The sequence below is a fragment of the Janthinobacterium sp. genome, from assembly GCF_031995485.1.
Classification (GTDB): domain Bacteria; phylum Pseudomonadota; class Gammaproteobacteria; order Burkholderiales; family Burkholderiaceae_D; genus Janthinobacterium.
Genome location: NZ_DAMAGB010000058.1, coordinates 1 through 43,136, shown reverse-complemented (window position 1 = coordinate 43,136; position 43,136 = coordinate 1). Strand labels below are relative to the sequence as shown.

At 63.5% G+C, this 43,136-nt stretch carries 34 protein-coding genes, 2 tRNA genes and 1 pseudogene; 24 read left to right on the top strand and 13 right to left on the bottom strand.

From position 1 onward, the window contains the following. Positions 1–843: PAS domain S-box protein (locus RTQ46_RS24355; protein ID WP_312440176.1), on the bottom strand; the 843-nt coding region annotated here is incomplete at its 3' end. Between the two features lie 271 nt (positions 844–1,114). Between RTQ46_RS24355 and RTQ46_RS24350 the strand changes: the two genes are divergently transcribed. After that, positions 1,115–2,752, top strand: a complete 1,638-nt coding sequence (locus RTQ46_RS24350) for a hypothetical protein (protein WP_312440175.1) — start codon at positions 1,115–1,117, stop codon at positions 2,750–2,752. Here the strand turns inward: RTQ46_RS24350 and ppc are convergent. Continuing rightward, positions 2,749–5,589, bottom strand: a complete 2,841-nt coding sequence (ppc, locus tag RTQ46_RS24345) for a phosphoenolpyruvate carboxylase (RefSeq protein ID WP_312440174.1) — start codon at positions 5,587–5,589, stop codon at positions 2,749–2,751. The two genes, RTQ46_RS24350 and ppc, sit on opposite strands and share 4 nt — an antisense overlap. A gap of 227 nt (positions 5,590–5,816) precedes the next feature. On the opposite strand from ppc, the gene hemC reads away from it, so the two are divergent. The 4 genes from hemC to RTQ46_RS24325 are packed head-to-tail and all read left to right on the top strand — an operon-like array spanning position 5,817 to position 9,963. Continuing rightward, positions 5,817–6,818: a hydroxymethylbilane synthase gene (gene hemC, locus RTQ46_RS24340; protein WP_312440173.1), complete on the top strand. Its 1,002-nt coding sequence runs from the start codon at positions 5,817–5,819 to the stop codon at positions 6,816–6,818. Then, the gene (locus RTQ46_RS24335; RefSeq protein WP_312440172.1) at positions 6,811–7,611 is read left to right on the top strand and encodes a uroporphyrinogen-III synthase; all 801 of its coding nucleotides are present in this window, start codon (positions 6,811–6,813) and stop codon (positions 7,609–7,611) included. Before hemC ends, RTQ46_RS24335 begins: the two co-directional genes overlap by 8 nt. Continuing rightward, positions 7,608–8,762, top strand: coding sequence for a uroporphyrinogen-III C-methyltransferase (locus RTQ46_RS24330; protein ID WP_312440171.1), 1,155 nt, complete (start codon positions 7,608–7,610; stop codon positions 8,760–8,762). Before RTQ46_RS24335 ends, RTQ46_RS24330 begins: the two co-directional genes overlap by 4 nt. A 4-nt stretch (positions 8,763–8,766) precedes the next feature. Beyond that, positions 8,767–9,963 (top strand): heme biosynthesis protein HemY, encoded by a 1,197-nt coding sequence (locus tag RTQ46_RS24325; RefSeq protein WP_312440170.1) that lies wholly within the window; start codon positions 8,767–8,769, stop codon positions 9,961–9,963. Between the two features lie 193 nt (positions 9,964–10,156). On the opposite strand, the gene RTQ46_RS24320 is transcribed toward RTQ46_RS24325, so the two are convergent. The 3 genes from RTQ46_RS24320 to RTQ46_RS24310 form a co-directional block, all read right to left on the bottom strand. After that, positions 10,157–12,592, bottom strand: coding sequence for a TonB-dependent siderophore receptor (locus RTQ46_RS24320; protein WP_312440169.1), 2,436 nt, complete (start codon positions 12,590–12,592; stop codon positions 10,157–10,159). 97 nt (positions 12,593–12,689) lie between these two features. After that, on the bottom strand, positions 12,690–13,697 hold the full coding sequence (locus RTQ46_RS24315) for a FecR domain-containing protein (RefSeq protein WP_312440168.1): 1,008 nt from the start codon (positions 13,695–13,697) through the stop codon (positions 12,690–12,692). After that, on the bottom strand, positions 13,694–14,212 hold the full coding sequence (locus RTQ46_RS24310) for a sigma-70 family RNA polymerase sigma factor (protein WP_312440167.1): 519 nt from the start codon (positions 14,210–14,212) through the stop codon (positions 13,694–13,696). Before RTQ46_RS24310 ends, RTQ46_RS24315 begins: the two co-directional genes overlap by 4 nt. Before the next feature lie 190 nt (positions 14,213–14,402). On the opposite strand from RTQ46_RS24310, the gene ppa reads away from it, so the two are divergent. Then, on the top strand, positions 14,403–14,951 hold the full coding sequence (gene ppa, locus RTQ46_RS24305) for an inorganic diphosphatase (protein ID WP_312440166.1): 549 nt from the start codon (positions 14,403–14,405) through the stop codon (positions 14,949–14,951). A gap of 71 nt (positions 14,952–15,022) precedes the next feature. Here the strand turns inward: ppa and RTQ46_RS24300 are convergent, their stop codons facing one another. Further along, positions 15,023–15,874: an undecaprenyl-diphosphate phosphatase gene (locus RTQ46_RS24300; protein WP_312440165.1), complete on the bottom strand. Its 852-nt coding sequence runs from the start codon at positions 15,872–15,874 to the stop codon at positions 15,023–15,025. 184 nt (positions 15,875–16,058) lie between these two features. Continuing rightward, complete coding sequence (locus tag RTQ46_RS24295) at positions 16,059–17,204, bottom strand: GNAT family N-acetyltransferase (RefSeq protein WP_312440177.1); 1,146 nt, start codon at positions 17,202–17,204, stop codon at positions 16,059–16,061. Positions 17,205–17,302: 98 nt separating this feature from the next. Here RTQ46_RS24295 and RTQ46_RS24290 point away from each other — a divergent pair, with 98 nt between their 5' ends. Next, complete coding sequence (locus RTQ46_RS24290; RefSeq protein ID WP_312440164.1) at positions 17,303–18,922, top strand: NAD+ synthase; 1,620 nt, start codon at positions 17,303–17,305, stop codon at positions 18,920–18,922. Between the two features lie 131 nt (positions 18,923–19,053). Continuing rightward, positions 19,054–19,392, top strand: a complete 339-nt coding sequence (locus RTQ46_RS24285) for a P-II family nitrogen regulator (protein ID WP_308922192.1) — start codon at positions 19,054–19,056, stop codon at positions 19,390–19,392. 108 nt (positions 19,393–19,500) lie between these two features. Here the strand turns inward: RTQ46_RS24285 and RTQ46_RS24280 are convergent, their stop codons facing one another. The 3 genes from RTQ46_RS24280 to trxB form a co-directional block, all read right to left on the bottom strand. After that, on the bottom strand, positions 19,501–20,130 hold the full coding sequence (locus RTQ46_RS24280; protein WP_312440163.1) for a trimeric intracellular cation channel family protein: 630 nt from the start codon (positions 20,128–20,130) through the stop codon (positions 19,501–19,503). Between the two features lie 125 nt (positions 20,131–20,255). After that, positions 20,256–20,930, bottom strand: coding sequence for a Smr/MutS family protein (locus RTQ46_RS24275; RefSeq protein ID WP_312440162.1), 675 nt, complete (start codon positions 20,928–20,930; stop codon positions 20,256–20,258). 5 nt (positions 20,931–20,935) lie between these two features. Continuing rightward, a complete protein-coding gene (gene trxB / locus RTQ46_RS24270; protein ID WP_312440161.1) occupies positions 20,936–21,889 on the bottom strand; it encodes a thioredoxin-disulfide reductase in 954 nt (317 codons plus the stop codon). A gap of 228 nt (positions 21,890–22,117) precedes the next feature. Here trxB and RTQ46_RS24265 point away from each other — a divergent pair, with 228 nt between their 5' ends. The 3 genes from RTQ46_RS24265 to RTQ46_RS24255 all read left to right on the top strand — a co-directional run bounded on the left by RTQ46_RS24265 (position 22,118) and on the right by RTQ46_RS24255 (position 26,525). Continuing rightward, positions 22,118–24,484 (top strand): DNA translocase FtsK 4TM domain-containing protein, encoded by a 2,367-nt coding sequence (locus RTQ46_RS24265; RefSeq protein ID WP_312440160.1) that lies wholly within the window; start codon positions 22,118–22,120, stop codon positions 24,482–24,484. 5 nt (positions 24,485–24,489) lie between these two features. Next, positions 24,490–25,146, top strand: coding sequence for an outer membrane lipoprotein chaperone LolA (lolA, locus tag RTQ46_RS24260; protein WP_312440159.1), 657 nt, complete (start codon positions 24,490–24,492; stop codon positions 25,144–25,146). 71 nt (positions 25,147–25,217) lie between these two features. Then, positions 25,218–26,525 (top strand): replication-associated recombination protein A, encoded by a 1,308-nt coding sequence (locus RTQ46_RS24255; protein ID WP_312440158.1) that lies wholly within the window; start codon positions 25,218–25,220, stop codon positions 26,523–26,525. A gap of 2 nt (positions 26,526–26,527) precedes the next feature. Here RTQ46_RS24255 and RTQ46_RS24250 read toward each other — a convergent pair whose 3' ends face one another. Both RTQ46_RS24250 and RTQ46_RS24245 read right to left on the bottom strand, forming a co-directional pair. Beyond that, a complete protein-coding gene (locus tag RTQ46_RS24250) occupies positions 26,528–27,265 on the bottom strand; it encodes an NAD(P)-dependent oxidoreductase (RefSeq protein ID WP_312440157.1) in 738 nt (245 codons plus the stop codon). Then, positions 27,262–27,534 carry a DUF2917 domain-containing protein gene (locus RTQ46_RS24245; RefSeq protein ID WP_312440156.1) on the bottom strand — a complete coding sequence of 91 codons (273 nt, stop codon included), beginning with the start codon at positions 27,532–27,534 and terminating at the stop codon, positions 27,262–27,264. Before RTQ46_RS24245 ends, RTQ46_RS24250 begins: the two co-directional genes overlap by 4 nt. A 189-nt stretch (positions 27,535–27,723) precedes the next feature. Between RTQ46_RS24245 and RTQ46_RS24240 the strand changes: the two genes are divergently transcribed. The 4 genes from RTQ46_RS24240 (at position 27,724) to RTQ46_RS24225 (ending at position 31,090) form a co-directional block, all read left to right on the top strand. Then, a complete protein-coding gene (locus tag RTQ46_RS24240; RefSeq protein WP_312440155.1) occupies positions 27,724–29,139 on the top strand; it encodes a PLP-dependent aminotransferase family protein in 1,416 nt (471 codons plus the stop codon). A 151-nt stretch (positions 29,140–29,290) separates the two neighbouring features. Next, positions 29,291–29,494: a hypothetical protein gene (locus RTQ46_RS24235; protein ID WP_312440154.1), complete on the top strand. Its 204-nt coding sequence runs from the start codon at positions 29,291–29,293 to the stop codon at positions 29,492–29,494. Between the two features lie 126 nt (positions 29,495–29,620). Next, positions 29,621–30,910 (top strand): serine--tRNA ligase, encoded by a 1,290-nt coding sequence (gene serS / locus RTQ46_RS24230; protein WP_312440153.1) that lies wholly within the window; start codon positions 29,621–29,623, stop codon positions 30,908–30,910. 90 nt (positions 30,911–31,000) lie between these two features. After that, positions 31,001–31,090, top strand: a tRNA-Ser gene (locus RTQ46_RS24225). Positions 31,091–31,481: 391 nt separating this feature from the next. Here RTQ46_RS24225 and RTQ46_RS24220 read toward each other — a convergent pair. Further along, positions 31,482–32,381 (bottom strand): LysR family transcriptional regulator, encoded by a 900-nt coding sequence (locus RTQ46_RS24220; RefSeq protein WP_312440152.1) that lies wholly within the window; start codon positions 32,379–32,381, stop codon positions 31,482–31,484. A gap of 104 nt (positions 32,382–32,485) precedes the next feature. Between RTQ46_RS24220 and RTQ46_RS24215 the strand changes: the two genes are divergently transcribed. The 9 genes and pseudogenes from RTQ46_RS24215 to RTQ46_RS24175 all read left to right on the top strand — a co-directional run. Next, complete coding sequence (locus tag RTQ46_RS24215; protein ID WP_312440151.1) at positions 32,486–33,367, top strand: MBL fold metallo-hydrolase; 882 nt, start codon at positions 32,486–32,488, stop codon at positions 33,365–33,367. Positions 33,368–33,472: 105 nt separating this feature from the next. Further along, positions 33,473–33,562, top strand: a tRNA-Ser gene (locus tag RTQ46_RS24210). A gap of 440 nt (positions 33,563–34,002) precedes the next feature. Then, positions 34,003–35,058 carry a histidinol-phosphate transaminase gene (gene hisC, locus RTQ46_RS24205; protein ID WP_312440150.1) on the top strand — a complete coding sequence of 352 codons (1,056 nt, stop codon included), beginning with the start codon at positions 34,003–34,005 and terminating at the stop codon, positions 35,056–35,058. 68 nt (positions 35,059–35,126) lie between these two features. Beyond that, positions 35,127–35,996, top strand: coding sequence for an NAD(P)-dependent oxidoreductase (locus RTQ46_RS24200; protein ID WP_312440149.1), 870 nt, complete (start codon positions 35,127–35,129; stop codon positions 35,994–35,996). A 309-nt stretch (positions 35,997–36,305) separates the two neighbouring features. Then, a complete protein-coding gene (locus RTQ46_RS24195) occupies positions 36,306–37,199 on the top strand; it encodes an RNA ligase family protein (RefSeq protein ID WP_312440148.1) in 894 nt (297 codons plus the stop codon). Next, positions 37,196–38,335 carry an AAA family ATPase gene (locus tag RTQ46_RS24190; RefSeq protein WP_312440147.1) on the top strand — a complete coding sequence of 380 codons (1,140 nt, stop codon included), beginning with the start codon at positions 37,196–37,198 and terminating at the stop codon, positions 38,333–38,335. The genes RTQ46_RS24195 and RTQ46_RS24190 overlap by 4 nt, the downstream gene beginning before the upstream one ends. A gap of 253 nt (positions 38,336–38,588) precedes the next feature. Then, positions 38,589–40,019, top strand: a complete 1,431-nt coding sequence (locus RTQ46_RS24185; protein ID WP_312440146.1) for a glycoside hydrolase family 19 protein — start codon at positions 38,589–38,591, stop codon at positions 40,017–40,019. 102 nt (positions 40,020–40,121) lie between these two features. Further along, positions 40,122–42,428, top strand: coding sequence for a chitinase C-terminal domain-containing protein (locus RTQ46_RS24180; RefSeq protein ID WP_312440145.1), 2,307 nt, complete (start codon positions 40,122–40,124; stop codon positions 42,426–42,428). Between the two features lie 515 nt (positions 42,429–42,943). Then, a pseudogene (locus RTQ46_RS24175) lies at positions 42,944–43,136 on the top strand (ShlB/FhaC/HecB family hemolysin secretion/activation protein); the annotation flags it as partial.

The window sequence follows — 43,136 nt, the reverse complement described above, 5'->3', positions numbered from 1 at the left end:
GAGTTCATCCAGGCCGATCCCCCATTGCTGCTCGCAGGCCTCGTTCATCAGCAGCACGCGCGAGTCCGGCGTTTTCAGGAACAGCGCCAGAGGCAGCATGGAAATAATCTCCTGCAGCCGTTTCTCGCTGTCGGCCAGCGCGTGCTGCGCCTGCTTGCGCACGGCGACCTCGCTCGATAGCTGTGTGTTGGCATCCTGCAACTGCGCCGTGCGCAGCGCGATCCGTTGTTCCAGCCCCGCATGCACGGCCGTCAGCGCCCGCTGCGCCAGATGGTATCCGGTGACATCGGTGGCGACGGTGAGCGAGCCGCACAGCTCGCCCTGCGCGTCAAGCAGGCGCTTGCCGCCGACCATCGCCCAGGCCGTGGCGCCATCGGCGCGCTGGTATTCGAGCAGGCGCGCGGTGCAGGTCAGGTCCGCGCCGGCCGTGTCCAGCCGTTGCATCGGGCACAGCCGCGCCAGGGTAGCGTCATCGAAAAAGTCGCCGACATGGCAGCCGACGAGATCCTGCACGGCCAGGCCCAGCATCTCGCCCATGCGCCGGTTGGCGTCCACGATGCGGCCTGCCGCATCGGTTTGCCAGACGCCATCTTGTACCGTGTCGCCGAATTCGCGATAGCGTGCCGCGCTGGCCTGCAGCAATTGTTGCGCCGTGCCGGCCGCATGCCGCTGGTGCCGGTGCAGGCAGTGCAGCGACAGGCCGGCCGCCAGCAGCAAGCCCGCCATCATCGCCAGGCGCGCGTTCCAGGGAGCCGAAGGCCAGGCCGCACCGGCCAGCACGGCAGCCACTGTCAGGCTGACGGTGGCCGCCGCGTGCAGCAGTTGAAATGACAGTTTTGCCATCGTTGCCTTAACATGTCTTGACCTGTGCGCGCTGTTCGCCGGAATTTTTTATGGTGACCTTGCTTTCAAGCATTGTAATGCTGTCTTGTTATTGCTTTAAAAATAATTTCTATCGTGCTCAGGGTGCTGCGCACGACTTGCAGTTGCGCAATATTTTCTTTTTGTTATAGGTTAAAATTCATGCTAATTTGCAAACCAAAAAAGGTAGGCGTTCATGTCGACATGGAAGATCCAGCTTGGCGCAATGGCGGTTCTGATGGTATGTACAGGCTTGTCTGACCAGGTGCGGGCGGCGGTCCCTGACGGCATTCGAGATGCGCTGCAAGGCCAGCGCCTGGGTCTGCTTGCGGGCCAGGATTTCCGCCTGGCTGACGGCAAGTGCCAGGAGTGTGCGACCTTGCCGCAAGCCATGTTCTACTTTCGCGACGAGGTGATCGCCGTGCCCAGGGCGGGCCTGCCGGTGTCCGGCTTCTCCACCACCGCACGCGGCAAGTCCGACGTGCTGGCGTGGGCCGGCGGTACCGGCTCGCAAAGCCTGGCCTATCCCGGCCTGGTCTGGCTGGGCGCGCCGCAACTGGCCGACGCACGCATCTCGCCCGACGGCGCCAGCCTGCGCCTGCCCGGCGGCACGCTGCTGCCATGGCAGCCGGTGCCGAAGATCGCCACCAACCTGTCGTACTTCGACGCCAGCTCGCGCGCTTTCTTTGGCGATAAACCGGTGCGCATGCGCGGCACGCTGGAGCAGGCCGACGGCCAGCCGCGCTTTACGGCGCGTACCATCTGGCCCGGCGACTTCGTGATCAGACAGCAACTGGAAAGCCGGCCCCTGGGCAAGCAGGACAGCCTGATGGACTATGTACGGGCCGAGCACGGCGGCGCCAGGAGCGCGTATTCGAACCGCCTGATCTGGGAGCGCCAGCCGGGAACGGCCAGCACATGGCAGGGCAAGGATCAGCCTGTGCTGGGCATCATGCTCAACGGCGCGCAGGGCGACGATGACGAAGCGTATGGCGGCCATTTTGCGATCGCCACCGGCACTCTCGGGCCGCGCGGGGAAATGGCGGACTGGATCGTGAACAATTTTTATGCGCTCGACGCCTATGGCGAAAAGGGCATCCTGGCCGCGCCCGTGCCGATGGATAACTACCTGGCCGACCTGAACAGCGGGCAATCGTATTACCGTCCTTCCTACATGCTGGTGGCGGTGCTGAACAATGCACGCACGGCGGTGGCCTACCAGGGCGGCGTGCAGCGTATCTACAACCAGTACTACCGGCACGACATCGCCTACGACGGCGCGCTGAACAATTGCGCCGGCCTCAGCATGGATGTGTTTGCATCGCTGGGCTGGCAGATCCCCCGGCGCGGCCCGACCCACAGTTTGATGGCGCTGGCGGGCTACCCTTACAAGGCGATCACCAAGCTCAGCCTCAAAGAAGGGCGCAAGGCCTACGATTACCTGAATGAAGAGCAGACGCGGCTGTATCCTGCGGTGGCGTTTGACGCGGCCGGCCAGGATCTGCTGCAACTGGTGTCCGGCAAGCTGACGCGGGCGCTGACGCCGTTCGAGCAGCAGCTGCAACGCGATGTGGAGGCGCTGATCCTGGTGCGCATTCCGCAGTTTCCGTCGAGCCGTGCGTTCGGCTCGGCGCCCGTGTTTTCGTATGATGAATTCATGGCGCGCGCGCCGGCCGATCCGGCCGACTGGAAGATCATCCCGGTCGAGCCGCGGCCGTTTCCCGCGGCATTGCGCGATGGCCTGGCCAGCGCGCCGCCGGCACGCAGCGTGATGCCGTGGCCGGTGGCGCTGGCCGGTGTCACGCTGCTGGCGGCGCTGTGCGGCACCGCCCTGCTGGCCCGGCGGCTGATACGCCGGCGATCGCGCCGGCGTTCACAGGCGACGGTCTAGCCTGTATTGCGCAGGCCCGCCGCCACGCCATTGATCGACAGCTGAATGCCGCGATGGACGCGCTCGTCGACCTTGTCGTCGCCGGACAGGGCGCGGTGGCGCTTGATCAGCTCGACCTGCAGGTGGTTGAGCGGATCGAGGTAGGCGAAGCGGTTCTGGATCGAGCGCGCCAGCAGCGGGTTGCCCGCCAGGCGTTCCGTGTTGCCGGTGATTAGTTCCAGGCATTGCAAGGTATTGCCATGCTCTTCCGTGATGCGCTTGTAGATGCGCTCGCGCAGTCCGGCGTCAGCCACCAGCTCCGCATAGCGCGAGGCGATCGCCAGGTCCGTCTTGGCCAGCACCATGTCCATGTTCGACAGCAAAGTAGCAAAGAATGGCCATTCGGCGTACATGGTACGCAGGGTGGCGATCTTCTCGTCCTTCGCGCCGTTGCCGTCGTTGATCCACGCACCGATGGCGCTGCCGAAACCGAACCAGCCCGGCAGCAGCAAGCGGCACTGGCCCCAGGAAAAGCCCCACGGAATCGCGCGCAGGTCTTCGATGCGCTGGTTGGCCTTGCGCGACGCGGGGCGCGAGCCGAGGTTCAGCTCGGCGATTTCCGCAATCGGCGTGGCGGCAAAAAAATACTCGGTAAAGCCCGGCGTTTCATACACGAGATGGCGATATGCCTTGTAGGCCAGGTTCGACAGTTCCGCCATCACGGTCTCGAAGCGCTCCAGCCGGGCTGCGTGCTGCGGGTTTTCCGCCTGCGGCGCCAGGCTCGCTTCCAGGGTGGCGGCTACCAGCAGCTCCAGGTTGCGCCGGCCGATTTCCGCATTCGAAAACTTCGAGGCGATGATTTCGCCCTGTTCCGTCAGCCGGATCTGGCCGTTGACGGTGCCCGGCGGCTGCGCCAGGATGGCTTCATAGCTGGGTCCGCCGCCGCGGCCCACCGTGCCGCCGCGGCCATGGAACAGGCGCAGCTTGACGCCGGCCTGCCGGAAGTCGGCCACCAGCGCCAGTTCGGCCTTGTACAGCTCCCAGTTCGACGTGAGAAAACCGCCATCCTTGTTCGAGTCCGAATAGCCGAGCATGACTTCCTGCAGTTGCCCCTGTTGCGCAATCAGCTGCTTCACCAGCGGCAGCGCCATCGCGCGGCTCATGATGCCGGCCGCGCGCTGCAGGTCGGGAATGGTCTCGAACAGCGGGATTACCATCAGTTCGCTGCTGGCGCCGCCGCTGCCATCGACGCGCAGCAATCCCGTTTCCTTCTGCAGCAGCATCACTTCCAGCAGGTCGGATACGGTTTCCGTATGCGAAATGATGTAGTTGCGGATCGCCCGCGCGCCGTAGCGCTCGCGGATATCGCGCGCCGCGCGCAGGATCGCCAGCTCGGAATCGGTCACCTCGCTGTACGTGATGAACGGCGAATACAACAGGCGCGGCTGCGCCAGTTCATTGAGCAGCAGTGCTTCCTTGGCGTCTTCGTCGAGTGCCGAATAGTCGCTTGCCACGCCGCTTTTGGCGAACAGGTCGGCCAGCACTTTTTCGTGCACGTCCGAGGTCTGCCGCATGTCGAGCGAGGCCAGGTGGAAGCCGAAGATATCGGCTGCGCGGCTCAATGTGGCCAGGCGCGGACGGGCCAGCGCGGCGCCGTGGTTGGCCGCCAGCGAGGCGTTGATCACATTCAGATCGGCGACAAACGCCGACGCATCGGGGTAGGGCGCGGCCGCACCGACTTCCTTGCGCAGGATATTTGTGGCGCCCAGCGAGCGGGCGGTGGCGGCCAGGCGTGCATAGATGCCGATCAGCGCGCGCCGGTACGGCTCGTCGCTGCGGTGCGGCGAGGCGTCGGGCGACTGGGCGGCCAGCGCTTCGAGTTCGCTGCTCACGCCCACCAGCAGGGTCGACACCGACAATTCGGCGCCCAGCGCATGGACTTCATCGAGGTAAAAATCGAGGATGGTGGTGGCGTGGCGCGCCAGCGCATGCTGCATGGTGCCGGCATTGACGTTGGGGTTGCCGTCGCGGTCGCCGCCGATCCAGCTGCCCATCTGCACGTAGGCGGAGGCGATCGGCGTGACCGTGCCGTCCGCGTTCGGATACTCCACTGCGATATCGTCCTCGATATCGTCGTACAGGCCCGGCAGCTCGCGCAAAAAGGTGATGCGGTAGTACGACAGAGCGTTTTCAATCTCGTCGGCCACCGTCAGTTTCGAGTAGCGCAGCATGCGCGTCTGCCACAGGGTGGCCACGCGCGAGCGCAGCAGCTGCATGTTGGCCAGGCGCTCTTTCGGCGTTTGCGGCGTGTCGCGCTCGGCCAGCAGGCGCGCGATATCGTGCTCGGCGTCGAGGATGCTCTTGCGCTGCACTTCGGTTGGATGGGCCGTCAGCACCGGCGCGATCAGGGCCTCCTGGAAGAACGTATCGATGGTGGCGCGCGGCACGCCGGCGGCGCGCAGCTTCTTCAGCGCGAAGCCGATGCTGCCCTTCTGTGCCGTGGAGCCGGCCAGCAGGTGGGCGCGGCGGCGGCGGATATGGTGCTGGTCCTCGGCGATATTGGCCAGGTGCGAAAAATACGAGAACGCGCGCACCACGGAATTGGTCTGTTCGCGCGTGAGCTGCTTGAGCATGGCGTCCAGTTCCAGCGCGGCCTCGGCGTCTTCCTCGCGGCGAAAGCGCACCGACGTCTGGCGGATGGTTTCGACCACGTCGAACACGGCGTCGCCTTCCTGTTCGCGCAGCACGTCGCCCAGCAGGCGGCCCAGCAAACGGATATCTTCTTTCAGGGGCGCGTCCTTGTCCTGGCTGGCGGTGGAGGTGGCGGCTGTTTCTGCTGCACTGGCTTCATTGAGCATGATTAAGTACCAAAGTAGGTGTCAAAGAAAAGAATCGGCAAATACGCCGGGCGTTGGGCCGCAGCGGGCAGGGGAGCGCATGATAAAATTTATGATCTTGAACATGGCGTGTGACCGGTTTTGCCGAGTAGGCAAAGGAATAACAATTATAGCGACGCCGGGCCTCTTCCCGATAAACGCGTGAGCGTGGCAGCGTCGAAACAACAACGACAGCGAAAGAACTTGTGTTGAAATCATCCGAAACTCCCCACCAATTGACTATCCCGGCCAAGCTGGTCATCGCCTCGCGCGAAAGCCGGCTGGCCATGTGGCAAGCCGAGCATGTGCGTGCGCGCCTCGCTGCCCTGTATCCGCAGTGTAGCGTTGAAATTCTCGGCATGACCACGCGTGGCGACCAGATCCTCGACCGCGCACTGTCCAAGGTGGGCGGCAAAGGCCTGTTCGTCAAGGAGCTGGAAGTGGCGATGGACGAAGGCCGCGCCGACCTGGCCGTGCACTCCCTGAAAGACGTGCCGATGGAACTGCCAGACGGCTTCAGCCTGGCCGCCATCCTCGAGCGCGAAGATCCGCGCGACGCGTTTGTCTCGAACGACTACGATAATCTCGACGCGCTGCCGCACGGCGCCGTGGTCGGCACCAGCAGCCTGCGCCGCCAGTCGCTGATCGCCGCGCGCTACCCGCACCTGACCATCCTGCCGCTGCGCGGCAATCTCGACACGCGCCTGGGCAAGCTCGATCGCGGCGACTACGCCGCCATTATCCTGGCAGCCGCCGGCCTCAAACGCCTGGGCCTGGAAGAACGCATCCGCACCGTGCTCGACCCCGACTACAGCCTGCCGGCCGCCGGCCAGGGCGCGATGGCGATCGAGATCAAGAGCGAACGCACGGACGGCGTCGACCTGTTTGCCCTGCTGGCGCCGCTGAACCATCTGGCCACCTCGCAGGCCGTGACGGCCGAACGCAAGGTGTCGAAGATCTTCGGCGGCAGCTGCCAGATTCCGCTGGCGGCGTTTGCCACCGTCGATGGCGGCCAGATGCGCTTGCGCGCGATGGTGGCCACGCCGGACGGCGCGCGCATGGCCAGCGCTGATGTGCATGGCGCGGCCGATGCGCCCGAGCAGCTCGGTGAAGCCGTGGCCGAACTGTTGCGCGAGCAGGACGCGGCCGCCATCCTGGCTTCGTGCGCCGTCACGCCGGACCAGCACGAAGGCCTGGCGCCGCATGCCTGACTCTGCAAGAGTCATCATCACGCGGCCGGCCGCGCAAGCCGGGCCGCTGGCCGCCAGCATCGCCGCCCTCGGCCTGCAGGTGGAACTGCTGCCGCTGCTGGAAATCCATGCGCTCGACGGGGCCGAAGAATGCGCGCAGCTGGCCGCCGTGCTGGCGCGTTTGACTGATTACGATCTGGTCGCCTTTGTCTCGCCGAATGCGGTTGACTGCGCCTTTGCGCATCTGGCGAGCTGGCCGGCCGGCGTGGCGCTGGCGGTGGTGGGCGAGGGCAGCCGCCTCGCCTTGGCCGCGCACGGCGTCAACGACAGCAATGCCTCGATCACGTCTCCCGGCGAGCATGCGCGCAGCGATTCCGAGCATCTGCTGCTGGCGCTGGACCTGCCGGCGCTGCGCGGCAGGCGCGTGCTGATCGTGCGTGGCGACGGCGGACGCGATTTCCTCGCCGACGGCCTGCGCGCGGGCGGCGCGCAAGTCGAGTTTGTTACGGCCTACCGGCGCGCCGTGCCCAGGCTGACGCCCACCTTGCGCGCGACCCTGGAACGGCTGCTGGCGCATAATCATGACTGGATCATCACCAGCTCGGAAGCGCTGCGCGGTTTGCTGTCGCTGCTGGGGCAAATGGACGATGGCCACGAGGGCGCAGCGGCATTTGTTGTAAAAATGAAACAGCAGCATTTGATCGTGCCGCACGCCCGCATTGCACAGTCTGCGGCCGAGCTGGGCTTTGCCCGGGTCACCTTGACAGGATCTGGCGACGCAGGCGTGCTGGCCGCGTTACAATCACGACCATGAACGACATGCCTATCTCCTCCGAACCGAATGCCACGCCTGGCAGCGCCGTCCTGACGGCGCCGCAGGCGGCCGATCAACCTGGCTACGCAGTCCCGGGCCGCGCGCCAACGCTGCTCGAGCAGCTGCAAAAGCCGATGAGCATTGCCGTCATCACGCTGGCAGTATTGCTGGCCGCGCAAAGCTGGTCGAGCAGCAAGCAGATCCGCAACCTGCGCGAAGAAGTGGCCAAGCGCCTGCAAAAGGGCGACATCAGCAATGCCGAAACGGGTGTGCTGGCGCGTAACGTGCAGGAAGGCACGAAAGAGCTGCAGATCAAGGTCGGCGCGCTGGAAAACCGCCAGAGCGAAACGCAAAGCCAGCAACTGGCGCTGGAACAGCTGTACAACGACCTGTCGAAGAACCGCGACGAGTGGGCGCTGACCGAGATCGAGCAGGTGCTGTCGACGGCCAGCCAGCAGCTGCAACTGGCCGGCAACGTGCCCGGTGCGCTGATCGCGCTGCAAAACGCCGACCGCAGCCTGTCGCGCTCGGACAAGCCGCAATTCATCACCATCCGCCGCGCGATCGGGCGCGACATGGAAAAACTCAAGGCCCTGCCGAGCGTCGACTCGACCGGCGTGGCGCTGCGCCTGGATGCCGTGATCGCCCAGATCGACGCGCTGCCGATGCTGTCCGACGAAAAGCCGGCCTTGCCGGCGGCGCCGCAGAAAACCGCCAGGCCGGCGCGCAATGCCGACGGCAAGCTGGTCGGGCCGCCAGCGCCGGAACCGCTGCTGCAGCAGGTGCGCAATGGCTGGAACACCTGGAGCAGCGACATGTGGAGCGACGTGAGCCAGCTGATCCGCATCCGCCGCGTCGACACGCCCGAAGCGCTGATGCTGTCGCCGACGCAGTCGTACTTCCTGCGCGAGAACGTCAAGCTGCGCCTGCTCAACGCGCGCATGGCGCTGTTGTCGCGCAACGAGACGGCGTTCCGCAATGACCTGATCGCCGCCCAGGATGCGCTGGCCAGGTATTTCGACACGCGCGCGCGCGCCACGCAGACGGCGCAGGGATTGCTGCGCCAGGTGCAGGCCAGCAACCTGGCGATCGAGATGCCGACCTTGTCCGACAGCCTGACCGCTGTGCGCAACTACAAAGCGAAGTCCTGAGCCCATGCGTCTATTTCTCTGGTTACTCGCCCTGATGGCGGCGGCGATCGGTATCGCCGTGACGGCCCGTTTCAATCCCGGCAACGTGGTGCTGTTCTATCCGCCATACCGCATCGACCTGTCGCTGAACTTCTTCGTGCTGCTGCAGGTGGCCCTGTTCGCGCTGCTGTACTTCCTGCTGCGCGCCTTCCGCGCCACCGTGCGCATGCCGGCCGAAGTGGCCGCCTACCGCCGCCGCAAGCGTGAACGCGACGGCAACAAGGGCTTGCGCGAAGCCTTGAAGGCATTGTTCGAAGGCCGTTTCGGCCACGCCGAGAAAGCCGCGCTGCGCGCCGCCGAACTGGAAGACAATGCGGGCCTGGCCGCGCTGATCGGCGCGCGCGCCGCGCACCGCATGCGCCAGTCCGAGCGCCGCGACAGCTGGCTGGCCCGCGTCGAAGGCGATACGGCGTTAAAGACCGCGCGCCTGATGACGGTCACCGAACTGCTGGTCGACGACCACCAGCCGGAAGCGGCGCTGGCCGCCGTGCGCGAACTGAACGCCAGCGGCACGCGCCATATCCACGCGCTGCAATGGTCGCTGAAAGCGGAACAGCAGGCCAAGAACTGGCCCGAAGTGCTGCGCCTGGTGCGCTCGCTCGACAAGCACCGCGCGCTGCATCCGGCGCTGTCGTCGCGCCTGCGCGAACTGGCGTATGAACACCTGCTGTCGGACCGCACGCACGACGCCGAGTCGCTGATGCGCGTGTGGTCGACGGTGCCGACTTCCGACCGCGTCAAGCCGTATATCGCCTGCCGCGCCGCCACCGCCCTGAACGCGCGCGGCCTGCACGACGAAGCGCGCATGGTGTGCGAAGAGTCCTTGGGCGCCGACTGGGACGACCGCGTGGTGCGCGCCTACCGCGAAGCGGCGGCGCCTTCCGGCACGCCGGCCCTGCTGCTGCAGATCGAGCATTGCGAACAGTGGCTGAAACAGCGCCCGCTGGACGCGGAACTGGCATTGACGCTCGGTTCCCTGTGCCTGAAACAGAAACTGTGGGGCAAGGCCCAGCGCCATCTGGAGCAGGCCTTGTCCGACGCCAGCGACCCGCGCATGGTGCGCGACGCCCATCTGAAACTGGCGCAGATGCACGAGGCGCTGCAGCAGCAGGAGCAGGCGGCGGCGCATTACCGACAGTGCGCGCTGGCGACGATCTTGTAAAACAAAAACCCGTCGCGAGACGGGTTTTTTTTTCCTGTTCAATGACGATATTCCAGTGCCAACAATGTGTCGGATTACGGTCCTGCGGACCTAATCCGACCTACGGGTTTGGCAGCAGCCGTGATATCAAATCGTAGGTCGGATTAGCCCGCAGGGCGTAATCCGACAACAGCCCCGAACAGCGCCAAGCGTTTTAAAACTTGAAATTCGCCGTCAATAACGCATTGCGCGGATCGCCATACACGCCGGTGCCGTACGAGCCCATGCCCGGCATATACGTTTTATCGAACACGTTGTTGATGTTCAGCGCTACCGACAGGCGCGGGCCCACCTGGTAGCGCGCCATCAGGCCCACCACCGCGTAGCTGGGCTGCGTGGCGCGCCAGCGGGAGGCCGTTGACAGCTGATAGTAAGTCTCGCTCTGCCAGGTCAGCGAACCGCCGACGGTCCAGCCGGCCGGCAAGCTGTAGGCGGTGCTCAGCTTGAACAGGTGCTTGGGCTGGTTGGTGTTGACGGCGCTGAGGATCAGGTTCGGCTGCGGCGGGATATGCGAGGTGCGGAAGGTATAGCCGCCAGCCAGGTTCCAGGACGGGGTGACCTGGCCCGACATTTCCGTCTCGATGCCCTTGCTGGTGACGCCGGCGATCGGGCGGTAGATCTCGCCGCCGGTGGTGCTGTTGATGCCCTGGTATTGCGGCGCGTTGTCCTGCTCGATCTTGAACACGGCCGCGCTGGCGTTGATGCGGCCATCGAGCCACTCGCCTTTCACGCCCGCTTCCATGCTTTTGCCGGTCAACGGGTCGAGCGCGCTGTCGCTGGCGTCCTTGTAATAGGTCTGCGGCTTGAAGATGTCGGTATAGCTGGCGTAGACCGACCAGGTCTTGTCCAGGTCATACACCACGCCCGCATACGGCACCACTTTTGCGCTCTCGTCCAGGTTGTCCGACACAGTTTTCACGCCGGCCACCGACACCTGGTAGTCATACAGCTTGTACCAGCTGGCGCGCGCGCCGAGGATCACCGACAGATCGTCAAGCGGGCGCAGGCGCACGGCCCCCGACGCGCCTTTTTCGGTGATGGTGGTGTCGCGGTCGGCCCGTTTGGTCTGCGTCGGCAGCACCAGGTTGCCGTCCCACACGCGGTAGTCGGGCACGGTGACGAAGCTGCTGGTATACATCTGCGCGTCCTTGTTCTGGCGCGAGTAGCCGGCGCCCAGCATCAGTTCATGCTGGCGGCCGAGCAGGGTAAACGGACCGGTGGCGGCCAGGTTGGCCGTGTCGGTGCTGGCCTGGGTCGGCAGCGGGCCGCCCAGTAGGCGGATGCCGGCGCCCGTTTGCTGGTTCATGTAGCCGTTGTAGGCCGAACCGTACAGCACGTCTTTCGACTGCTTCAGGTGGCTGGCGGCGGCGTCGAGCTTCCAGCCATTGTCGAACGCGTGCTTGAGCGTGGCGAAGGTATTGGTGCTGTCGTTGTCCCAGTACGACCAGCGCGCGGCCGGGTTCAGCGAACGGCGAAAGCGGGTTTGCGAGCCGTCGCTGTAGAACAGCGGCAAATGGCCGAAGGTGGCGCCGTCGGCGCGGCTCTGCATGTAGTCGACGCCCAGGCTCAGCGTGGTGCGCGGCGCCAGGTCGGCTTCGACGATGGCGTACAGGCTGCGCGTGTTGCGCTGGTAGTAGTCGATATACGAGTCGGCATTCTGCGCCGCCGCCACCACGCGCGCGCGCACGCTGCCGGACGCGTTCAAGGGGCCGCCCACGTCGGCCACGCCGCGGTACTTGTTCCACGAGCCCACGCTGCCGTTGACCGACGCGGCAAATTCGCCGGTCGGCCGCTTGCGCACCAGGTTGATGGTGGCCGACGGATTGCCGGCGCCCGTCAGCAGGCCGGTCGCGCCTTTCACCACTTCGACGCGGTCATACACGGCGCTGTCGCCGATGGCCGTGGTGTACTGGTTGGAGCTGTCGAGCGTGTTGGGCATGCCGTCGAACTGGAAGTTTTCGATGGTGTAGCCGCGCGCATAAAAGGTGGCGCGTTCGCTGTCGTTGCGCCCGACGGTGACGCCGACGACCTTTTCCAGGATATCGGGCACGCTGTTCAGGGCCTGGTCATCCATCTGCTGGCGCGTGACGACGCTGACCGATTGCGGCGTTTCGCGGATCGACAGGCCCATGCGGGTCGCCGTGCTCATTGAAGGCGTGGTGTAGCTGCCGCTGTTTTCGGTGACGTTCGGGGCTTCGGCGCGGGCGCTGACGCTGACTGGCGCCAGCGTCTGCTCGCCGCCGGCCGCGCGGCGCAGGGTGTAGCCGCCGTTGCCCTGGTCGACCGCTTCCAGGCCGCTGCCGGCCAGCAGCGCGGCAAAGCCGGAAACCGGCGTATGCACGCCCTGCAGGCCGGGCGAGGTGCGGCCGCTGGCCAGTGCCGGGTCATAGGTCAGCGCCACGCCGGCGGACGCGGCAAACAGATTGAGGGTGGAGACCAGCGGGCCGGCGGCGATCTGGTAGGGCCTGGCGGAGGCAGTGGCGGCAGCCGGGGCGGCGATAGCGACGGCGGGCAGCGACAGCGCCATGGCCAGCAGCGCGCCACGCATGGCGATGGTGAGAGGTAGAGGAGTGCAGCGGTGATCAAGCATGATGGGCCCAGGTGATTGATTGACAGGTGGTTGGTATTGCTTCTGTCCTGTAGGCCGTGCGAAAAACAAAAAGATGAAAATATTTTTGAAAATAATGTCAGGCGGGTTCCAGCGTCACCCAGTAGCGCGTCAGGCTGCGCATCCTGAGCGGGAACGATTGCACCAGCAGCAGCAGCGCGCGGTCGGTGTCGGCCAGCGGAAATACGCCGGAAATGCGCAGCTGCGCCACGCGCGGATCGCACGCCAGCCGGCCATGGCGGTAGCGCGCCAGGTCGGCCACCACCTCGCCCAGGCTGCGGTTGTTCACCAGCAGGCTGCCGGTCTGCCACAGGCCTGCGCCTTCATCCGCCTCGCCGATTGCGTCGATGCCGGCGGCACCCAGGCTTGCCTGCTGGCCGGCGCGCAGCACCACGGCCTTGCCCGGTGCGCTGGCGGCGCGCAGCTCCACCGCGTCGTCCAGCACCACCACCTGCGCGTGATGGTCGAACTGGCGCACCGTGAAGCGCGTGCCCAGCGCGCGCGCCGTGCCTTGCCTGGTGTCGACGATCAACGGGCGCGGGTCTGCCGGTGCGCCCGCTCCTTGCCGGTGGCGTGCCGTCTCGACCAGAATTTCGCCCGACAGCAGCCGCACGCGGCGCTCGCCGGCATCGAACGCGATGTCCACGGCGCTATGGGTGTTCAGGATCAGCAGCGATCCGTCCGGCAGTTGCACGCGGCGCTGCTGGCCCACGCCGGTGCTGTAATCGGCCAGCAGCGGCTGTACCAGGCCATGTTGCTGCGCCGTTTGCCATGACAGATAGCCGAAGGTGCCGGTCGAGGCCAGTGCCACCACGCTGCGCAGCACCTGGCGGCGCCCCTGGTCGCCGGACGCCAGCCTGGCGCGCAGCACGGGCGATGCCACTTCGGGCGGCGCCTGCTGCAAGGTGGCGCGCATCGCCTCGATGCGCTGCCAGGCGCGCTGGTGGTCCGGGTGCTGCTGGTGCCAGCGCTGCCAGGCCTGCCGGTCGGCGTCGCTGGCGCTGCCCGAACACAGGCGCGCATACCAGGCCACGGCCTGCTTGCGCACGGCCGCGTCATCGCGCGGCGTGACAGTTGTTTGCTTCATGGCGCCAGCGCATCGCAGTGTTCGACGCAATGTTCAATCGCCGTGCACATATAGTTGCTGACCGTGCGTTTGGTCACCCCCAGCTGCTGCGCGATCTGTTCGTAGGTGAGGCCGTCGAGCTGCGACAGCAGGAAAGCCTGGCGCACGGCCGGTTTCAGGCCGTCGAGCATATTGTCGATGGCGACCAGCGCTTCGAGCACGATGGCGCGGGTTTCCGGCGAGGGCGCATGCGCTTCGGGCAGGGCCGCCAGTGCATCGAGATAGGCGCGTTCGATATCCTTGTGGCGGAAAAAGTCGGCCACCAGGCCGCGCGCGATGGCGCCCAGGTAGGCGCGCGGCGCCAGCAAGGCCGGAGTATCGCGCCGCGCCAGCACGCGCAGAAAAGTATCGTGCGCGAGGTCGGCCGCGTCACAGGCATTGCCCATCTTGCGGCGCAGCCAGCCCTGCAGCCAGCCGTGGTGGTCGCTGTACAGGGCGGTAACGTCGGGTGCTGAAAGTGCGGGAGCGGAAGACACGTAAAGTCAGATAATAATGGTTCTCATTTACAAATCATAGCATTGCCGGGCCGCCAGCGCCACCGTTGTGGCGTCGCTTGACAGAATCGCCACACCAGCGTGCTCACAGGGCTGCTGCGGCGCACAAGGCGCGTGTACTTCGCTATAATTGCGCGGTTAAAACACTGTCAGCACACACGAGGAAAACCCCATGAGCTTGAATAAAGTGCCTTCGGGCCGCGATTTGCCGAACGACTTCAACGTGATCATCGAAATTCCGATGAACGCCGATCCGATCAAATATGAAGTGGACAAGGAATCGGGCGCGATTTTCGTCGACCGCTTCATGGGCACTGCCATGCACTACCCATGCAACTACGGCTATGTGCCGAACACCCTGTCGCCGGATGGCGACCCGGTCGACGTGCTGGTGATCACCCCATTCCCGCTGTTCCCTGGCGTGGTGGTGCGCTGCCGTCCTATCGGCGTGCTGAAAATGACCGACGAGTCGGGCGAAGACGCGAAAGTGCTGGCCGTGCCGGTCGATAAAGTACTGTCGATCTACAGCCACTGGCAGAAACCGGAAGATCTGAACGAACTGCGCCTGCGCCAGATCCAGCATTTCTTCGAGCACTACAAAGACCTGGAAAAAGGCAAATGGGTCAAGATCGACGGCTGGTACGGCGTTGACGAAGCCCGCGCTGAAATCCTGAACGGCGTTGCCGCTTACAAGAAAGACGCGGAAGACAGCGCTTCGTAATCGCCGCCATGCCATAAAAAATGCCCCCGTGCCAGCTCTGGCACGGGGGCATTTTTATTGGTACGTGGCGCTCAGTGAGCGGCAATCACGCCCATGTTCAATAACGCCAGCACAACCATGCCCAGCACGATGCGGTAGGCCACGAACGGCCAGTAGCCGCGGCTGCTGACGATGCGCAGGAACACCACGATCACGCCATAGCCGACAAAGAAGGCAATGATGGTTGCCAGCAGAGTGGGGCCGGGGGCGACCGGGCCGGCCACGCCCCAGCTTTTGTACAGCTGGTAAAAGCCCGACGCCAGCACGGCCGGAATCGCCAGCAAAAAGGAATAGCGGGCCGCCGCTTCGCGCGTGTAGCCCATCATCAGTCCGGCCGTGATGGTGCCGCCCGAGCGCGACACGCCCGGGATCAGCGCCATCGCCTGCGCAAAGCCGAAGATGATGCCGTCGCGCCAGCGCATGCGCGACAGCGGCAGCTGGTGGCGGCCGTAGCGGTCGGCCGCGCCCAGGATCAGGCCGAACACGATCAGCATGATGGCGGTCAGGTACAGATTGCGCAGATAGGTTTCGATGGCGTGCTGGAACAGCAAGCCCAGGATCGCGATCGGCAGCGAGCCGATGATGACCAGCCAGCCCAGGCGCACATCGGGATGGGCTTTCGCTTCAGCCGTCGCGCCGCTGCCGGGCAGGGCGCCGAACCAGGCCAGCGCAATCCGTAAAATATCCTTGCGGAAGAAAATCAGCACGGCCAGTTCGGTGCCGATCTGGGTAATGGCCGTAAACGCCGCGCCGGGGTCGGCGCCGGACGGTAAAAACGGGCCGATAATGCGCAGGTGCGCGCTCGACGAGACGGGGAGAAATTCGGTCAGGCCCTGGATCAGGCCCAGCAGGGCGGCTTCCCACCAGCCGATCACGCCGCTCATGCGGCAACTCCACGGCGCGCACGGTGACGGCCGGTCAGATTAAATACTTGCAATTACATTCACCAAAAAGAGAAAGTTGAGCGGAGCCGCCAACGAGGGCCGGCAGGGCGGGCAGTACACGCTTGCTGCAGGCATGACTTTTTCCAGCTTAACACAGCCGTATTACTTATAAAACCGGCAGTTTTTACAGTGCGGGCGCCCCGCGAAACGGACTGTGTTCGTTCAGCTCATCGAGATAGGCATCGATGCCGCCCCGTTCCCGTTCCAGGAAACGCTCGACGGCGTCGGCAAACGACGGATGGGCCAGCCAGTGCGCCGACCAGGTCTTTTGCGGCAGGAAACCGCGCGCCATCTTGTGCTCGCCCTGGGCGCCGCCTTCGAAGGTGGCGATGCCCTGCGCGATGCAGAACTCCAGCGGCTGGTAATACGCCGTCTCGAAATGCAGGCAGGGCACGTGCTCCAGCGCACCCCAGTAGCGGCCGTACAAGGTATCTGCCGTGTGGATCACCAGCGAAGCGGCAATTGCCCGGCCGTCGCGTTCGGCCACCACCAGCAGGATATTGCCGGGCATGCTGGCGCCGATGCGCTCGAAGAATTCCAGGCTCAGATACGGCGACGAGCGGTGTTCGGCATAGGTATTGCTGTAGCAGCGGTGAAAGAATTGCCATAGCGCCGGCGTGATGTCGGCGCCGCGTACCTGGCGCATGGTGACGCCCGCTTCCACCACCTTGCGCCGTTCGGCGCGGATATTCTTGCGTTTCTTGTGTTCCAGCGTGGCCAGGAATTGTTCGAAATTCGCATAGCCGGGATTGAGCCAGTGAAACTGCACGCCGCTGCGCAGCAAGAAGCCGGCTTGCTCCAGCTGCCGCGCTTCGGCTTCCGGCGGAAACAGGATATGCGTGGACGAGACCTTGCTCGCTTCCTGCTGTGCCTGCAGAAAGGCCAGCAGGGCCGCGCGCGCCTGCCCGTCGCGCGCCAGCAGGCGCGTGCCGCTGACGGGCGTAAACGGAATCGCCGACAGCAGTTTCGGATAATATTCCAGGCCATGCTGCTGGTAGGCATCCGCCCAGGCCCAGTCGAACACATACTCGCCATACGAGTGCAGTTTGACATACAGGGGCAGGGCGGCGGCCAGCGTGTCGCCTTGCCACAGCACCAGAAACTGCGGCTGCCAGCCGGAGTCGGCGCTTGCACAGCCCGATTCGTGCATCGCATGCAAAAAGGCATACGACAGGAAGGGATTGGGCTCGGCCTGCAGCGCCAGCAGTTCAGCCCAGGCCGCTTCGCCAATTTCAGCCAGAGAAGAGACGACACCCGTGCGATAATTCATTGTTGTGGTTTGCATTCATCACTTTCGGGTCGCGCCGTCGGCCTGCGCACCCCCGGGGTTTGCCCCGTCTTTGTTAATAAAACGAAATATCCAACATCATGACAGTCAAAGTCGCAATTGCTCAAATGAATAGTACGGTCGGCGATCTGGCCGGCAACCGCGCCAAAATTCTTGACCTGGCCCGCCGCGCCCATGCTTCCGGCGCCGATATCGTGCTGACCCCGGAACTGTCGCTGGTCGGCTATCCACCGGAAGACCTGCTGCTGCGCAATGCATTCTACGCAAAAACGCAGCAAGCGTTTGCCGCACTGGCCGCCGACCTGGCGCAGTTCCCCGATCTGCACGTGGTGGTAGGCCTGCCGCTGCAGGATGACAGCGGCACCGTGCGCCATAACGCCGCCTCGGTGCTGGTCAACGGCCAGGTGCTGGGCACCTACCGCAAGCACGATCTGCCGAACACCACCGTGTTCGATGAGAAGCGCTACTTTTCGTCCAGCGACCAGCCCCTGGTGTTTGCCGTCAAGGGCGTGCGCTTCGGCATCAATATCTGCGAAGACACGTGGTTTGCCCATGCACCGGCCCGTGCGCGCGCGGCCGGCGCCCAGGTGCTGCTGGTGCCGAACGGCTCGCCATATCACATGAACAAGCAGCATCTGCGCTACGAGACCATGCGCCGGAACGTCTGCGCGCAAGGCCTGTCGTTGGTGTACGCGAATCTGGTCGGCGGGCAGGATGAACTGATCTTCGACGGCGACTCGTTCGTGATGGACGCCAATGGCACGATTTGCGCGCAGCTGCGCCATTTCGAGGAAGACCTGCGGATCGTCGAGTTCGATGGCGCCATTCCCGTGCCGCAGCCGGTGGCCGCGCCGCTGCCGGTCGAGGCCCAGGTGTACCAGGCGCTGGTGCTGGGCGTGCGCGACTATATCGGCAAGAACGGTTTTCCCGGCGTCTTGATCGGTATGTCGGGCGGCGTCGATTCGGCGCTGACGCTGGCCATTGCCGTCGATGCGCTCGGTGCCGACAAGGTGCGCGCCGTGATGATGCCGTCGCAGTTTACCGCCGATATTTCATGGATCGACTCGCGCGACATGGTAAAACGGCTCGATGTGCGCTACGATGAAATTCCGATCAAGCAAACCTTCGACGCCTTCCGCGCCACCCTGGCTGAAGAGTTCGCCGGCCTGGCCGAAGACGCGACGGAAGAGAACATCCAGGCGCGCATCCGCGGCACCTTGCTGATGGCGCTGTCGAACAAGCATGGCAGCATCGTACTGACGACCGGCAACAAGAGCGAGATGGCGGTTGGCTATTGCACCCTGTACGGCGACATGGCGGGCGGCTTCGCGGTCATCAAGGATATCGCCAAGACGCTCGTGTATCGCCTGTGTGCGTACCGTAACAGCGTGTCCGATGTGATTCCGGAGCGCATCCTGACGCGCGGACCGTCCGCCGAACTGCGCGCCGACCAGCTGGACCAGGATTCGCTGCCGCCGTACGATATCCTCGACGGCATCATGCAGCTGTATATGGAAGAGAACCGGCCGATCGCCGAAATTATCGAAGCCGGTTATCCGCCGGCCGACGTGGCCCGCATCACGCGCCTGATCAAGATCAATGAATACAAGCGCCGCCAGTCGCCGGTCGGCATCCGCGTCACCCACCGCGGCTTTGGCCGCGACTGGCGCTACCCAATTACCTCGAAATTCTACGAATAAGATGGAGTTTGCTTTCGCCCCAATGGCTGAAAGGCCGGGGTCGGACCCTGAGGGTCCGACCCCAGGGTTTGCTGTTGGGGTACATACACAACAAATTGTCGCATCATTATGTTTATGAACAGGAGAAAGCCATGAAACAGATTACCGCCATCATCAAACCATTCAAGCTCGACGAAGTACGCGAAGCGCTGGCCGATGTGAATGTGACGGGTTTGACCGTGACGGAAGTAAAAGGTTTCGGCCGCCAGAAAGGCCACACCGAACTCTACCGTGGCGCCGAGTACGTGGTCGACTTCCTGCCGAAGGTCAAGGTTGAAGTGGTGGTCGACGACAGCGTGTCCGAGCAGGTGGTCGACGCCATCATCAAGGCGGCGCGCACCGGCAAGATCGGCGACGGCAAGATTTTTGTCCGCAATATCGAGCAGGTCATCCGCATCCGCACCGGCGAAACCGGCCCGGAAGCCGTATAAGCATTCTCTTCGGTCGGATTACGCCGTAGGTCGGATTAGCGCTCCGCGCGTAATCCGACACCATTGTTGGTCAGGCATCCGACACCGTTGTTGGCAGGGCGGGGCAACTCACCGCCCCAGCCGCATATCAAACTTCCAGCTGATCAGCCGCATGATGGTAATGCCGCTGGCGCTGGTCCACAGCGCGAAATCGTGCTCGACGCCAAAATGCTTCTGCAGCAAATAGGCCCAGCAGCCGATAAACGCGCAGATCGCATACGGTTTGCCATCGCGAAATACCATCGGTACTTCGTTGCAGACGATATCGCGCATCACGCCGCCGAAGATCCCCGTAATCACGCCCATCATCGATGCAATGAATAGCGGCATGCCCGCGCGCATCGCTTCGGCCACGCCGGCAATCGCAAACATGCCCAGGCCGATCGCGTCCGCCACCACGATCAGCCGTTCGGAGACGATTTCCCGCAGGTGCTGGATCAGCGGCGCCGCAGTCAGGGCCAGCACGAAGATCAGGATCGCGTATTCCTGGTGCGAAACCCAGAACAGGGGCCGCTTGTCGAGCAGGATATCGCGCAAAGTCCCCCCGCCAAACGCCGTGATAAAGGCCACCACGAACACGCCCACCAGGTCCATGCGCTTCCTGCGCGCTTCGATAAAACCGGAAAAGGCGCCCACCAGGATGGCGATCACTTCAATCAGTTTGATCAGCGAGCCGGGCGGCAATTGGGGTGGCATCATGGGAGGCGGCGGCCGGACTGTTGCCCGGCAAAAAATAATAGCCACAGGTTAACATGACACGGCCCCGAATGGTGACAAACGGGGCCGTGTTTCAGAGCAACTTATGAGTGCTAAGCAGGGCAGGGCTAGCGCACCGCCTGCAGCGCCGACGCCAGCAGCACCGTCAGCGCGCCATCGCCGCCTTCGGAGCGGCGCGACTGGCAAAAGGCGATCACTTCCGGCTTTTGCACCAGCCAGCTGTGCACCATCGATTTCAGTACCGGTTCCTGGCCTTTCGAACCGAAACCCTTGCCGTGGATCACGCGCACGCAGCGCAGCTTGCGCCGCGTCGCATGGGCAAGAAAAGCGCCGATGCCGTCGCGCGCCTCGTCGCGGCGCAGGCCGTGCAGGTCCAGCTCATCCTGGATCGGCCAGTGGCCCTTGCGCATCTTTTTGATCACGTCGGGGCCGACGCCTGGCGCCGCATAGTTGAGGGCCGGATCGTTTTCCAGGTAGTGGTCGACTTCGAACAGGTCCGACAGCGACTCGCGCAGCACGGCCGCATCGTCTTCCTCGCGCGACAGCTTGCGCGCCGGCTGCGTCGACGTCATGGCAGGCGTCTTCGGCAGCGCCGGCACATAGCGGTCGGACTCGGGCAGGCGCTTGACGCCGCCGATGCTGGCCTTGAACAGATTGCCTTCCACCGCCTGCACCTGGGCCTTTTTGGTGCGCTCGGCCTGCTCGATCGCGCGCGCCTCGGCCTGCTCCCTGAGCTGCTTGCTCACGGCTTTCAGGTCGGCAAAGTCTTTCATCGACGCCACGAGGATTACTCCTGGCCTTCCAGGTAGCGCTGGGCGTCCAGTGCTGCCATGCAACCAGTGCCGGCGCTGGTGATGGCCTGGCGGTAGATATGGTCCTGCACGTCGCCGGCGGCAAACACGCCGGGCGCGCTGGTGGCGGTGGCCATGCCTTCGAGACCGGTTTTGGTCTTGATATAGCCGTTGTGCATGTCGAGCTGGCCTTCGAAGATGCCGGTGTTCGGCTTGTGGCCGATCGCAATGAACACGCCATGCACGTTCAGCGCTTCGATCTTGCCGTCGATGGTGGACTTGATGTTCAGGCCCGTCACGCCGCCTTCGTTGCCCGTCACTTCGTCCAGCGTATGGTTGTATTTCAGCACGATCTTGCCTTCGGCAACCTTGGCGTTCAGGCGGTCGATCAGGATCGCTTCGGCGCGGAATTTGTCGCGGCGGTGGATCAGCGTGACCTTGTCGGCGATGTTCGACAGGTACAGCGCTTCCTCGACGGCCGTATTGCCGCCGCCCACCACGGCCACTTCCTGGTTGCGGTAGAAGAAGCCGTCACAGGTGGCGCAGGCCGACACGCCCTTGCCCATGAAGGCCGATTCCGATGGCAGGCCCAGGTACTGTGCCGAGGCGCCAGTGGCGATGATCAGCGTGTCGCAGGTGTACTCGTGGCTGTCGCCTTTCAGGCGGATCGGTTTTTCGTTCAGGAAGGTGGTGTGGATATGGTCAAACACGATTTCCGTATTGAAGCGCTCGGCGTGCTGCAGCAGGCGCTGCATCAGGTCCGGGCCTTGCACGCCCATCGGATCGCCGGGCCAGTTTTCCACGTCGGTGGTGGTCATCAGCTGGCCGCCCTGTTCCACGCCGGTGACCAGCATCGGCTTCAGGTTGGCGCGCGCGGCATAGACGGCTGCGCTGTAGCCGGCAGGGCCGGAGCCGAGGATCAAAACGCGGGCGTGTTTGGTAGTGGTCATGATGGGGCTTCTCTATGTGTGGGGTCTATCCGAATTGGGGGCAATCACGTCAAGGACAAGGGAGTATTGTGCTTGCGCAAGCTATGCCCGGATTATAGACCAAGCCGTCCACACAGACGAATCGTGGGGTGGTTTGCACCATATATGGCTTAGAATACCAGCTTATGATGGGATATTCCCTTACAGAAACACTTATTGAACGCATATCACCGTGCAGCGCATCCCAGAATGACTAAATCAGCCCAGGCCAACCAGAATAGTTACACCCGCAAGCCGGTCGTGCGCCGGCCGCTGCCGAACCGGCTGGTACGGTTGCTGTCGGAAGCGCGCTGGTTCGCGTTTGCCGCGTTTGCGCTGTATTTCGTGCTGATCTTGGCCAGCTTCAACAAACTCGATCCGGGCTGGTCGCATGCGACCAATGTCGACAAGGTGGCCAACCTGGGCGGCAAGCTGGGCGCGACCCTGTCCGACCTGCTGCTGTATATCTTCGGCTTTTCCGCCTGGTGGTGGTGCGTGTGGCTGCTGCGCACGGTGTGGAATGGCTATCGCCGGCTCAGCAACCGTTTCCTGCTGGAGCAGGAAGAAGAGGTGGAACGCGAACACCATATCGAGATGCTGATCCGCATCGTCGGCTTTTCCATCATGCTGATCGGCAGCATGGGCCTGGAATACCTGCGCATGGCGAAAAGCCTGCATGTGCAATTGCCGCGCGAACCCGGCGGCGTGCTGGGCCAGCTGGTCGGCCATTCCAGCCATGTGGCATTCGGTTTTACGGGCGCGACCCTGCTGTTGCTGCTGCTGTTCGCGCTGGGCTTTTCGCTGTTCTTCCATGTCTCCTGGCTGCAGGTGGCCGAGCGCATCGGCGCGGCCATCGAAGACAGCTTCAACTGGTTCGTGCTGCGCTACCGCGACCGCGAAGACCGCCGCCAGGGCGAAGTGGCCGCCGTGCGCCGCGAAGAAGTGGTTGTCATCGAACGCGCCAAGCATGTGGAAAAACACGTGGCCGCGCCGCCGGTCAAGATCGAGCCGCAGGTGGTTGCGGTGGTCAAATCCGAGCGCGTGGAAAAGGAACGCCAGGCGCACCTGTTCGCAGGCCCGAGCGATGGCAGGCTGCCGCCGCTGTCCCTGCTCGACGAAGCGCCGGCCGTGGTCGAAACCGTGTCGGTGGAAACACTGGAATTTACCAGCCGCCTGATCGAAAAGAAATTGTCGGACTTTGGCGTCGATGCCAAGGTCGTGGCCGCTTACCCCGGCCCGGTCGTCACGCGCTACGAGATCGAACCGGCCACCGGTGTCAAGGGCAGCCAGATCGTGGGGCTGGCGCGCGACCTGGCCCGTTCGCTGTCGCTGACCTCCATCCGCGTGGTGGAAACGATTCCTGGCAAAAACTACATGGCGCTGGAACTGCCGAACAGCAAGCGCCAGATCGTGCGCCTGACGGAAATTCTCGGCTCCAAGGTCTACAACGATGGCGTATCGAGCCTGACGATTGCGCTGGGCAAGGATATCGCCGGCAAGCCGGTGGTGGCGGATCTCGCCAAGATGCCGCACCTGCTGGTGGCCGGTACCACCGGTTCCGGCAAATCGGTGGGCATCAACGCGACCATCCTGTCGCTGCTGTACAAGTCCGATCCGCTCGACGTGCGCCTGATCCTGATCGATCCGAAGATGCTGGAAATGTCGGTCTACGAAGGCATTCCGCATCTGCTGGCGCCAGTCGTCACCGACATGCGCCAGGCCGGCCATGCGCTGAACTGGGCCGTAAACGAGATGGAACGCCGCTACAAGCTGATGAGCAAGATGGGCGTGCGTAACCTGGCCGGCTACAACACCAAAATTGCCGAGGCCGCCAAGCGCGAGGAACATATCCCGAATCCGTTCAGCCTGACGCCGGATTCGCCGGAGCCGCTGGAAAAACTGCCGACCATCGTCATCATCATCGACGAGCTGGCCGACCTGATGATGGTGGTGGGCAAGAAAGTCGAGGAACTGATCGCCCGTATCGCGCAAAAGGCGCGCGCTGCCGGTTTGCACTTGATTCTGGCGACGCAGCGCCCATCTGTAGACGTGATCACCGGTCTGATCAAGGCGAATATTCCGACCCGTATCGCGTTCCAGGTGTCCTCGAAGATCGACTCGCGCACCATTCTCGACCAAATGGGCGCGGAAACGCTGCTGGGCATGGGCGACATGCTGTATATGCCGCCCGGCACCGGCCTGCCGATGCGCGTGCACGGCGCGTTCGTGTCCGATGAAGAGGTGCACCGCGTGGTCAGCCACCTGAAGCTGCAGGGCGAGCCGAACTATATCGAGGGCATCCTCGAAGGCGGCACCCTGGAAGGCGAAGGCGGCGAGGCCGGCGGCGCGCCGGGCGAGGGCGGCGGCGAGGCCGATGCCCTGTACGACCAGGCCGTGCAAGTCGTCCTGAAAAACCGCCGCGCCTCGATTTCGCTGGTGCAGCGCCATCTGCGCATCGGCTACAACCGCGCGGCCCGCCTGCTCGAACAGATGGAGCAGAGCGGAGTTGTCTCAACCATGCAGTCCAATGGCAACCGGGAAATCCTGGTGCCGGCGGCCAGTGCCGAACCAGGATAAGAAGAATGAGCAAACAGACTATCGCAACACAATTCATCATCGGCGCCACCAGCGTCGCCTGCAGCCTGCTGTTCGCGGCCAGCGCCTCGGCCAGCGCGCTGGAGCAATTCAAGACCTTTGCCGCCGGCACCAAGTCGGCCAAGGGCGAGTTCGTGCAGCGGCAAGTGAAAAAGGCGGACGCGGGCGGCAAGGCCAAGGTTTCGACCCCAGCCAGCGGCACCTTTGAATTTGCCCGTCCAGGCAAGTTCATCTGGACCTACCTGAAACCGTACGAGCAACTGCTGCAGGCCGATGGCGAGCAGCTGTATATCTACGACAAGGACCTGAGCCAGGTCACCGTCAAGAAACTCGGTGACGCGCTCGGTTCGTCGCCGGCCGCCATCCTGTTCGGCAGCAACGACCTGGAAAAGAATTTCACCCTGGCCGAAGCGGGCACGCGCGACGGCCTGGAATGGCTGAAAGCGACGCCGAAAGCCAAGGACACCACATTCGACGAAATCAATATCGGCCTGCGCAACGGCGTGCCCGAAGCGATGGAGCTGCGCGACTCGTTCGGCCAGACTTCGCTGCTGTCGTTCAAGAACTTCCAGAAGAATCCGTCCCTGGCGGCCAATCACTTCAAATTCGTGATGCCCAAGGGCGCGGACGTCATCAATAACTGATTTTTTGACGCAACCTTCCTGACCGGCCTCGCAGCGATGCGGGGCTTTTGCATTTTTTAATGGACATTGTCATGGCGGATCTGTTCTCGCAAAAACCCGTGGCGCCGCTCGCTGAAGCGCTGCGCCCCAAGACGCTCGACGAAGTGGTCGGCCAGTCGCACCTGCTGGGAGAGGGCAAGCCCTTGAGGCTGGCATTCCAGTCGGGCCAGCCCCACTCGATGATCTTCTGGGGCCCACCCGGCGTCGGCAAGACCACGCTGGCGCGCCTGACCGCCTCGGCCTTCAAGTGCGAGTTCATCGCCCTGTCGGCCGTGTTTTCCGGCGTCAAGGATATTCGCGCCTCGATGGAGCAGGCCGAGCAGAACCTGGCCATGGGCAAGCACACGATTCTGTTCGTGGACGAAATTCACCGTTTCAACAAGTCGCAACAGGATGCGCTGCTGCCTTATGCGGAAAGCGGCCTGGTGACCTTTATTGGCGCAACCACCGAGAATCCTTCATTTGAAGTCAATTCCGCTCTGTTGTCGCGCGCCCAGGTGTATGTGCTGAAGTCGCTGACCGATGAAGAGCTGAGGCTGCTGCTCAAGCGCGTGCAGGATGAAGGCGCACTGGGCGAACTGGCGTTCGAGGACCAGGCGGTCGACACCATCATCGGCTATGCGGACGGTGACGCCCGGCGCTTCCTGAACCTGCTGGAACAGTCCCATACGGCAGCCAAAACTTCCGGCATCGCACTGGTCACGGCGGACTTTCTGCAAAACGCCCTGACCCTGAACAGCCGGCGTTTCGACAAGGGCGGCGACAACTTCTATGACCAGATTTCTGCCCTGCACAAGTCGGTACGCGGCTCCCATCCCGATGCGGCGCTGTACTGGCTGACCAGGATGCTCGATGGCGGGGCGGACCCCCGCTACCTGTCCCGGCGCATCGTGCGCATGGCGTGGGAAGACATCGGCCTGGCCGACCCGAGAGCCATGCAGATTGCCAACGACGCGGCATTGACCTACGAGCGCCTGGGCAGTCCGGAAGGCGAGCTGGCGCTGGGCCAGGCAGTCATCTACCTGGCCATCGCCGCCAAAAGCAATGCCGGCTACAACGCCTACAACCAGGCCAGGGCGTTTGTAAAGAAAGACAAGAGCCGCGAGGTGCCGGTGCACTTGCGCAATGCGCCGACCAAGCTGATGAAAGAGCTGGGCTATGGGCATGAGTACCGCTATGCGCATGACGAACCGAATGCCTATGCTGCAGGTGAAACGTATCTGCCTGACGGCATAGGCGAGCCGGGCTGGTATCAGCCCGTGCCAAGGGGGCTGGAAATCAAGATCGCCGAGAAGCTTGCCGTGCTCAGGAAGTGGGATAAGGACGCAGGCAAGGACTGACCTTACAGTCCCAGCAGCATGAAACCGTCATCCTGCGGCGCATACCCCACCAGCTTGCGCGTCGCATCGATCGACAGCCGTTTATAACGGTTGTCCGACACCCCATGCACCACATGATAACCGGGCGGTACCTGCGCCGTGATGCAGCAGGCCAGCAGCTGCACCACGTCGCGCTCGCTGACAAAGGCGGCAATATCGCGCGCGCTGTGCCGCTGTCCGTGCGCAAACTGCGCCACATTGGCGATACGCACGGCAATCGCCGTCATGCCATGTTGATGCGCAAACGCCGACGCCACCCCTTCGCCAAACGCCTTGCTGGCGCCATACATATTGGCGGGCCGCGCCGGCATATGCTCGTGCACCTGCACGTCGGACGCATAGCCTTCCACCGCTTGCGCGCTGCTGGCGAATATCACGCGCTTGACGCCCTGCGCCTGCGCGGCGCGGAAAATATTGTGGGTGCCGACGATATTCGGCTGCAGCAATTGCGTATCGAAATCGGCACTGGCATGCGGCACGCCAGCCAGGTGCAGCACCACGTCGATGTCCGCACAGGCGGCCAGGCAGGCCGCATAGTCGCCGACATCGAGACGGAGCACGGGGCAGGGCGCTTGCGCCAGCCTGGCGGCATGCAGGTCGGCCAGGCGCAGGGAGAATTCCCCGTGCCGGCTGTTCCAGAAAACGGTGCCGATCACGCCGGCCGCGCCCGTGACCAGCACGCGCAGTAAAGAAGAAGTCATGTAATCCTTGTCGTCGATAAAATGGGCAAACTCCAGCGGGCATGCCGGGGCGCGGCCGCGTGCACGCGGATGCGGCCGCTCCCTACCGCTTCCACCAGCACCAGGCCGTCATTCGGGATGGTGTAGCGCTGGCCCGCCTGCAGCACGGTGTCGTTGAACCTGGCATACGCCGTGATCCACGCACGGCCTGCCACGCATTCGATGACGTGCGCGCTGGCGTGTTCCAGCCGCAAGGGGCGGTTGCTGTGCAGATCGTGTTCGGTGGCCATGCTGTCCTCCTGGTGTGCAGACAGGAACAGCTTAAGCGCGCACGGTGAACCGGAACAGATGCAATAAACCGAAATTGTCATCGATACAGTGCGCTTGCCGCTACACTGTGCTTGTCAAAAAATGCGGCAACTGTATCTGTGCCAGCCCGGCGCCGCCGCCGCATACTGGCGCGTGGAAGGAATCAACTCATGCACACCAATCTGTACGAACACCTGGCCAACGAACTCGGTGCGCTGATCGACACGCGCGTGTTTGCGCCCGGCGAGCGGCTGCCGTCGATCCGCCACCTGGCGCAGCAAAAGCGCCTGTCCATCAGCACCGTGATGCAGGCCCTGCGCCTGATGGAAGACCGCGGCCAGGTCGATGCGCGGCCGCAGTCCGGTTACTTCGTGCGCCACCGCGCGCCGCGCCGGCCGTGCAGTGCAGACGCCCAGCATCTGAAGGCGCCAGCGTTTGTCGGCATCAACAACCTGCTGATGCGCGTGCTGAAAGACAATGAAGCAGCCAATATCGTGCAGCTGGGCACGGCCTGGCCGCCCGATGAAATCCTGCCCATCAAGCGCATGCAGCGCACCATCAGCGCGGTGGCGCGGCGCGAGCCGGCGCTCCTCAGCAGGGTCAGCTGCCATGACAGCAGCGAAGGCAATTTCCTGCGCCAGGTGACGCGCCGCGCGCTGGACTGGGGCAAGCTGGAGCCGGACGAGATCGTCGTCACCAATTCCTGCACCGAAGCGATCAGCCTGTGCCTGCGCGCCGTGGCGAAGCCGGGCGACACCATCGCCATCGAGTCGGCTACCTATTTCGTGCTGCTGCAGATGATCGAAAGCCTGGGCATGAAGGCGCTGGAAATTCCCACCGACCCGAAGACGGGGCCGTCGCTCGACGCGCTGGAGCTGGCCATGCGCGCGGGGCTGGTGCAGGCCTGCCTGTTTGTGCCGAACGCGAACAATCCGCTGGGCTGCGTGATGCCGGACGCGCACAAGCAGCGCCTGGCCGGTCTGTTGTCGCAGTTCGATATTCCGCTGGTGGAAGACGACGTGTATGGCGACCTGTGCTTTGCACAGCAGCGGCCCTGGCCCGTGAAAGCGTGGGACACCAGCGGCAATGTGCTGCTGTGCTCGTCGTTTTCCAAGGCCGTCACGCCCGCCTCGCGCGTCGGCTATGTGCTGGCCGGGCGCTTTGCGCAGGAAGTGGCCCTGCTGAAAACCGTGTCGAGCGGCGCCACCAGCCATTTCTTCCAGGCCGTGCTGGCCGATTTTCTGGAGGGCGGCAGCTACGACCAGCAGCTGCGCAAGATGCGGCGCACCTTGGTGCAGCGCATCGCGCACATGTCCGATGCGGTGGCGGCCAGCTTTCCGGCCGAGTGCCGGCTGTCCGAGCCGCAGGGCGGCTTCGTGCTGTGGGTCGAGATGCCGGTGCAGGTCGATGCGCTGGCGCTGCACGGCAAAGCCATTGCGGCCGGCGTCGCCTTTATGCCCGGCCAGCTGTTTTCCGCGTCGGGCAAGTTCGGCAATTACCTGCGCCTCAATTGCGGCAATGCCTGGACGCCGCGCATCGAACAGGCGATTGCCCGCCTGGGTGGCCTGGTCAAGGACGCCTCGTAGGGCGCCTTTTCGCTTCAGTCGCCGTTTTTCACCGTTGGCTCCGCGTTTTTCGCCGCTGGTCGCAATCCGGTGGTGTTCGACGGTGCCGCTGGCTAAAGTACCACCATACCAGCAGCACTTGACAACCACCCACCCCACCAGGAGCCACATCATGAACGCACTGAAAAACATGGAAATCGCCTTTGTCGCCGCCGCCGTCCTGGCCATCGGTTCCAGCTTTGCCACCGCCGACACCCGCGCCGTGACCGTCAGCGCCGACACGGCCCTGGTGGCCCGGGCAGCCGACACCGCGATGCCCGTGGTGACCGTCAGCGCCCGCCGCCTGACCGCCGCCGAGAAAGCTGCCTTTATCTGAATCGCCTGAACCGGAGGGTTCGCCAGGTGCGCCATGACGATGGCCGTGCATGTGCAAAACTCATAATGAAGTGAACGGGTCTTGGTACAATGAGTGCTTTCGATACATCGGCACCGCCACGCACCCATGATAGATATCCAATTACTCCGCAAAGACATCGCCACTGTTGCCGCCCGCCTGGCGACGCGCAAATTCCAGCTCGACGTGGCAGGTTTTACCGCCCTCGAAGCCGAGCGCAAGGCGATCCAGACACGCACCGAAGAATTGCAGGGCAAGCGCAATGCGCTGTCCAAGCAGATCGGCATGTTGAAGGGCAAGGGCGAAGACACCTCGGCCGTGATGGCGCAAGTGGCTGGCCTGGGCGACGAACTGAAAGCCGATGAACTGGCGCTGGCGCAGGTGCAGGCCAGGCTGAGCGACTTCATCATGGCCGTACCGAACCTGCCGCACGAATCGGCGCCGGTCGGCGAAGACGAAGCGGGCAACGTGGAAGTACGCAAGGTCGGCACGCCACGCAGCTTCGATTTCGAAGTCAAGGATCACGTCGATGTCGGCGCCGCGCTGGGCCTCGATTTTGAAGTGGCCACCAAGCTGACCGGCTCGCGCTTTTCCGTCATGAAGGGCGGCATCGCCCGCCTGCATCGCGCGCTGGCGCAGTTCATGCTCAACACGCACGTCGACGAGCATGGCTACACCGAATGCTATACCCCGTACATGGTCAACGCCGATTCGCTGCGCGGCACCGGCCAGCTGCCGAAATTCGAAGCCGACCTGTTCTCGGTGAAAAAAGGCGGCGTGGAAGGCGAGGGCGAGACCTTCTACCTGATCCCGACCTCGGAAGTCACGCTGACCAATATCGCGCGCGACGACATCCTGCCGCTCGACCAGCTGCCACTGAAAATGACGGCGCATACGCCATGCTTCCGCTCCGAAGCGGGCAGCTATGGCCGCGACACGCGCGGCATGATCCGCCAGCACCAGTTCGACAAGGTCGAGATGGTGCAGGTGGTGCACCCGGACACCTCGTATGCGGTGCTCGACGAAATGGTCGGCCACGCCGAAACCATTTTGCAGCGCCTGGGCCTGCCGTACCGCGTGATGTCGCTGTGCACCGGCGACATGGGTTTTACCGCTGCCAAGACCTACGACCTGGAAGTGTGGCTGCCGGCGCAGAACACCTACCGCGAAATCTCGTCCCTGTCGAACACGGAAGCATTCCAGGCACGCCGCATGCAGGCGCGTTTCCGCAACGCCGCCGGCAAGCCGGAACTGGCCCACACCCTGAACGGCTCCGGCCTGGCCGTGGGCCGCACCTTGGTGGCCGTGCTGGAAAACTACCAGCAAGCCGACGGCAGCGTCGAGATCCCGCCGGTGCTGCGCCCATACATGGGTGGCCTGACGCACCTGAAAGCGTAAAAAATAGCGCTTTTCTTTTTCCGGCGTGCTGCTATAATGTTGCCTTCTCGCAGCGATGCGGGAAAAGACCGCAACAGCAAAGCAGTACTTGGAGAGGTGGCAGAGTGGTCGAATGTACTTGACTCGAAATCAAGCGTACGTTAAATCGTACCGTGGGTTCGAATCCCACCCTCTCCGCCAGAACAAATAAGAGAAGCTCCCGCAAGGGAGCTTTTTTTATTTGTGGCGGCGGGGAGGAGCACGCCCCCTGCGGGGCGTGCGCGTGGGATTCGAAGGGCTGGGCGTACCCGCCCAGCCCTCCCCGAATCGTCCATTAAAGGGTTTCAAACCCCGCCCAAAGCGCGCCAGCCCAAGGCGGGTTACACGCCAACAAAGTCGTCGGATTACGCGCTTGCGCGCTAATTCGACCTACGAATCGCCCATTGAAGATTTCAAACCCCGCCCAAAGCGCGCCAGCGCAAGGCGGGTAATACGCCAACAAAGTCGTCGGATTACGCGCTTGCGCGCTAATCCGAGCTGCGCGTCTGTTCAGGTTTTAATGCCAGCCCAAAGCGCGCAGCGCAAGGCGATTTCAACTCCGGGTCTCACTCCCAAACCACTCCCCCAAAAACCCCACCATCTCCCTCAGCGTCACCCCCATCTGCCTCCTCGACCCATACACGCCATAAACCCCCATCTCCTTCGCCCGATACCCAGGCAGCAGAGCAACCAGCTCCCCGCTCTCGATCAGCGCAGAAACCGACCACGCCGGCTGCAGCGTAATCCCCGCCCCCGCCAGCGCCGCCTGCATCAAGACCACCGACTCATTCGCGCTGATGCTGCCATTGACCGGCACCGCCAATGGCAGGCCATCAGAAACGCCCTCAAATTCCCACAAACTCTTGCCGAAATACCGGTAAGTCAGGCAATTGTGGGAAGTCAGTTCCGATGCATGAGAAGGCGTTCCGTGCGCCGCCAGATAAGCCGGCGACGCGCACACCACCGACGCACAGCTGCCCAGCCGGCGCGCGATCAGGTTCGGGTCCAGCTGGTTGGTGACGCGGATGGCCAGGTCGATGCGCTCCTCGACCAGATTGACATTGGTATTGCCGATCTGCAGATCGATTTGCGTCAGCGGATAGCGCTGCGTGAATTGCGCCACGGCGGCCGCCAGCCTTGATTGCGCCAGCGACTGCGAACAGGCGATGCGCAGCATGCCGCGCGGCTGGTCGGCCTGCGCGTCGGCTGCCAGCGGCATCTGCTCGCACAGCTGCAGCAGCTCGCGGCAGCGCAGCAGGGTCGCTTCGCCGGCCGCTGTCAGGCTCAACTTGCGCGTGGTCCGGTGCAGCAGGCGCGCGCCCGACCACTGCTCCATCTGCGCCAGGTAGCGCGTCACCATCGCGCGCGACATGTCGAGCAGGTTGGCCGCGCCCACCAGGCTGCCTTGCTCCGTAATGGCGACAAACACCTGCGCGGCAATGATACGGTCCATGATTCGTCCGGAATAAGAAATGAAGTGTTGCAGATTACCGTATTTTTCATTCGATTCGTCCGCTGTATGCTTCATATATCAATCACAGCTTCCAAGGATGCACCATGTCGCGCTCGACCTTCCTCCATACCCTGTCCGCCGCCGCGCTGTTCGGCGCCACCACCGCAGCGTTTGCCGCACCGTTGACGCTCGAGGTCTACAACCCGGGCGAGAAGGCGATCTTTCCCGTCTCGTCCGAAATCGTCTATGGCGACAAGGAGGCGGTGCTGATCGACGCGCAGTTCCAGCGCAATCACGCCGAAGCGCTGGTGGCAAAGATCCAGGCCAGCGGCAAGCAGCTGACCACCGTCTACGTCAGCCAGGCCGACCCCGATTTCTATTTCGGCCTCGACGTGATCCGCGCCGCCTTTCCCGATGCCGCCATCGTCGCCAGCAAGGAAACCGTGGCCATCATCAAGGCGCAGATGGACGGCAAGCTGGCCTACTGGGGGCCGATCCTGAAGGACAACGCGCCGAAAGCGCTGGTGCTGCCGGCGGTCTTGAAAGGCGACAGCCTGGACCTGGAAGGCAAAAAGATCGAGATCCGCGGCCTGCATGGCGCCAGCCCGGATCGCACGTACGTGTGGATCCCGTCGCTGAAAACGGTGGCCGGCGGGGTGCTGGTCAACAGCGGCACGCATGTCTGGATCGCCGATACGCAAACGCGCGCGTCGCGCCAGCACTGGCTGGCCGCCCTGAAAGATATCGCCTCGCTCAAGCCGGCGACCGTGGTGCCGGGCCACTACCTGGGCACAGCGCCAAAGGGACTGCAGGCGGTCACTTTCACGGCCGGTTATGTGCGCGCGTTCGAGCAGGAGGCGGCCAGGGCGGCCGATTCCACCGCCCTGACCGGCGCCATGAAACAGCGCTATCCGGCCCTCGGCGCGGTGCCGTCGCTGGAGCTGAGCGCGAAGGTGATCAAGGGCGAGATGAAGTGGCCTCAGTAAGTAAACGGTCCGGGATGAAAAGTCTTTTACAAGCGGGCATCCCATGCTAAAATAGCGCCTCGCTCAAACGGCTGCATCAGTTTGGGTGAAAAGACCGCAGTAAATGGAGAGGTGGCAGAGTGGTCGAATGTACTTGACTCGAAATCAAGCGTACGTTAAATCGTACCGTGGGTTCGAATCCCACCCTCTCCGCCAGAACAAATAAAAGAAGCTCCCGCAAGGGAGCTTTTTTTATTTGTGCCGGCGGTGAGGAGCACGCCCCCTGCGGGGCGTGCGCGTGGGATTCGAAGGGCTGGGCGTATTCGCCCAGCCCTCTCCGAATCGCCCATTCAAGGTTTTAAAACCCGCCCAAAGCGCGCCAGCGCAAGGCGGGTTTTGCCAGCCCCCCAAGCAAACGCCAGCAATATGTCGGATTACGCGCTACGCGCTAATCCGACCTACGGTATCCACGCATCCGAATCATCCATTAACATTTGAACCCGCCCAAAGCGCGCCAGCGCAAGGCGGGTTTTGCCAGCACCCAAGCAAACGCCCACAATATGTCGGATTGCGCGCTACGCGCTAATCCCACCTACCCACTATGGTAATCTACCAACAGTTCCCATCCCTCTCGACCACAAGCAAAAGCACAAGCAATGAGCCAATTCTGGAGTTCCATCGTCACCCAGCTGACCCCTTACGTTCCCGGCGAGCAGCCGAAACTGCCCGGCCTGATCAAACTGAACACCAATGAAAACCCGTACGGCCCCTCGCCACAGGTGATCGCCGCCCTGAACGAAGCCGCCGGCGACGCGCTGCGCCTGTACCCCGATCCCACCGCCAGCGAACTGAAACAGACCCTGGCCGATTACCACGGCGTGAGCAGCGCCGAAGTATTTGTCGGCAACGGCTCCGACGAGGTGCTGGCGCTGGCCTTCATGGCCCTTCTGAAGCACGACGCGCCGCTGCTGTTCCCGGACATCAGCTACAGCTTCTATCCGGTCTACTGCAAGCTGTATGGCATCGACTACCGCACCGTGCCGCTGGACGACACGATGCGCATCCGTCCGGAAGACTACACGGGCCCTTGCGGCGCCATCATCTTCCCGAATCCGAACGCGCCGACCGGCGTCGACCTGCCGCTGGCTGGCGTGGAGGCGATGCTGCGCGCCCACCCCGACGCAGTGGTGGTGGTCGACGAGGCATATGTGGATTTCGGCGGCGAAAGCGCGATTGCGCTGGTAAAGCAGTATCCGAACCTGCTGGTGGTGCAAACGCTGTCGAAATCGCGTTCGCTGGCTGGCCTGCGCGTCGGTTTCGCCATCGGCCACCCGGACCTGATCGAAGCGCTCGAGCGCGTCAAGAACAGCTTCAATTCCTATCCGCTGGACCGCCTGGCGCTGGCCGGCGCGGTGGCGTCGTTCCGCGACGAAGCGTATTTCCAGCAGACGCGGCAGGCCGTGATCGCCAGCCGCACGCAGCTGGCGGCGGATTTGAGCGAGCTCGGTTTCGAGGTGCTGCCATCGGTGGCCAACTTCGTGTTTGCGCGCCATCCGCGGCACGATGCGGCGCAGCTGGCGGCCGGCCTGCGCGCGCGCTCGGTGATCGTGCGTCACTTCAATGCGCTGCGCATCAGCCAGTACCTGCGCATCAGCATCGGCAATCCGCAGGAATGCGCGGCGCTGGTGGAGGGCTTGCGCACGCTCGTGTGACGCGCCCGCCAGCGACGAATTTTGCAACAGGCAGCAGCTTCCAATATCAATCACCAGGAGACGGACAAATGGCAAAAGTGGCATTCATCGGCTTGGGCGTCATGGGGTTTCCCATGGCTGGCCATCTGGCGGCGGGCGGGCATGACGTCACCGTCTACAACCGCAATCCGGCACGCGCCGCTGCCTGGCTGGAACGGCACCAGGGCAGCAGCGCAGCCACGCCAGCCGAAGCTGCCGCAGGCGCCGAGTTCGTGTTTACCTGCATCGGCAACGACAACGATTTGTACCAGGTGATCCTGGAGGAGGGCGGCCTGCTGTCGGCGATGGCGCCGGGCAGCATCCTGATCGACCATACGACGGCATCCGCCGAAGCGGCGCGCACCATCCATGCGGCGGCAAAAGAGCAGGGCGTGTTCTTTCTCGACGCGCCCGTCTCGGGCGGCCAGGCGGGCGCCGAAAACGGCAAGCTGACGGTGATGGTGGGGGGCGACGCCGAAGCGTATGCGCGCGCGGAAAGCGTGATCACGCTGTTCGCGCGCGCCGTCACCCATATGGGGCAATCGGGCTCGGGCCAGCTGACCAAGATGGTCAACCAGATTTGCATCGCGGGCCTGGTGCAGGCACTGAGCGAAGGCATTGCGTTTGCCGAGAATGCGGGGCTGGACGCGGCGCTGGTGGTGGATGTGATCGCCAAGGGCGCGGCGCAATCGTGGCAGCTGGAAAACCGCGGCAAGACCATGATCGAGCGCAAATTCGATTTCGGCTTTGCCGTCGACCTGATGCGCAAGGACCTGGGGATCTGCCTGGCCGAGGCCAAACGCAATGGCAGCGAGCTGCCCGTCACCACGCTGACCGACCAGTTCTACGGCGAAGTGCAGCAGGCCGGCGGCAACCGTTACGATACCTCCAGCCTGATTACGCGACTGGGCAAGAAGTAGCCGCCTGCCGCTGCGTGCCATACAGAAGCTTGCAATACGGCGGCAATGCCGTTATATTGCAGCTTCTTTCAAGAACCTCTTCCTTACTGGAGCCAAAAGTGCCTCGCCAATTCGCCATCACCTGCTAACGCTGACGAACTGCATTCTGCAGCATCGCCGGCGCGTTGACGCCCCCGATTGCTGCGGCACTTATTCCGGAACACCCGCACACGTTGTCAAGGCACCCGCCTTGACTGTCCACGCCCGGCCTCGTCGTCAGCACCCCTGACCCTGTCTGGACGCGCCCTGGTGAACGGGGCGCGTGACGCCATGTTTCTACAATCTTTACCGTTATTCAAATACCCGCGTACGCCGCACCTGGAAGGCTCGCGCCTGCAGCCCGGCGACGATGCTTCCGACCAGATGCCGTTGAAACGCCTGGCCGGCAGCTACGTCGTGATCGAAGAAAAAATCGATGGCGCCAATGCGGCCGTCTCGTTCAGCGAGGCGGGCGAGGTGCTGCTGCAGTCGCGCGGCCATTACCTGGCGGGCGGCGGCAGCGAACGCCAGTTCAACCTGTTCAAACCGTGGGCGCATGCGCACGAACACGCCTTGCTGGCGCTGCTGGAAGACCAGTACGTGCTGTTCGGCGAATGGGCCTACAGCAAGCACTCGGTGTTCTACGACTGCCTGCCCCATTATTTCAACGAGTTCGATATCTACTGCCGCCGCACGCAGCTATTTTTATCGACGGCGCGCCGCCATGCGCTGCTGGCCGGTTCTCCCGTCTTGTCGGTGCCGGTGTTGTATGCGGGCGCGATGCCGTCCACGCCGAAGCAGCTGTGGCAGTTGCTGCGCCATTCGCTGGCCAAGTCGCAGCTGTGGCGCGATGCCTTCGAGGCCGTGGTGGCGCGCGAACGCTTGCCTTTGGCCCTGTGCTGGCAGCAGACCGACAAATCCGACCTGTCCGAAGGGCTGTACCTGAAAGTCGAAGATGACGAACAGGTGCTGGCGCGCTACAAGCTGGTGCGGCCCGATTTTACGCAAACCATCCTCGACAGCGGTTCGCACCATGCGGCGCGGCCCTTGATCGCCAACCAGCTGGCGCCCGGCGTGGACCTGTACGCGCCGCAGCCGCTGGTCACCTGGCAGGACCTGGGCCTGCATACCTGCCGCTCGCCCGACGAGCTGGCCCAACTGATGAAAAAAGGGAGTACCCGATGAACTGGGACACACTGCGCCAGCTGGCGCCGCTGCCGGGAAGGCAGCCCGATTTCGCCGCCTGCCTGGCCGCCTTTCCGCAACTGGAACTGGCGAAGAGCACGCCGCAGCATCCCGTCTACCACGCCGAAGGCGATGTCTGGACGCACACCATGATGGTGGTCGAAAGCTTGCTGGCCATGCCGGCATATGCCGGGCTCTCGCGCGAACAGCAGGAAATCGTTTTCCTGGCCGCGCTGCTGCACGACGTGGCCAAGTGCAGCACCACCGTGATCGACCCTGTTACGGGCGCCATCGGCCAGCCCGGCCACTCGCGCAAGGGCGCGCTCGATGCGCGCATCGCCTTGTGGGATTATGCGGTGCCGTTTGCCGTGCGCGAAGCGGTCTGCCGCTTGATCCATGTGCACCAGGTGCCGTTCTTTGCGCTGGAGGCTTCGCGCCGCGGCGTGACGCCCGAATTTACCGTGCGCGAGCTGTCGTGGCAGGTCGATATTGCGTTGCTGGCGATGCTGGCCGAAGCCGATATCCGTGGCCGCATCTGTCCCGATCCGCAGCGCGTGCTCGACGCCATCGAGCTGTTTCGCGAGCTGGCGCGCGAGGAGGGCTGCTATGGCCAGCGGCGCGCATTTGCCGACGACCACACGCGCGTGAAGTATTTTCGCGGCGCCGACGTGCATCCCGATTATGCGCTGTACCAGGAGCCCGGTTCGCGCGTGATCGTCATGTCGGGCCTGCCCGCGTCGGGCAAGAATACCTGGGTCGAGCAGCATCATCCGCGCCTGCCGGTGGTGTCGTTCGACGATGCGCGCCAGGCGCTGGGCCTGCGCCACGGCAAGAACGAAGGGCAGGTGGGCGACTATGCGGAGGAACGGGCGCGCGAGCTGCTGCGCAGGCATGAACCGTTCGTGTGGAACGCCACGCATCTGTCAAAGCTGATGCGCGAAAAGACGCTGAACCTGCTGTATCAGTACCACGCGCAGGTGGAACTGGTGTACCTGGAGCAGCCGCGCCGCGAGCTGCTGCGCCGCAATGGCCAGCGCGACACCTCGTTGAGCAACAAGAAGCTGCAGGCCATGCTGTGGAACTGGGAGATTGCCTTGCCGCAGGAAGCGCATGCGGTGCGGTACGAAGTTGACTGACGGCGCGGGCCGGATGGGCATTGTCCTGTTTTCCGGCCTGCCGCTTGCCTGATACCACTTGCCACGCCACCCCCATGCGGTATTACCTGCCGCTGAAGGTGCACCGGTAACTGGTATTAATAAAAACACTGTTTTATAAAACCACTTGACTACCAATTAACTGCCCCGCATTCTTCCTGCAGAAGGCCGCCTGCGCGCAGCGCTTTCCGCAACGATCTTCAGCCATGCAGCATGCGCTACTCAAGGAGACGCAATGAAGAACAGGCACCCACGGAAGACGGCCACGCCATGGATGATGGGCTTGCTGGGCAGCGCGCTGCTCGGCTGCGGCGGCGCCACCACCACCACTACCACCGGCACGCCGCCGGCCTTGCTGGCGGCCAGCATCGCCGCCGACCAGTGCACGGCCTGGAGCGCCAGCGCCGTCTATACGGCAGGGCAGTGCGTGGTCCATGAGGGCAAAGTGTACCGTGCCAAATGGTGGGTGCAGGGCGCGGCGCCAGGCGGCGACCCGTGGGGGGCGTGGGCGCTCGATACCGGCACGCCCACGCCGACGCCCACACCAACCCCCACGCCGACACCGACGCCGGGCGTCCCCACCAGAGCGCAGGCCGAAGCGGTTGAAGCGGCGCTGACCGACAACGATTTTTTCCGCAAGGTCAAGGCGTCGATCCGCACCCTGCCCAACGGCGCGGTCGACGCCGTGCAGCCTGGCCTGGCCGGCAATCCGCTCAATGTCAAGCGGGTCGAGCGCCTGCTGCCCGCCGCCAAATGGGACTATTATTTTGCCGCCCGCGACGCCAGCTATACCTACCGCCGTTTCCTGCAGGCGGTGGCCAAGTTCCCGGCCGTTTGCGACGATTACAGCGACGGGCGCAATGCGGACGCCATCTGCCGCCACAGCCTGGCCACCATGTTTGCCCACTTCGGGCAGGAGACGGGCGACCATAACGCCAGCAGCCCGCTGCCGCAGTGGCGCCAGGGCCTGAAATACCTGCGCGAACTCGGCTGCGACGAAACGGGCGCCGGCTGCGGCTACAACATCGAGTGCGCCGATCCTGTCTTCAATACCGTCTGGACCTGCGGTACCAACGCCGACGGCAGCTACAAGAAATACTTCGGCCGCGGCGCCAAGCAGCTGTCCTATAACTACAACTACGGCCCGTTTTCGCAAGCCATGCATGACGGCGACCAGTCCGTGCTGCTGAAGAACCCGGACCTGGTGGCGTCGACCTGGCTGAACCTGGCCTCGGCCACGTTTTTCTTTGTCTATCCCCAGCCGCCGAAACCGTCGATGCTGCACGTGCTCGACGGCACCTGGACGCCGAATGCGGCCGACGTGGCGGCCGGCGCCGGCAATAATTTTGCCACCACCATCATGATCATCAATGCCGAATGCGGGCAGGGCACCGAGAAGCAGGCCGCGCAAAACCGTATCGACTACTACAAACAGTTTGCCGCCGACCTGGGCTGGGATCATGCCGGCGAACAGCTGTCGTGCGCCACCATGCAGCGCTTCACGCCGGCCAGCTCTGCCTCCTACGGCATCTACTGGGAAAAGAACTGGAGCGCGGGCGGCGAGAACCGGTGCCAGCTGGTCAGCTACCAGACGCCGTACAGCGCCCTGATCGCGGGCAACTACGTCAAGTGCGTGGAAGCGAACTGGAAAGTGAAGTTGCAGTAGCAGCACAGCGTGGCCAGGGATCACCGCCGGCAAGAGCGTCCCGGGAGGCCAGCCACCACCTCCGGCATCGATGCCGGAACACCATCATGGAGACAGACACACATGAAATCGAATGCATTATTGATGGCCCTGCTGAGCGGTGCGCTGCTCGCCTGCGGCGGCGGCCAGGACCCCACCACGGCCAGTCCGGCCGCTTTGCTGGCCGCCACCGAATCGTGCTCGCTGTGGAACGCGGCGACCGCCTATACGGGCGGCCAGTGCGTGCTGTACCAGGGCGTGACCTACAAGGCCAAGTGGTGGACCCAGGGCAATCCCCCCAGCACCACCGATACCTGGGGACCATGGGCGGTGACGGAGACGCCGACACCGACACCGACACCGACACCGACACCGACACCGACACCAACGCCGACACCAACGCCAACCCCGACTCCCACGCCATGCCGTCCCGACGGCCTGATCTCGCCCGTGCCGAACGTACCCTATTGCAAGGTGTACGACGACCATGGCCGCGAGGTGCTGGCCAATGGCCTGAACCGGCGCATCGTCGGCTACTTCGCCAGCTGGCGCACGGGTGTCGATGGCAGTCCCGCCTACCTGGTCAACAACCTGCCGTGGGACAAGATCACCCACCTGAACTATGCGTTCGCCAGCGTCGATCCGGCCACCTCGAAGATCGCCATCGGCAGCGGCGCCGCCAATCCCGACACGGGCCTGGCCTGGCCCAATGTACCGGCCGCCGCCATGGACCCGTCCCTGCCGTACAAGGGGCACTTCAACCTGCTGTCGCAGTACAAGAAAAAGCATCCGGGCGTGAAGCTGATGATATCCGTGGGCGGCTGGGCCGGCAGCGGCGGCTTCTATACGGCCACCACCAATGCGGACGGCAGCGTCAATACGGCCGGCATCAATACGCTGGCCGACTCGATGGTTGCCTTCGTGCGCCAGTACCAGTTCTTCGACGGCGTCGATGTCGATTACGAGCATCCGACCACCAACAACGAGGCGGGCAATCCCAACGATTTCGGCGTATCGAAACCGCGCCTGGCCGGGCTGATGACGAGCTATAACGTACTGCTGAAAGTGCTGCGCCAGAAGCTGGACCAGGCGGCGGTGCAGGACAATAAATACTACCTGCTGACAATCGCCGGTTCCGCCTCGGGCTGGGTGCTGCGCGGCGAGGAGAACATGTCGGGACTGCAGTACCTCGATTACGCCAGCCTGATGACCTATGACCTGCACGGCGCCTGGAACCAGTACGTGGGGCCGAATGCGGCGCTGTTTGATGACGGCAACGACGGCGAACTGCGGGCCGGCAACGCCTACCAGTTCCAGAATATCGGCTACCTCAATACCGACTGGGCCTACCGCTATTACCGCGGCGCGCTGCAGGCGGGGCGCATCAATATCGGCGTGCCGTTCTACACGCGCGGCTGGAAGGATGTCACGGGCGGCACCAATGGCCTGTGGGGCACGACGGCGCTGACCAGTTCCACCGTCACCTGCGCCGGTGTCAAGACCTGCGGCATGGGTGCGACCGGCATTGACAATGTGTGGCATGACCTCGATACGCAGGGCAACCCGACGCCGGGCGGCGGCAATCCGATCTGGCATGCGATGAACCTGCAGAACGCCATCGTGCCCAGCTATCTCGATGCCTACAAGGTGACCGACAAGACCCTGGTGGGCGCCTATGCGCCGTTCTACAGCAGCACCATGGCAGCGCCGTGGCTGTGGAACGCCACCAAGAAAGTCTTCCTGTCGACCGAGACCACGCAGTCGATCGGCGCCAAGGCCCAATACATCGTCAACAACCAGATCGGCGGCGTGATGATCTGGGAAATGGCGGGCGACTATGCCTGGGACGCCACGCGCAACGGCGGCAAGGGCGAGTACTTCATGGGCACCACCCTGACCGAGGTGCTGTACCAGGCCTTCCGCACGGCCGGCCCATATGGCAACAAGCGCGCCGAGATCGCCATGCCGGGAACCATCGCCAACATCGGCATCACACTGGGCGGCTGGAAACTGGGCGACAGCAACTTCCCCATCAACCCGGTCATGACGGTGAAAAACAACTCGGCCTCGACCCTGCCTGGCGGCACCGTGGTGGAATTCGACTATCCCGTCTCGGCGCCGTCCGACATGAGCGACCAGTCCGGCTTCGGGTTGACGGTAATCGACGCCGGCTATGCGGGGCCGAACAATATCGGCGGCTTTGCCAAAAACTACAACCGCGCCCGCTTCACGCTGCCCGCCTGGCAATCGCTGGCGCCGGGCGGCTCGGTGGCGCTGACCCTCAACTACCGCCTGCCGATTTCAGGGCCGGCCAACTATACGGTCAGCGTTGGTGGCGTCAAATATGCCTTGTCGCAGGAATATCCGGAACTGCCGGTGGGCTTGCCATGATGCGGGGCGTGGCGCCGTAAACAAGAAAGGCGGAACTGCGGTTCCGCCTTTTTTCATTCCACCGGCATAAGGGAAGAACGGGGTTTGGACTGGGGAAAAAGATTGAATTCAATATTTTAATTTTCAATTTTGGCGAAATGATCACGCTTTAATTTAATGATTTAAATGACATCATTATTAACTATGTCAGGAATTGATTTCAACGGGGTTTGCAAAACCATGTTTTATTTTCAGCCAATGCGCAAAAAATAAACGCCATGCGGTCTTTGCCTGGAAAAATGCGGGTCGCGCACACTGATGCGCCGTAGCTGGAGAGCGCTCGGTCAAAAAGTAATTGTATTTCATGCACAAGTGATTTTAATTGACTGAAGTCATAGGAAATATGAAGTCAAACAGCCACAGATTTCTCACATAAAGATAAATCTTTTCGGCAACAATGTTATGCTGAAGTAATTATTTAAATAAATTTACCCCATTTTACTGCGCTGTTGCTGATGGCGACCGAGAGGATAGTTTTGCGGACCCCAATTTTGCCCCTGACCCTGCTGCTGCTGATACAAAATGCCTGGGCAGTCGACCCACCGGGCGCCGGCAGCCAGTTGCAGCAGATTCCCGTCGCGCCGCAGCTGCCGAAGGCGGCGCCGGCGATCCGCGTGCAGCAGGGCAATGTGCCGGCCGCTGCCGTCGGCGACAGCACCCGCATCAAGG

What these genes read in the sequence shown, in the direction of transcription:
- ppc (WP_312440174.1), bottom strand. Translation starts at nt 5,589, where the DNA reads ATGCTCAATGAAGCCAGTGCAGCAGAAACAGCCGCCACCTCCACCGCC.
- RTQ46_RS24335 (WP_312440172.1), top strand. Translation starts at nt 6,811, where the DNA reads ATGCCTGACTCTGCAAGAGTCATCATCACGCGGCCGGCCGCGCAAGCC.
- RTQ46_RS24330 (WP_312440171.1), top strand. Translation starts at nt 7,608, where the DNA reads ATGAACGACATGCCTATCTCCTCCGAACCGAATGCCACGCCTGGCAGC.
- RTQ46_RS24325 (WP_312440170.1), top strand. Translation starts at nt 8,767, where the DNA reads ATGCGTCTATTTCTCTGGTTACTCGCCCTGATGGCGGCGGCGATCGGT.
- RTQ46_RS24320 (WP_312440169.1), bottom strand. Translation starts at nt 12,592, where the DNA reads ATGCTTGATCACCGCTGCACTCCTCTACCTCTCACCATCGCCATGCGT.
- RTQ46_RS24315 (WP_312440168.1), bottom strand. Translation starts at nt 13,697, where the DNA reads ATGAAGCAAACAACTGTCACGCCGCGCGATGACGCGGCCGTGCGCAAG.
- ppa (WP_312440166.1), top strand. Translation starts at nt 14,403, where the DNA reads ATGAGCTTGAATAAAGTGCCTTCGGGCCGCGATTTGCCGAACGACTTC.
- RTQ46_RS24300 (WP_312440165.1), bottom strand. Translation starts at nt 15,874, where the DNA reads ATGAGCGGCGTGATCGGCTGGTGGGAAGCCGCCCTGCTGGGCCTGATC.
- RTQ46_RS24295 (WP_312440177.1), bottom strand. Translation starts at nt 17,204, where the DNA reads ATGAATTATCGCACGGGTGTCGTCTCTTCTCTGGCTGAAATTGGCGAA.
- RTQ46_RS24290 (WP_312440164.1), top strand. Translation starts at nt 17,303, where the DNA reads ATGACAGTCAAAGTCGCAATTGCTCAAATGAATAGTACGGTCGGCGAT.
- RTQ46_RS24285 (WP_308922192.1), top strand. Translation starts at nt 19,054, where the DNA reads ATGAAACAGATTACCGCCATCATCAAACCATTCAAGCTCGACGAAGTA.
- RTQ46_RS24280 (WP_312440163.1), bottom strand. Translation starts at nt 20,130, where the DNA reads ATGATGCCACCCCAATTGCCGCCCGGCTCGCTGATCAAACTGATTGAA.
- trxB (WP_312440161.1), bottom strand. Translation starts at nt 21,889, where the DNA reads ATGACCACTACCAAACACGCCCGCGTTTTGATCCTCGGCTCCGGCCCT.
- RTQ46_RS24265 (WP_312440160.1), top strand. Translation starts at nt 22,118, where the DNA reads ATGACTAAATCAGCCCAGGCCAACCAGAATAGTTACACCCGCAAGCCG.
- lolA (WP_312440159.1), top strand. Translation starts at nt 24,490, where the DNA reads ATGAGCAAACAGACTATCGCAACACAATTCATCATCGGCGCCACCAGC.
- RTQ46_RS24255 (WP_312440158.1), top strand. Translation starts at nt 25,218, where the DNA reads ATGGCGGATCTGTTCTCGCAAAAACCCGTGGCGCCGCTCGCTGAAGCG.
- RTQ46_RS24250 (WP_312440157.1), bottom strand. Translation starts at nt 27,265, where the DNA reads ATGACTTCTTCTTTACTGCGCGTGCTGGTCACGGGCGCGGCCGGCGTG.
- RTQ46_RS24245 (WP_312440156.1), bottom strand. Translation starts at nt 27,534, where the DNA reads ATGGCCACCGAACACGATCTGCACAGCAACCGCCCCTTGCGGCTGGAA.
- RTQ46_RS24240 (WP_312440155.1), top strand. Translation starts at nt 27,724, where the DNA reads ATGCACACCAATCTGTACGAACACCTGGCCAACGAACTCGGTGCGCTG.
- RTQ46_RS24235 (WP_312440154.1), top strand. Translation starts at nt 29,291, where the DNA reads ATGAACGCACTGAAAAACATGGAAATCGCCTTTGTCGCCGCCGCCGTC.
- serS (WP_312440153.1), top strand. Translation starts at nt 29,621, where the DNA reads ATGATAGATATCCAATTACTCCGCAAAGACATCGCCACTGTTGCCGCC.
- RTQ46_RS24220 (WP_312440152.1), bottom strand. Translation starts at nt 32,381, where the DNA reads ATGGACCGTATCATTGCCGCGCAGGTGTTTGTCGCCATTACGGAGCAA.
- RTQ46_RS24215 (WP_312440151.1), top strand. Translation starts at nt 32,486, where the DNA reads ATGTCGCGCTCGACCTTCCTCCATACCCTGTCCGCCGCCGCGCTGTTC.
- hisC (WP_312440150.1), top strand. Translation starts at nt 34,003, where the DNA reads ATGAGCCAATTCTGGAGTTCCATCGTCACCCAGCTGACCCCTTACGTT.
- RTQ46_RS24200 (WP_312440149.1), top strand. Translation starts at nt 35,127, where the DNA reads ATGGCAAAAGTGGCATTCATCGGCTTGGGCGTCATGGGGTTTCCCATG.
- RTQ46_RS24195 (WP_312440148.1), top strand. Translation starts at nt 36,306, where the DNA reads ATGTTTCTACAATCTTTACCGTTATTCAAATACCCGCGTACGCCGCAC.
- RTQ46_RS24190 (WP_312440147.1), top strand. Translation starts at nt 37,196, where the DNA reads ATGAACTGGGACACACTGCGCCAGCTGGCGCCGCTGCCGGGAAGGCAG.
- RTQ46_RS24185 (WP_312440146.1), top strand. Translation starts at nt 38,589, where the DNA reads ATGAAGAACAGGCACCCACGGAAGACGGCCACGCCATGGATGATGGGC.
- RTQ46_RS24180 (WP_312440145.1), top strand. Translation starts at nt 40,122, where the DNA reads ATGAAATCGAATGCATTATTGATGGCCCTGCTGAGCGGTGCGCTGCTC.